Raw genomic sequence first — 57,671 nt, forward strand, 5'->3', positions numbered from 1 at the left:
CGATCGGCGTCCTTGTGCTAGTGCGACGCGCCGGAATATCCACTCCCCACCACCGTGGGGGGGGGCCTCCCCCCCCCCCCCCCACCACCCCCCACCCCCCCCCCCCCCCCCCCCCCCCCCCCCTGCGCCCCCGCCGGCCGGCGGGGAAGACGGCGGCGACGGCGCGTACCTCACCGAACTCCCGCCCCTCCCCAGCCCGGAGCCGCCGGCCGCCCTGCTGCCGGAGGGCGCGCAGACCCCGCCGGCCGATGCCGGCGGGACGGCCGGATCCCCCAACCAGCCCGTCGCCGCGGGCGGCGCGACGGGGGCACAGGGGGTACCGGCGACCGTGCTGGCCGCGTACAAGCAGGCCGAGGACCGGATCGGCCGCACGGACCCGGGCTGCGGGCTCCGATGGCAACTCCTCGCGGCGATCGGCAAGGTCGAGTCCGGGCACGCGGGCGGCGGGCGCGTCGACGCCGCCGGCACCACCCTGCGGCCGGTCCTCGGACCGGTCCTCGACGGCAACGGCTTCGCGACGATCCGGGACACGGACGGCGGCCGCTACGACGGGGACACCGCCTACGACCGCGCCGTCGGGCCCATGCAGTTCATCCCGTCCACCTGGGCGGCCTGGGGCCAGGACGCCGACGGCGACGGCGTGCGCAACCCCGGCAACGTGTACGACGCCGCCCTCGCCGCCGGACGCTACCTGTGCGCGGGCAGCCGCGACCTGCGGGTGGACGCGGATCTGGACCGGGCGGTGCTCTCCTACAACCACTCCTCGGAGTACCTGGGCACGGTGCGGTCCTGGTTCGCGTACTACCTCAAGGGAGCGCACGAGGTCCCCAACGCGGGAGGCGGGGCAGCCGGTACGCCGACGAAGCCGCAGCCCAAGCCCACCCCCACGCCTTCGCCCACTCCGTCCCCGAAGCCGAGCACCGGGCCGACGCCGACGCCGAGCCCGAAGCCCACGCCGAGCCCCACGCCCACGCCGACCCCGCCCGTGACACCGGCGCCGACGCCCAAGCCCACACCGACGCCGACCCCCACGCCCAAGCCGACGGCCACCCCCGGCCCCACCCCCAGCCCCACGGTGAGCGTCCGGCCGACGCCCTCCGCAGCCCAGCCGTCCGGTTCGCCGTCCGCGGCCCTGTCCGCGTCCCCCTCCCCGGGCCCGGCGCGGAGCGGCGCGCAAACCCCGTAGCCGAACGGTTCTCATCTCGCACGCGCGTTGCTACCGTGCCTCCGCCCTGACGCCCCATCAGATCCGGAGGCCCGGTATGCGCGCACTCGCCGCCGCCGCCATCGGCCTTGCCGCCGCGCTGGCCCTCGTGTTCGCCCTCACGGCGCTCGGGGCGCAGGAGGGCAGGACCTCGCCCAGACCCCTGCTCACCACCGCGCCCGCCGCGCCCGGGCAGCAGTGAGGGGGCCGGACGTGCGACGCCGAGCGAGCCTCGTCCTCATCGCCCTCGCGGTGTTCTGCACCGCCCTCGCGCCGCTGCTGCGCTGGTACGCGTACCCCCGCCTCGCCAAGGTCCCGCCGAACCAGTACCAGGAGACGGTCCTGGAGGCGAAGGACGCGATCCTCCTCGACTACGCGGGCGGCATGCAGCCCAAGAAGGTCGACAAGGTCACGATCGTCCAGACCCTCAAGGGCAACGTCGAGGCGTCGAGGGAGATCGAGGCGAGCGCGGGCCGGGACGTCGTCGTCTGGGACACCCTGTCCCACATCGCGGGCCCCGACGGGAAGACGGTCTCCCAGATCCCCGAGCGCTACATCTTCGACGCCCACACCCAGGCACCCGTGCACGCCGCCGGCGAGGCCGTGGACGGCGACCCCGTCACACGCGAGGGCATCGAGTTCAAGTGGCCGTTCTTCACCGAGCCGCGCGACTACCTCTACTTCGACGCCCAGACCCGCACCTCCGCCCCGGTCCACTACGTCGGCCCGCGCACGTTCCGGGGCATGGACGTCCACTACTTCGAGCAGCACGTGCCCTGGACGAAGGTCCCCCTGCCCAAGAAGATGCCGATCGAGGGCATCGACCCGGCGACCTTCGAGCAGAGCACCGGCACCAGCCTCTGGTACAAGGCCAAGGCGATGTTCTGGGTCGACCCCGTCACCGGGGCGCCCGTCAACGCCGAGCAGGTCGTGGAGCAGGAGATGCGCGGCGGCATCGCCGCCGGCGCACCGGAGGGGCGGCTCACCGTCTTCGCCGGGCACGTGAAGATGCGCGAGGACTACAGCCGGTACACCGCCGACCTGGTCCGCTCGAACCGCGCGAAGGTCCTCGCCCTGCACACCTACGCCCCGGCCGGGCTGGCCGCCGCCGGGCTCGCGCTGCTCGGGGCGGCCCTGTGGCTGGAGGCGCGCGGCCGCCGCACCACCGCCGCCGGCGCGGAGGTCAGCGCCTGAGGCGGGCGTTGGTGTGCCGGGTCGGCTCGGCCGTCGCCGGATCCTCCGGCCAGGGGTGCCTGGGGTACCGGCCCCGGAGCTCGGCGCGGACGGCGCGGTAGCCGCCCTGCCAGAAGGAGGCCAGGTCGGCGGTGACCGCCGCGGGCCGCCCGGCCGGCGACAGCAGGTGCACGAGTACGGGCACCCCCGCCACCCGGGGCGTCTCGGCGAGCCCGAACAGCTCCTGGAGCTTGACCGCGAGGACGGGCTGCTCGGCCGAGTAGTCCAACCGGATCCGGGAGCCGCTGGGCACCTCGATCCGCTCCGGGGCCAGCTCGTCCAGGCGGGCGGCCTCGCCGGCGGCCCAGGGCAGCAGTCGGGCCAGGGCCCGGCCGGCGTCGATCCGCGCCAGGTCGGCGCGGCGCCGGGCCGAGGACAGCTCGGGCTCCAGCCAGTCCTCCGTCGGGCGGGCCAGCAGGGCGGCGTCGGACACGTCCGGCCAGGGCGTGCCCAGGGTGCGGTGCAGGAAAGCGAGGCGCTCGCGCAGCACCAGGGCGTCCGCGGACCAGCGCAGCAGGGCGCCCGGGCCCTCGGCCGCGAATCCCTCCAGCAGGGCCCGGCGCACCAGGGCGGGGTCCGGGTCGCGGAGCGGGCGGGTGGTGAGCTCGATCGCGCCGAGCCGCTGCACGGCGCGCGCCGCCACGTCTCCGGCGCTGCCGCCGGTGCCGGCCTCCCAGTGCACCTCCTCAGTGGAGGAGAACAGGTGCTCGGCGGCGGCCCGGGCCGTGGCCTCGTCGAGGACGGCGGCCAGCCGGATGCGGGCGTCGGCGGAGCCGGTGGTGCGGTCGGCGACGGCGATGGCGAGCCAGTCGCCCGCGGTGGCGAGGCGGGAGCCCTCGGGCAGGGCTGCCCCCGTGCCGGAGGCCATGAGGTACTGGCCCCGGCCGCGGGCGCGGGCCACGCGCTCGGGGAAGGCGAGCGCGACGACGAGCCCGGCGACGTGGTCGTCCGCCGCCCGGCCGCCGGGTTGGACGTCCCCTACCCGCCCTTCGCCCGTTCCCCGGCCTCCGCCCGGGCCCTCACCCGGGCTCCGTCCGGGGGCCGAGGCGGCCGACGCCGCCGCCAGCCGCCCGGCCTCGGCACGCCAGCGTCCCGCATACCCGTCGCCCCCGCCGCGCCCGGCCCCGGCGGCCCGCGCGGCCCGCCATGCCGCGACGAGGTCGTCCCCGTACTCCCGCGGCGGCTCCTCGCTCAGCAGTGCCACCACCTCGGCCACCCGCCGCCCGCCCAGCGCCGCCGCCCCGTCCAGCAGGGCCCGGGCCAGCCGCGGGTGCAGGCCGAGCCGGGACATCGCCGCGCCGCGCGGTGTCACCCGCCCGGCCGCGTCCAGCGCGCCCACCGCGGACAGCACGGACCTCGCCGCCGCCATCGCCCCCGCTGGCGGCGGGTCCAGCAGGGCGAGCCCCGACGCGTCGGGATCCCCCCAGCATGCGGCGTGCAGCGCGAACGCGGTCAGGTCGGCCAGCCGCATCTCCGGGGCGGGGAACGCCGGCAGCCGCCCGTGCTCCGCCTCCGCCCAGCACCGGTACACCGTCCCCGGCGCCTCCCGGCCCGCGCGACCGGCCCGCTGCCGGGCCGCCGCGCGGGAGGCCCGTACGGTCGTCAGCGCGCCCAGGCCCCGCGCGTGGTCCATCCGCGGCTCGCGGGCCAGCCCGGAGTCCACCACGACCCGCACCCCGGGCACGGTCAGGCTCGACTCCGCCACCGCCGTGGAGAGGATCACCCTGCGGTGCCCGGCCGGGGTCAGAGCCGCGTCCTGGACCGCCGCCGGAGCCCGGCCGTGGACCTGGAGCACCTCCGCGTCGACCCCGGCGAGCAGACCGGCCACCCGGCCGATCTCACCGACGCCGGGCAGGAAGCACAGCACGTCCCCGGAGCGCTCCGCCAGCGCCCGCCGCACCACGGCGGCCACGTGCGCCAGCTGCGCCGGATCCACCCGCATTCCGTGCGGCGGCCGCACCGCACGGGCCGGCGGGGCCCAGACCGTCTCCACCGGGTACGAGACACCCTCCGCCCGCACCACCGGGGCACCGCCGAGCAGCCGCGCCCAGCCCTCCGCGTCGGTGGTCGCCGAGGCCGCGACCAGCCGCAGCTCCGGGCGCAGGGTCTCCCGTACGTCCAGGAGGAACGCGGCGACCGTGTCGGCGTCCAGGTGCCGCTCGTGGCACTCGTCGAGGACGACCACGTCCACCCCGGACAGCTCCTGGTCCCGCTGGAGGCGCTGGAGCAGGACACCGGTGGTGACCACCTCCACCACCGTGTCGGGGCCCACCGCCCGCTCCCCGCGCACCGTGAAGCCGACCGCGCCGCCCACGCTTCGCTCGCCCAGCAGCCAGGCCATCCGCCGCGCCGCGGCCCGGGCGGCGATCCGCCGGGGCTCGGCGACGACGACCCGGCGCCGCGGGCCGCCGCCGACCAGCCCGGCCAGGGCCAGCGGCACCAGCGTGGTCTTGCCGGTGCCGGGCGGGGCGCACAGCACCGCGGTGCCGTGGCCGTCCAGGGCCGAGGAGAGCGCGGGCAGGGCCTCGCGTACGGGGAGGGCGTCGAGGGCGGAGGTGCGTACGGGCACGGCTCAGGCTCCGTCCGCCCGCTCGCAGACGAAGATCGCGGTGCCGGGGATCAGGTTGCCGCGGAGCGGGGACCAGCCGCCCCACTCCTGGCTGTTCCAGGCGGGCCACTCCGGCTCCACCAGGTCGAGCAGCCGGAACCCGCCCGCCACCACGTCCCGGACCCGGTCGCCGAGCGTGCGGTGGTGCTCCACGTACACGGCGCGCCCCTGATCGTCCTGTTCGACGTACGGGGTCCGGTCGAAGTAGGAGGCCGCCACCGACAGCCCCTCCGGGCCGGGCTCGTCCGGGAAGGCCCAGCGGATGGGGTGGGTGACCGAGAAGACCCAGCGGCCGCCGGGCCGCAGGACGCGGTGCACCTCCCGCATGACGTTCACCGGGTCGGCGACGAAGGGGACGGCCCCGTACGCGGAGCAGGCCAGGTCGAAGGAGCCGTCGCGGAACGGCAGCCTCCCGGCGTCCGCCTCCACCAGGGGGACCGCGCCGCCGTCGATGCGCAGGGCGTGCTGGAGCTGGCGGTGGGAGAGGTCGAGGGCCACCGGGCGGGCGCCCTGGGCGGCCAGCCAGCGGGAGCACTGGGCGGCGCCGGCGCCGATCTCCAGGACGACCTTGCCCTTCAGGGAGGCCGTCGGGCCGAGGAGGGCGGCGTCGGCCTCGTCCAGGCCCTCAGGGCCCCACACGAAGCGGTCGTCGCCGAGGAAGGCGCCGTGCTCGTGCTGGTAGTCGTCCGCGTTGCGGTCCCACCAGGAGCGGCTGGCCCGGCTGCTCTCCGCGTCGTCGGCGTCACGCCGTGTGGCGACGGCGTCGTCCCCGGTGTCGCCGCGGATGCCGTGCACGTGTTCGGGGGCGTAGTCCTCTTGGTTCATGGGGCCCGTCGTCGTAGTCTGCGAAAGTGGTCGGGGCGGCCATTCGCGCCTGCCCGCCCATGAATTGTGCCGGTTGTGCGGTGATCCGCCCGGGGTGTGCGCCTTCGCGCATTGACCCTGCCCGGCCGTCCCCGTATGCTACAAGTTGCGCTGCGAGCCTGTGCTCCTCAGACCTAGCAGGCTGCGCTTGCATCTGTTGATGTCCCCTCGGTTCTCGAGGCCCTGCCGCCTTCGGCGGAATTGGGCTTCCTAGGCTGTCCGGCTTCTTCGGCAGGTGCCGATAAGGGCTCCCGGCGTAGCAGTACCTACGACTTCATGTCCGTACCGGAGCCCTTTCCCACATGACGAGCAGCACCGAGACCACCGCCACCACTCCGCAGGTTGCGGTCAACGACATCGGTAACGAGGAAGCCTTCCTCGCCGCGATCGACGAGACGATCAAGTACTTCAACGACGGCGACATCGTCGACGGCGTCATCGTGAAGGTCGACCGGGACGAGGTCCTGCTCGACATCGGCTACAAGACCGAAGGCGTCATCCCGAGCCGCGAGCTCTCGATCAAGCACGACGTCGACCCGAACGAGGTCGTCAAGGTCGGCGACGAGATCGAGGCCCTGGTCCTCCAGAAGGAGGACAAGGAAGGCCGCCTGATCCTCTCGAAGAAGCGCGCCCAGTACGAGCGTGCCTGGGGCACCATCGAGAAGATCAAGGAAGAGGACGGCATCGTCACCGGTACCGTCATCGAGGTCGTCAAGGGTGGTCTCATCCTCGACATCGGCCTCCGCGGCTTCCTCCCGGCCTCCCTGGTCGAGATGCGCCGTGTCCGCGACCTCCAGCCCTACGTGGGCAAGGAGCTCGAGGCGAAGATCATCGAGCTGGACAAGAACCGCAACAACGTGGTCCTGTCCCGCCGCGCCTGGCTGGAGCAGACCCAGTCCGAGGTCCGCCAGACGTTCCTCACCACCCTGCAGAAGGGCCAGGTCCGCTCCGGCGTCGTCTCCTCGATCGTCAACTTCGGTGCCTTCGTGGACCTGGGTGGCGTCGACGGTCTGGTCCACGTTTCCGAGCTGTCCTGGAAGCACATCGACCACCCGTCCGAGGTCGTCGAGGTCGGCCAGGAGGTCACCGTCGAGGTCCTCGACGTCGACATGGACCGCGAGCGTGTCTCCCTGTCGCTGAAGGCGACGCAGGAGGACCCGTGGCAGCAGTTCGCCCGGACCCACCAGATCGGCCAGGTCGTCCCGGGCAAGGTCACCAAGCTGGTTCCGTTCGGTGCGTTCGTCCGCGTGGACGAGGGCATCGAGGGCCTGGTCCACATCTCCGAGCTGGCCGAGCGCCACGTGGAGATCCCGGAGCAGGTCGTCCAGGTCAACGACGAGATTTTCGTCAAGGTCATCGACATCGACCTCGAGCGTCGCCGGATCTCGCTGTCCCTGAAGCAGGCCAACGAGTCCTTCGGTGCCGACCCGGCGTCGGTCGAGTTCGACCCGACCCTGTACGGCATGGCCGCGTCCTACGACGACCAGGGCAACTACATCTACCCCGAGGGCTTCGACCCCGAGACCAACGACTGGCTCGAGGGCTACGAGGCGCAGCGCGAGGCCTGGGAGCGCCAGTACGCCGAGGCGCAGGCTCGCTTCGAGCAGCACCAGGCGCAGGTCATCAAGAGCCGCGAGGCCGACGAGGCCGCCGCTGCCGAGGGTGCTGCCGCCCCGGCCGCCGGCAACGCCGGTGCGGGCATCTCGGGTGGCTCCTACTCCTCGGAGTCGGACGAGACCTCGGGCGCCCTGGCCTCCGACGAGGCCCTGGCCGCGCTCCGCGAGAAGCTGGCCGGCGGCCAGAGCTGATCGCAGGAACGCAGCACACCGCACACACTCGGAGCGATCCGGGAGTGAGCTGAGCTGAAGGTGAGGCCCGTCCCCCTCGGGGGGCGGGCCTCACTGCTGTCTCCGGCACTGCATTGCCGATGCGCCGCCGATGCGCCGCCGATGCGCTGCCGATGCATTGCCGTTCTGCTGCCGTACTGCGGTGCGTTGCCGTGAATCACCCCGCCGGGACGGGGAATGGCGCGGCCCCCTCGGACGTTCATGGCAGATAACGCGGCGAGGAGGAGCGGTGACGGTGCTTGATCCAAAGGGTTTGTACGAGTGGGACGCCAAGGGCCTGGCGGTGGCTGACCTGGCACTCGCCCAGGACTCGGCCGGACTGGTCATGCTCTACCACTTCGAGGGGTACATCGACGCCGGCGAGACCGGGCAGCAGATCGTCGAGCGGCTGCTCGACAGCTTGCCCCACCAGGTCGTCGCCCGGTTCGACGCCGACCGACTGATCGACTACCGGGCCCGGCGCCCGCTGCTCACCTTCCGGCGCGACCACTGGACGGAGTTCGAGGAGCCCCGCCTGGAGGTCCGCCTCGTCCAGGACGCCACCGGCGCCCCGTTCCTGCTGCTGTCCGGCCCCGAGCCGGACGTGGAGTGGGAGCGCTTCGCCGCCGCCGTCCGGCAGATCGTCGAGCGCCTCGGCGTCCGGCTCTCGGTCAACTTCCACGGCATCCCCATGGGCGTCCCGCACACCCGGCCCGTCGGCATCACCCCGCACGGCAACCGGACCGACCTCATGCCGGGCCACCGCAGCCCCTTCGACGAGGCCCAGGTGCCCGGGAGCGCCGAATCACTCGTCGAGTTCCGCCTCGGCCGGGCGGGGCACGACGTGCTGGGCGTCGCCGCGCACGTACCGCACTACATCGCCCGCTCCCCGTACCCGGACGCCGCGCTGACCGTGCTGGAGGCGATCACCGCCGCCACCGGGCTCGTGCTGCCGGCCGTGGCCCACGGGCTGCGCAGCGAGGCCCACCGCACCCAGACCGAGATCGACCGGCAGATCCGGGAGGGCGACGAGGAACTCGTCTCCCTGGTCCGGGGCCTGGAGCACCAGTACGACGCGGCCGCCGGCGCCGAGACCCGCGGCAACATGATCGCCGAGCCGGTGGAGATCCCGTCCGCCGAGGAGATCGGCCGCGAGTTCGAGCGGTTCCTCGCCGAACGCGAGGGCGAGGGCTGATCGCCTTCCGCCGTCCGCTAGCCTGGGCGCTCGCGGGCGCGGAAGTCGCGGGCGCCGGCAGCTGCTTCCCGCGCAGGCGGGGACGAGGGGTGGAGGCAGAGGCGTGCTCAGGGTAGGACTCACCGGCGGCATCGGCGCCGGCAAGAGCGAGGTCTCGCGGCTGCTCGCGGGGTACGGGGCGATCCTCGTCGACTCCGACCGCATCGCGCGGGAGGTCGTCGAACCCGGCACGCCCGGTCTCGCGGCCGTCGTGGCGGCCTTCGGGGAATCCGTGCTGACCCCCGAGGGGACGCTCGACCGGCCCAGGCTCGGGTCGATCGTCTTCGCCGACCAGGAGAAGCTCCAGACCCTCAACGGCATCGTCCACCCGCTGGTCAGGGCCAGGTCGGCCGAGCTGGAAGCCGCCGCAGGCCCCGACGCGATCGTGGTGCACGACGTACCGCTGCTCACGGAGAACGGCCTCGCCCCGCTGTACGACCTGGTGGTGGTCGTCGACGCGGCCCCGCAGACGCAGCTCGCCCGGCTGACCGCCCTGCGCGGGATGGCCGAGGACGAGGCCCGGGCCCGGATGGCCGCACAGGCCACGCGGGAGCAGCGGCTCGCCGTGGCGACCCTCGTGATCGACAACGACGGACCGCTGGACGCGCTGGAACCGCAGGTGCGCGCGGTGTGGGACGAGCTGACCACCCGGGCGAAGGCATCGGCCGCCCGGAGCTGACCGGCGCGACCGGCCGCCGGGAAGCGCCCGGCAGCCCGTCGCGTGGAACGTGCGAGGAGAGGGAAGGAGCAGACCGTGACCGACACCGCGCCGCAGGCTCCGCCGCCCGGCTCACCGTCCTCGTCCCCGGAGACGCACGTCATCGACTTCCGGGCTGCCGAGCAGCTGCTGGCCGCCCGCGACCCCCACGGCGCCGTGAAGCTCCTCGACTCGGTCATCGCCGCCCACCCGGAGAGCGGCGCGGCCCGCCTGCTGCGTGCCCGGGCCTACTTCGCCTCCGCCCAACTGCGCCGCGCGGCCCGGGAGTTCGAGCTGATCGTGGAGCGGGAGCCGGACAACGCGTTCGCGCACTTCGCGCTGGCCCGCACCCACGAGCGGTCGGGCCGGCCCGACCAGGCCCGCAGGCACTTCCGGCTCGCCGCCGCCCTGGACCCCCAGCCGGACTACGTGGCGGCAGCCCGCTTCGACGACCAAAACCCCTCCTGACGGCTCGATCGGGTCCCGCGCGCGGGCTCGACCGGGTTCTGCGCCTGGGTCGACCGGGTCCCGCGCGCCGGTTGCTACCGCCGCGGAGGCTCGTACGGGGGGATGTTCCGGCCCGGCTGGTAGTGCGGGCCCTGGTGGATGTGGTGGACCACCACGGCCATGTCCACCGTTGCCAGGACCGCGACCACCCCGCACGCGGCCGCCCAGCCGGGGCGGTCGGCCAGGGAGAACAGAACCGTTCCGGCGGCAGCCCAGAGCAGCCCCCACACGCTCAGCCAGAACCGCAGCCGCAGCGGACTGCGAGCGGTCACCGGCTCGTTTCCGGTACGCATGGGCACATCGCCTCATCGCCTGACGGCCAGGCCGTGACGGTCGTACGGGGCCTACGTCCCATGGTGCCACCGGCCCTCCGTACGCCGGGGAACGCCCAGGTCAGCGGGGATTGTCACAGGGCGCGCCTAGACTCGGCGGGAGACGTGGTCCGACCGACGCAACGGCAGGGAAGGGGGGCATGGTGACACCGCAACCACCGCAGCAGGCGCTGCTGCGCCACGCCGCCGTCTTCCTGCCCGCCCCGGTCCCGCGCCAGGGCAGGATCGCGTTCTGGGCGCCGGACGGCGACCCGCTGCCCGAGGTGCCGGAGGGGGCGCAGGCGGCGATCGAGGTGGTGCGCCCGCACGGCACGGGCGTACGGACCCGGACCGTGCCCGCCGTGGCCCTCGCCGTCGCCGACGCGCTGCCCCTGCTGGTCCGCGCCCCGCGCAGCGCCGTCACCCATCCCGCCACCCGGGCCTGGGGCACCGCCGCCACCCACGCGCTCACGCTCGCCGCCCGCGGCCGGCTGCTGCCCGGGCTCACCCCCGACGACGTCGACGCCTGGCGCGCCGGTCCGCTCGACGCCGAGGACATCGGCCTCCTCCGCGCGGTCGCCGCCGCGCTCCCGTACGAGGGGTACGCCACGCCCCTGCCCGGCCGCCGGCCGCTCCAACTGCCCGAGCCGGAGGCCCTGGTCCGGGCGTTCCTCGACGCCGTCACCGACTGCCTGCCCCGTACCCCGGCCGCGCCCGTGGCCGCCGGGCGGCCGTTCGCCGCCCGGGAACCGCAGCGGGTGCCCGGGATACGGGACTGGGCGGCGCAGGTCGCGGCCGGTGCCGATACCGGGGTGGGGATCTCGCTGCTGCTCGACCTGTCCTCCTTCAGCCTCTTCGACTCCGGCGCCGGGCAGGACGCGTACGCGTACGCCGAGGCGGGCGAGGGCGCCGAAGCGGGCGAGGGCGCCGGTGCGGGTGCGGGCGCCGGGCTGGGTGCGGGGCCCGGCGCGGACGGGGCCGGGCGGGTGGAGCTGCGCCGGGCGGGCGCCGCCGTCGTCCAGGTGCACAGCCTGGCCGACCCCACGCTCGTCACCGACGCCGCGCAGCTGTGGGCCGGTGCGGCCCCCGCCGGCTTCGGGCCGCGCGCCCGCATCGACGCCGTCCTCGCCCTGCGCCGGGCCGCCCGCGTCTGGCCGCCGCTGCTGCGCCTGCTGGACCGGCCGGTGCCCGACCTGCTGCCGCTGTCCGACCCGGAGCTCGAAGACCTCCTCGGCACCGCCGCGACCCGGCTGGCGGCCGCCGGGGTCCCCGTCCACTGGCCGCGCGAGCTGGCCCGTACGCTCTCCGCGACCGCCGTCGTCCGCTCCACCGCGCCCGGCTCCGCCATCGACGGCACCGCCTTCTTCGACGCCGAGCACCTCTTCGCGTTCTCCTGGGAACTCGCCCTGGGCGGCGACCGGCTCACCCCGTCCGAGATGGAGGCGCTCGCCCAGGCGCACCGGCCGGTGGTGCGGCTGCGCGACCAGTGGGTGCGCGTCGACCCCGAGCTGGTCCGCAAGGCCCGCAAGCGGGATCTGGGCCTGCTGGACCCGGTGGACGCGCTGGCGACCGTACTGACGGGCACGGCCGAGGTCGACGGGCAGCGGGTGGAGGCGGTGCCCGTCGGGGCCCTGGCCGCCCTGCGCGAGCGGCTGACCGGAGACCTCGCCCCGCTGCCGCAGCCCGCCGGCCTGAAGGCCACCCTGCGCGACTACCAGGCCCGCGGGCTGGCCTGGCTGGACCTGATGACCTCGCTCGGCCTCGGCGGGTGCCTCGCCGACGACATGGGCCTGGGCAAGACCGTCACGCTGATCGCGCTCCACCTGCACCGCGACCGCCCCGAGCCCACCCTCGTCGTGTGCCCGGCGTCGCTGCTCGGCAACTGGCAGCGGGAGATCGAGAGGTTCGCGCCTGGCGTCCCGGTGCGCCGCTTCCACGGCGGCGGCCGCAGTCTCGACGGCCTGGCCGGGGGATTCGTCCTCACCACGTACGGGACGATGCGCGCCAGCGCGGCCCGGCTCGCCGGACAGGCCTGGGGCATGGTCGTCGCCGACGAGGCGCAGCACGTGAAGAACCCGCACTCGGCGACCGCGAAGGCGCTGCGCACGATCCCCGCCCCGGCCCGGGTGGCGCTCACCGGCACCCCGGTGGAGAACAACCTCTCCGAGCTGTGGGCGCTGCTCGACTGGACCACGCCCGGCCTGCTGGGGCCGCTGACGACCTTCCGGGCCCGCCACGCCCGGCCGGTGGAGCACCAGCAGGAGGAGGACGGGGGCAACGAGGCGGCCGTGGCCCGGCTGGCGGCGCTCGTCCGGCCCTTCCTGCTGCGGCGCCGCAAGTCCGACCCGGGCATCGCCCCCGAACTGCCCCCGAAGACGGAGACCGACCACCCCGTCTCCCTCACCCGCGAGCAGGTTTCGCTCTACCAGGCCGCGGTGGACGAGTCGATGGCCGTGATCGTGGCCGGCGAGGGGATGGAGCGGCGCGGCATGATCATGAAGCTGCTGGCCTCGCTGAAGCAGATATGCAACCACCCGGCGCAGTACCTGAAGGAGGAGCGGCCCCGGATCCCGCACCGCTCCGGCAAGCTGGCCCTGCTGGACGAGCTGCTGGACACCATCCTCGCGGAGAACGGCTCGGTGCTGGTCTTCACCCAGTACGTGACGATGGGCCGGATCATCGAGCGGCACCTGTCGGCGCGCGGGATCTCCCACCAGTTCCTGCACGGCGGGACCCCGGTCGCGCAGCGCGAGGAGCTCGTCGACCGCTTCCAGTCCGGGGAGGTCCCGGTCTTCGTGCTGTCCCTGAAGGCGGCCGGCACCGGCCTGAACCTCACCCGCGCCGGACACGTCGTCCACTTCGACCGCTGGTGGAACCCGGCCGTCGAGGAACAGGCCACCGACCGCGCCTACCGCATCGGCCAGGACCAGCCCGTCCAGGTCCACCGGATCATCGCCGAGGGCACCGTGGAGGACCGGATCGCCGAGCTGCTGGAGTCGAAGCGGGCGCTGGCCGACGCCGTCCTCGGCTCCGGGGAGGCGGCCCTCACCGAGCTGACCGACCGCGAGCTCGCCGACCTCGTCGCCCTGAGGAGGCCCGCATGATCACCACGCGGGAGGACCGCCGCCGCACCTTCGAGACCGTGCCCGCCGGCGTGGACGCCACCAGCTGGTGGGGCCGGGCCTGGGTGTCGGCCCTGGAGCTCGCGGCCCGGGACCCGGCACGCCTGGCCCGCGGGCGCGCGTACGCGGCGGAGGGCCACGTCGAGGCGGTCACGGTCACGCCCGGCCGGATCGTCGCCTACGTACGGGGCAGCCGCACCCGCCCGTACCGCACGGAACTGGCGCTGACCCCGTTCGACGCCGCCGGGTGGGACGAGCTGCTGGAGGCGGCCGCCGCGGACCCCGCGGCCCTGGCCGCGCTGCTGGAGCGGGAGGTCCCGCAGTCCCTGGCGGAGCGGATCCTGCCCGGGGCGGGCGAGCTCCGGCCGCGCTGCTCCTGCCCGGACACGGCACGTCCGCCGTGCAAGCACGCCGCGGCCCTGAGCCACCGGGCGGCCCGCCTGCTCGACGAGGACCCGTTCCTGCTGCTGCTCCTGCGCGGCCGGGGCGAGCGGGAGCTCCTCGACGAGCTGGCCCGCCGCAACGCCGCACATGCCGCGCGCGAACAGCCCGCCGCAGCACCCGACTTCCCCGGCATCCCGGCGCGCGCCGCGCTGGCCCGCACCACCCTGCCCCCGCTGCCGGCCCCGCCGGCCCCGCCCGCCGTGCCGGGGCTGCCGCCCGCCTGCCCGGACGAGCCCGGTGTGCCCGGCGCGCCGGACCCGCTGGCGCTGGACCAGCTCGCCACGGACGCGGCCGCCCGCGCGCTGGCGCTGCTGCGCACCGGCGAGGACCCGGTCGGCGGCCTCACCCTGTGGCAGGACGCCGTCCGTGTGGCGTCCGCCCACCACACCGCTGGCCTGACCGGCGCCGCCCGCGCCCTCTACCGGGACCTGGCCCGGGCCACCGGCCGCACCACGACCGACCTCGCCCGGGCCGCCGCGGCCTGGCGCCAGGGCGGCCTGCCCGCGCTCGTCGCCCTCGAAGAGCCCTGGGATCCCCCGGCCGGCCCCTTCGACCGGGCCCGCCCGGCGCTCCTGGCCGCCTCCCGCGGATCGTTCCGGCCCGAGCGCAACCGGCTGACCGCGGACACCCGGCAGCTGCGGCTCGGCCGCGACGGCCTCTGGTACGCGTACGAGTCCCGGCCGGGCGGCGAGGACTGGTGGCCCGCGGGCCGCCCCTCCGCGGACCCGGTCAGCGCGCTCCCGGACTGATCCCGGCCGCCCAGCGCCCGAGGGCGGTGAAGTCCCGGTCGCGCAGGCCGTGGCGGGGATGGATGCGCAGCAGCAGGGCGGGCGCCGGGTGGTGGGCGGCGACCCACGCCCGGTCCCGCGCGTTGATCATGTCGTCGACCCAGGCGAAGGGGCGGCCCGCCGCCCACGCCAGCAGCGGCCGGGTCTTCCACGAGAGCCCGTCGGGGTCGCGGGCGAACAGCTCCGGCCACTCGATGAACGGCAGGTCGCCGGGGAGCCCGATGTGCGGGGCGACCATCGTGTTGGCCTCGTTCATCCAGGTCGTGGCCCAGGCCAGGTCGAACGGCAGGGCGAGCAGCCGGGCGCCGTGCGACGGGTGCAGGCGGACCTTCAGACCGCGCCGTGCGCTGCGCGAATCCGGGCTCCGGTTCGACATCCAGACCGTGGGCCGCATCCGGTGGCCGGTGTATCCGCGCAGGCTTGCCAGCCGGGACCGGAAGGGGTTGAGGGGGCCGTCCACGTCGAGGAGGAGCAGGGGGCGATCGATGGTCATGAACCAGCTGCTACCCGCTACACGATGGAGTGAAATGCCTGCCTTCTCTATAACCCGAACGGGTTTTGACCCGTTGTCTCCGATGCGGGTGCAGCGGCGCCCGTGAACTTTTCCAGAAGGCAGGAAAACTGATGCGTCACAGTCGCCGGAACGGTCTGATCGCGACCGTGGTCGCGGGAGGCGGACTCGCGGTCGCGGGTGTGGGCGGCTTCGCCTACGCCGACGCGAGCGGGACTACCGAGCGCTCGCCGGGGCTGCTGTCCGGGAACCTCGTACAGCTGCCCGTGCACGTCCCCGTCAACGCGTGCGGGAACACCGTCAACGTCGTCGGCCTGCTCAACCCGGCCGCGGGCAACCGCTGTACCAACACCGACTCCGCCCCGTCGACGGGATCCGGGTCCGCCGCGGGAACGGCGAAGAACTCCCCGGGAGTGGTGACCGGAAACGTGATCCAGGTGCCGGTCAAGGTCCCGGTCAACGCCAGCGGCAACTCGGTGAACGTCGTCGCGGTCGGCAACCCCGCCACCGGCAACAGCGCCGTCAACGGCGAGCAGCCCGGCGGGGCCGGGCCGTCGCAGCCCACCCGGCCCGTCGTGCCGGCCCAGCCGACCCTGCCCGAGGAGAAGCCGACCGTCCCGCGCCCGGTGTCCCCGCCGGCCCAGGAACAGGAGCAGGAACAGGAGCAGGAGAACGGCCCGGGTGCCCTCGCCCACACCGGCTCCGAAGGCCTCGGTTACCTGCTGCCCGGGAGCGGCGCCCTGCTCCTCGGCGGGATGCTGCTCTACCGGCGCTACCGCCTCCAGTAGGGCCGCGGGCTCACCGCCCCTCGGGACCCGCCACCGCTGCGACCCGGGGGGCGTCCGCGTATCCGGGACCCGTGTCCGCGGCGGGCGGCGGGATCCGCCAGGCGTCCAGGATCGCGTCGATCTGCGCGGCCAGCCGGGCCCGGGCCGCGAACCGCGGCACACCCGCCATCAGCAGCGTGTCGTACTCGGTGTCGACGTGCCGCACCGCGGCCCGCACCGCCACCGTCACGGCGAGTTCGTCGAGCGCCCGGCCGGCCTGGGTACGCCCGACCCGGCCGCTGCCCCGCACCGAGGCGTGGGCGGCGATCGCCGCCGCCCGGTCGGCCGGGCAGCCCGGGAACAGCCGGCGTATCTCCGCCGCGAACGCGGCCGTGAACCGGGTGTCCTCGGCCGCGCGGCGCAGCCGGTCCCGCTCCCGGCGGCGCGCCCGTGCCTCCGCGTCCGCGAGGCACGCGCGCTCGGCCCGTGCCAGTGCGGCATCCTCGACGAGGATGCCCTGGCGCTCGTAGCGGCGGCGCCGCTTGTTGAAGCGGACGACCACGGCCGACAGCGAACTGGCCTCGCGCGCCCGGCGGGTGAGCGCGGCATCCCCGCGCGGCAGGTAGACCAGGTGCCCGAGGTCCGCGCAGTCCAGACAGCGCGGCACGCCCACCTCGCGCACCAGATGCCGCAGCGGTCCCCTACGGCACTGCGCGCAGTGGATCGGCTTCGCCGACTCGAACACGACCAGGCTCATGACCGTGTGATACCGCCGTTCGGCCCCTTTATCACTTCGCGCGGGGTGACGGTCCGGGAATCGCCAACTCTCCCTCGATTTCGGGAAGTCGCCTACCGTGGGGGCCGAGACCTGCGGTGCAGCTGTGACGTCCGGGGCGCGCCGCCTGAGGCCGAGGGGGAGACGACATGAGTGGACGTCAGACGGCGACGGAGCGGCCTGCGATACCGGGCCCCGCGAGACGGGGCTCCGCGATACCGGGCCCCCGCATACCGGCCGGACCGGGCAGACCCGCGAGACCGGCGGGCTCCGAGGCCGGTGCACCGGACCTCGCCGGGCGGGAGGTGGTCATCGCGCCGGGCGCCTGCACCGGCTGGCACTTCCACCGGGTCCCGCTGATCGCCCTGGTCAAGTCCGGAACGCTCACCCGGATCCTGCACGACGACACCACCGTGGTGCACCTGCCCGGGACCAGCTTCATCGAACCCGCCGGCCCCGAGCACCTCCACCTCGGCCGCAACCTCGGCACCGAACCGGTCGTGCTGTACGTGACCAGTGCACTCGCCGAGGACGAGCCGTTCTCCCTGCCTTCCGCCGCCCCGGCCGCCGCCACCCCGTGCGCCTGCCCGGGCCACGCCTGGTGAACGGCCCCGGCTCCGCGCCGACCGCTCACACCAGGCGGCGTATCTCCCCGCGCACCCGGTAGAAGCCGCCCGAGGCCGCGTGCAGCCCGTCCACCACGTACCGGGCCCCCGGCTCCCGGATCCCGCGCGGGAACTGCACGTTCCAGGAGCGCTCGAACCCGCTCGACACCACCTGCACCCGCACCCGGCCGCCCTGCTGCACGCACTCCACCACCACACCGCCGGCCGGGGCCGCAGCCGCCGACACGCTCGCCACCGCGGCAGCCGAGGCCGCCGGGGTGAACACCGGCAGGGCGGCGGCGGACTTCACATCCCGGGCCGTCGGCACCGTGCCCTGCTGGGCGGCGCTGATCGCCGCCCCGCTCGCGTCCACGCAGACCAGCGAGCCGTCCGTGGTGACCAGGTACAGCCGCTCGTCCAGGTACTGCATGGACAGGGCCGAGCCGCTGCCGGTGCCGAGCTTCCACAGCCTGGTCCCGTCTGCGTCGAAGCAGTAGACGGACGACGCGGAGTCGCCGGCGAACACATGGCGTCCGTCGGGAGAGGTCGCGCACGAGTACACCGCCGCGTCACAGGGGTAGGAGGCCTCGATCGCGCCCGTGTCCTTCGCCAGCCGCTGCACGGTGTGCCGGCCCGTGCCGGCGAAGACCGCGTGGTCCTCCTGCCAGCCGAAGAGCACCCCGCCCGCGGTCCGGGTGTGCCACAACTGGCCGCTGCCGTCCGGGGCGTACGCCGTCACGCCGCCCGTGTGGCCGTGGTAGACGGCATGCTCGTCCGCCCGCACCATCCAGGCGTGGGCCCCGGCGGACCGGCGCGACCACTGGAACTCGTCCTCGTGGTCGATGACCGTCAGGCCGCCGTTCGCGTCGGAGACGTTGAGCACGCCCTCGCGGATGTCGAGCCAGAAGATGTCCACGTCCTCGGCGATGTCGTACGCCTTGAACGGGACCTTCGACGACAGGTCGTACACGCCGCCGTCGTCACAGCCCGCGTAGATCCAGAAGTCGTCCGCCACCAGGCACTTCACCCCGTCCGGCAGCGAGTACCGGGCCAGCACCTCCCCGCCGTGGCTGAGCGTGTACACGTCGCCGGCCTGGTTGCCGACCCAGCAGCGGTCCTCGTCCACGTGGATCCCGAACGCCGAGGCGCCCGTGCGGAACCGCCACAGCACCGGGGCGACCGCGCGCGCCGTCGACGGCGCGGACGCCACCTGCCGACGGGTCACCGGCCGGGCCGCGCGCTGCCCCTGAACCGCCGGCGCGTACCCCTTGCGGACCTTCTCCCCGATCTTCTTGGCGGCGGCCGCCCGGGCCTTCTCGGCAGTCGGGAACGTCGAGTTCTGCACCTGGCCGCCCGCGCCGATGCGCCCGTACCGCACCGTGACCGCGGTGCCGTCCACGGTCACCTCGTAGAACTTGTGCGCTCCGCCGCCCTCCTGGGACAGCTCCAGGTACGTCGTCTCGCGAGCCATGACAGACCCCTCCCCAAGGCCGGGCCCGACGGCTCTCTCCCGCCGGTGTTCCCTTCTGGCAAAAAGCTAGGGGGCGGCACTGACAATGGGCCCGTGCACCTGGAAGCGATCACCTGGCAGCGGATGGCCGAGCGGCTCGCCGGCCATCTGGACGAGCGCAAACCCGAGGCGGGGGAGGTGAGTTGGCAGCGGGTCGGCATCGACGGCGCACCCGCCGCCGACACCGGCGGGCTCGCCGGACTGCTCGCCGAGGCGCTGCGGGGCCGCGGCCGCACCGCCCTCGTCGTCCCGGCCGAGGGCTTCCTGCGGCCGGCCTCGCTGCGGTTCGAGTACGGCCGCGAGGACGTGGACTCCTACCTCGGCGGCTGGTACGACACCGCCGCCCTCTGGCGGGAGGTGTTCGGCCCGACCGACCCGGGCGGCACCGGGCGGGTGCTGCCCGACCTGTGGGACCCGGTGACCGACCGGGCGACCCGCAGCCCCTACACCGAGCTGCCGCCGGGCGCCGTCGTGATCGTGCACGGCCCGCTCCTGCTGGGCCGCTGGTTCCCTTTCGACCTCGGCGTTCACATCCGGCTCTCCCCGGGCGCGCTGGCCCGCCGTACCGAGGAGGCCGCCCGCTGGACCCTGCCCGCCTTCGCCCGCTACGAGGCCGAGACCGACCCCGCCTCGCTGGCCGACTCCGTGGTCCGGGCCGACGATCCGCGCCACCCCGCCTGGACGGGCCTCAACCGCTGACCCGGTCCACCGCCCGCCCCGGCCGCTACGGGCGTCCGCCCAGCCGGGTGACCGCGCAGGCCGCCGACCGGCAGCCGGCCCGGGCCGCCTCCACCGGGTCCGCGCCGGCGAGCCGGGCTGCCAGGAACCCGCCGGTGAACGCGTCCCCCGCGCCCGTGGAGTCCACCGCCCGCACCGGCTGCGCGGGCAGCTCTGCCGTGACCCGGCCCCCCTGGGCCACCAGCGCCCCCGCCGCGCCCCGGGTGACCACCACCAGCGGCACCAGGCGGCTCAGCTCCGCCGCCGCCCGGGCCGCCCCGGCCGGCCGCGGCAGCCCGGCCAGCAGCAGGGCCTCGTCCTCGTTGGGCAGCAGTACGTCCACCCCCGCCACGGCATCGAGGAAGCACTGCGGCCCCAGCGTGAGCAGGAACCCCGCCGAGGCCGGGTCCACGCTCACCGGCACCCCGCGGGCGCGGGCGTCCCGAAGCGCGACCAGGGCCAGCTCGCGGCTGCTGTCGGCGAAGTACAGGTAGCCGGAGAGGTGCAGGTGGGCGACACCGTCCAGCAGTTCGGGCGTCCAGTCGGCGGGGGAGAGCCGCAGTGCGGCCCCGCTGTCGGTCAGGAAGGTCCGCTCCGTGTCCTTGCCGACCAGCGCCACCACGGTCCCCGTCGGCTGGTCCGGGTCGACCACCAGCCGCGGCCGCACCCCGCCGGCCAGCAGGGCCCGCTCGTGCCACTGGGCCGACTCCGCGCCCACCCGCGCGAGGAGGCGGACGTCGGCGACCCCGGCGCGGGTCGCCCAGCAGGCCGCGTTGGCCCCGGCGCCGCCGGGCAGGGTCCGGATCCGGGCCGCCGTGTCGGTGGCCGGAATCAGCGGCTCCGGATGTATCGCCACCACGTCCGTCACCACGTCCCCGACGACCAGCAGCGCCCCCGAACCGGAACCGGAACCGGGACCGGAGCCGGAGCCGGAGCCGGAGGCGGCACCCGCCCCGGAGCCGGCATCCGGCCCCGCGCCCGGCCCCCCGCCCGGCTCCGGATCCGGGCCGGCCGCCGTCACTGCCGTGCCGCCCAGGCCCCGGCGATCCCGGCCCCGAGGGCCACGTTGCCCCGTACCGCCGCCAGATTGGCCTCCAGCGAGGCCCCGCCCGTCGCCCGCACCAGGAAGCCCAGCAGGAACGGGGTCACCTCCTGCCCCGTGATCCCCCGCCTCCGGCACTCGTCGAGGGCCTCCGCGAGCACCCGGTCGTGCAGCCCCGGATCCAGCTGCTCCGCCTTGTCCACCGGGTTGGCCACCAGCAGCGCGGACTCCGGCCCGCCCAGCAGGTCCTGAGCGGCCATCACCTCCGCGACCTCCTCCGGCCGGTGCACGGTCCAGTCCACCGGCTCGCCGGAACTGGCCAGGTAGAAACCGGGGAAACGTTCCGTCCCGTACCCCAGCACGGTCACCCCCAGCGTCTCCAGCCGCTGCAGCGTGGCCGGCACGTCCAGGATCGACTTCACCCCGGCGCACACCACCGTGATCCGCGTCCGCGCCAGCAGCTGAAGGTCCGCCGACTCGTCCTGGGTCTGCGTCCAATCCCGGTGTACGCCGCCCAGCCCGCCCGTGGCGAAGACCCGCAGCCCGGCCCGCGCAGCCAGGAACGCCGTCGCCGACACCGTCGTCGCGCCGGTCGCGCCCGCCGCGAGGGCGGGCGCCAGGTCCCGGTGGCCGAGCTTGCGCACTCCCTCGCCGCCCGCGATCCGCTCCAGCTGCTCCTTGTCCAGGCCCGCGTACGCCACCCCGTCCACGACCGCGATCGTGGCCGGAACGGCCCCCTCGGCGCGGACGATCGCCTCCAGTTCGGCGGCCACCGCCAGGTTGCGGGGGCGGGGCAGGCCGTGCGTGATGATCGTGGACTCCAGGGCCACGACGGGCTGCCCGCGTTCCAGCGCCTCACGGACCTCTTCGGACAGGACGGGACCGCCGGGCCGGGGCAGCGGTGCGGATGCTGTGTGCTGTGACATGCCCCCATCCATGGCACGCGATCAGCACCGCCAAACGCGGCGCCCGCGCAGTGGCCGGTTGTCGCCCTCCCCGGCAGGACGCCTCCTCCGGTACGCCCGGGGTGGACACCGTGGCCACTCCGCGGCCGGGTCCCGCCGCACTACGCCGGCGCCCCATGCGCACCAGCGGCCACGGCACCGCAGCCGCCGCCTTCGCCGTCTTTCGTTCCGGAGGTTCCGGACGTTCCGGACGCCGAACCGGAGGCCGAGGGGCTGGACCCCGGCCGATCGTCTCCGGCAACCCGGCCGTGACGGGCAAGGTGCTGTGGGAGTCCCCGGACGGCACGCAGGTGCGCGGGATCCGGTGGACGCCCGGATCGGCCTGCGTGCTCCGCGCGGGCGACCGGACCGCCTGGACCGTTCACGAGAGGCTGCGCAAGGCCTGCCACATCAGCTTTTGACCGCCGGATGGCGGCGCGCGGTGAACAGGGCGAGCACCGCCACCGGCAGCAGCAGCGAGGCCCCGATCACGTTCAGCCAGCCGTAGCCCGCCTGCGCCATGACCAGGCCGGCGAGGGCGCCGCCGACGCCCGCGCAGGTGTTCATCGTCAGATCGCTCAGGCCCTGCACGGCGGCCCGGGCGCGGGTGGGCACCGAGTCGGTCAGCAGCGCCGAGCCGGACACCATGCCGGCCGACCAGCCGAGGCCCAGCAGGAACAGGCCCAGCGCGCTCTGCGCGTGGCGCGGGCCCGCTGTGCCGGCGAGCAGGGTGGCCAGCGACAGCAGGCCGGCCGCCAGGCCGATCACGGACAGTCGGCCGAGCCGGTCCGACAGCCAGCCCATGACCGGCGAGAAGGCGAACATGCCGGCGATGTGCCCGCTGATCACCAGGCCGATGAGCTGGATTCCGGCGCCGTGGTGGCCCAGGTCGACCGGTGTCATCACCATGATCGACACCATGGTGGTGTGCGAGACCGCGACGGTGATCAGCGCGAGCCGCGCCCGTGGGGAGGCCTTGACGGCCGCGAACCCGGCGCGCACCGAGTGGCCCTCGCGGACATGTTCCTCGGGGCCGGCCAGCGCCCGGGCCGCCAGCAGCGGGTCGGGCCGCAGGAGCACGGCGATCAGCGTGCCGGTGAGGACGAAGACGGCGCCGGCCCACAGGAAGGGGCCCGCCGTCTCGGGTATGGAGGTCCCGGCGAAGCTGCGGCTGGCCGGGGCGGAGAGGTTGGGGCCGAGCACCGCGCCGATGGTGGACGCCCAGACCACGACGGAGATGGCCCGGGCCCGGTGGTCCGGGGCGGCCAGGTCGGCGGCGGCGAACCGGGCCTGGAGGTTGGCGGAGGAGGCGGCTCCGAACGCGGCCATGCCGAGCATCAGCAGCGGGAAGCTCCTGATGACGGCGGCCAGCACGACCAGGGCCGAGCCCGCGGCGCCGATCGTGTACCCGAGGATGAGCCCCGGCCTGCGGCCCCGCGCGGCCATCAGGGCGGCGAGGGGCAGCGAGACGAGCGCGGCGCCGACCACGGCGGCGGTGGAGGCGAGCCCGGACAGTGCCTCGGTGCCGCTGACCTCGGTGGCCAGGGCCGGGGTCAGGGCGATGCTGACGGGCACGCCGAGGCCGCCCAGGATCTGGGAGGCGATCAGCACGGAGGAGGTGCGGCGGCGCAGCCGGGGCAGCTCGTCGGGGTCCACGGCCACGACGGGCCGACCGGTACCGGTACCGGTGCCCGTTCCGGTGCCGGGCGCGGCGCTCACTGCGGACGTCCCGGGCGGCGCGGCGGGAGGGAGGGGGGAGCGGCGGAACCTGGTACGGCAGGAGTAGTCACCGCAGCAGTCTCCCACCCCTTACCGCCCCGCGGAACAGGAAAAACACCGCTCCGTGCCCTGCCGGAGCCCGCCCGCCGGCCCGGTGCCGGGCCGTCAGAACAGCGGCTGCGGGAGCACGCCCTCCAGTGCCAGCAGGGCCCGCTTGGTCTCCAGCCCGCCGCCGAAGCCGCCGATCCCCCCGTCGTTCTCCACGACCCGGTGGCAGGCCACCACCAGCGGCAGCGGATTGGACCCCATGGCGTGGCCCACGGCCTGGGCGGCGCCCGGCTGCCCGACGCGGGCGGCCAGCTCCCCGTACCCGACGACCGACCCGTACGGCACCGAGCGGTCCAGCTCCCGGAGCACCGTCCGGTTGAAGCCGGAGCTCAGCCGCCAGTCGAGCGGCAGCTCGAAGCGCCGCAGCGAGCCCGCGAAGTACGCGGAGAGCTGGCGCACCGGCTCGGCGAGCAGCACTTCCGCGCCCGGCTCCGGCCGCCGCGCGTCGGCGCCGAGCCGGGATATCAGCGCGTCGATCATCCGCTCGACCCGGTCCGGCCCGGCATGGAACCCGACCCGGACCAGGCCCTCCGGGGTGGCGGCCAGCAGCAGCGGACCGATGCCGCTCGCGACGACGGTCCATTCCAGGTGCGGCCCGCGCGGCCGCTCGGTGGTGTCCACCCCTCCACCGTACGGGCGGCCACCGACAGCCCCGCACCCGGCGGCCGGTCCGGCCGGTCCGGCCGGTCCGGCCGGACCGGGCCCGGTCGGCGCGGATCAGTCGGCGAACCCCCCGAGCACCGCCTCCCGCACCACGTCCGGGGCGTTCGTGATGATCCCGTCCACGCCCATCCCCTGGACCTTCCGGGCGGTCACCGCGTCGTCCACGATCCAGGTGTCCACCCCCATCGTCTTGCCGTGGGCCCCCGCCAGGCCGTGCACCGCCGCCACCCACTCCGCCGAGATGGTGGTGTGCCAGGGGTTGATGCGGTCGGTGAACTCGGCGTACTTCGGCAGGTCGCCGACCTCCGGCGTGCCCAGGAACGCCGTCACGAGGTCCGGCCGCAGGTCGTGCACGATGCGCACGGTGTCGGCGCTGAAGCTCTGCACGACCAGGCGGCGCTGCACGTGCCCCTCGTCCAGCCACCCGGCCTCGTCCAGCACCTCCAGGGTCTGCTTCTCGATCCCGGGGTAGAGCTCCGGCTTCTTGATCTCCAGCAGCAGTCGCTGCCGGTTGCGCTCGACCCGGGCCAGGTACTCCCGCAGGGTCGGCACCCGGGCGCCCGCGTACGCCGGGCCGAACCAGCTGCCCGCGTCGAGCCGTGCGATCTCCGCCGCCGTGAAGTCCCGCACCCGCCAGGGCGCGCGGTCCGGGAACACCTCCTCCACGTCCGTGGTGCGGGTCAGGGTGTCGTCGTGGATCACGACCAGCTCTCCGTCCCCGGTGCGCTGGACGTCGTTCTCGACCCAGTCGAAGCCCAGGCGCAGTGCCGCGTCGACCGCGGCCAGCGTGTTCTCCGGGGCGTACGCCGAAGCCCCCCGGTGGGCGTACACGACGGGGCTGAGCACCCCCGGCCGGCCGGCGGCGGACCCGGGGTCGGCGGCGGCCGCGGCCGTCCCGCCCGGCGCGGTGAGGGCGAAGCCCAGGAATGCGGCGGCGGCCGCTGCGGAGGGTCGGACGTACATGTGCGTTCTCCTCGGGTCGTGAACCCTGTTACGGCGTCAAACGGGCGCAGAGCGGCAGCCGTTGCCGCCGCGGGGCGACTGCGGTGTCCGTTGGAGCGATCATGGGGTTGAAGATCACCGGGCCGCCACCGAACTACGACAAACGGACCAGAAAGGGCGAGGTGCACCGGGCGCGTCCGACCCGGTGGGCCGTCCGCCGTCCGTCGGCCCGCCGGCCCCGGGGGCCGTGCGAATGCGTGAGTGTCAGTGGCGGGTCGTACGGTGGAGTCATGCGGCCCGTATCGAAGATCGAACGCACGGTGGCGCCTTTCGAGGTCGTCAGCTCCTACCAGCCCAGCGGTGACCAGCCGACGGCCATCGCCGAGCTGGAGAAGCGCATCCGCGCAGGTGAGAAGGATGTCGTCCTGCTGGGCGCGACCGGCACCGGCAAGTCGGCGACGACCGCCTGGATGATCGAGAAGCTCCAGCGGCCCACCCTGGTGATGGCGCCGAACAAGACGCTCGCCGCCCAGCTGGCGAACGAGTTCCGCGAGCTCCTGCCGAACAACGCGGTCGAGTACTTCGTCTCGTACTACGACTACTACCAGCCCGAGGCGTACGTGCCGCAGTCGGACACGTACATCGAGAAGGACTCCTCGATCAACGAGGAGGTGGAGCGGCTGCGCCACTCCGCGACGAACTCGCTGCTCACCCGGCGGGACGTGGTCGTGGTCGCGTCCGTCTCCTGCATCTACGGCCTCGGTACGCCGCAGGAGTACGTCGACCGGATGGTCCCGCTCAAGGTCGGCGAGGAGATCGACCGGGACCAGCTGCTGCGCCGCTTCGTCGACATCCAGTACACCCGCAACGACATGGCCTTCACCCGCGGCACCTTCCGGGTCCGCGGCGACACCGTGGAGATCTTCCCGGTCTACGAGGAACTGGCCGTCCGCATCGAGATGTTCGGGGACGAGATCGAGGCCCTGTCCACGCTGCACCCGCTGACCGGCGAGGTGATCAGCGAGGACCGCGAGCTGTACGTCTTCCCCGCCAGCCACTACATCGCGGGTCCCGAGCGCATGCAGAACGCGATCCGCGGCATCGAGACGGAACTCGCCCGGCGCCTGGCGGAGCTGGAGAAGCAGGGCAAGCTGCTGGAGGCCCAGCGGCTGCGCATGCGCACCACGTACGACCTGGAGATGATGCAGCAGATCGGCTCCTGCTCCGGCATCGAGAACTACTCGCTGCACATGGACGGCCGCGAGCCCGGATCCCCGCCGCACACCCTGCTCGACTACTTCCCGGAGGACTTCCTCCTGGTCATCGACGAGTCGCACGTCACCGTGCCGCAGATCGGCGCCATGTACGAGGGTGACGCCTCGCGCAAGCGGACCCTCGTCGACCACGGCTTCCGGCTGCCGTCCGCGCTCGACAACCGGCCGCTGAAGTGGGAGGAGTTCCTGGAGCGGGTCGGCCAGACGGTCTACCTGTCGGCGACCCCCGGCCCGTACGAGCTCTCCCGCAGCGACGGCTTCGTCGAGCAGATCATCCGCCCCACCGGCCTCGTCGACCCCGAGGTCGTCGTCAAGCCCACCGAGGGGCAGATCGACGACCTGGTGCACGAGATCCGGCAGCGGGTGGAGCGGGACGAGCGCGTCCTGGTCACCACCCTCACCAAGAAGATGGCCGAGGACCTCACGGACTACTTCCTGGAGCTCGGCATCGCGGTGCGCTACCTGCACAGCGACGTCGACACGCTGCGCCGCGTCGAGCTGCTGCGCGAGCTGCGGGCCGGCAAGTACGACGTCCTGGTCGGCATCAACCTGCTGCGCGAGGGCCTGGACCTGCCCGAGGTGTCCCTGGTGGCGATCCTCGACGCCGACAAGGAGGGCTTCCTGCGCTCGGGCACCTCGCTGATCCAGACCATCGGCCGCGCGGCGCGCAACGTCTCCGGCCAGGTCCACATGTACGCGGACAAGATGACCCGGGCGATGGAGAAGGCCATCGAGGAGACCAACCGGCGCCGGGAGAAGCAGATCGCGTACAACGAGGCCAACGGGATCGACCCGCAGCCGCTGCGCAAGAAGATCAACGACATCGTCGCCACCCTCGCCCGCGAGGAGCTGGACACCGAGCAGCTGCTCGGCACCGCATACCGCCAGGCGAAGGACGGCAAGGGCGCCAAGGCACCCGTGCCCGCCCTGTCCGGGGCCAAGGCCGCGCCGGGCAAGGCGGCCAAGGGTGCCAAGGCCGCCGTGGCGGTGACGGACCGCCCGGCCGAGGAACTGGCCTCGCTCATCGAGCAGATGACCGAGCGGATGCGGGCCGCCGCGGCCGAGCTCCAGTTCGAGGTGGCGGCCCGGATCCGGGACGAGGTGAGCGAGCTGAAGAAGGAGCTGCGGCAGATGAAGGAAGCGGGCCTCGCCTGACCCCCGCGGAGGTCAGTAGGGTTGGCGACAGCCGCAGGTACACGCTGCCTGGGGGTGGCTATGGAAAGGGGACAGCGCGTGACGGTCAACTTGACCAAGGGTCAGGCCATCAGTCTGACGAAGGGTGACGGCGGCTCGCTGACGTCGGTCCGCATGGGGCTCGGATGGCAGGCGGCCAAGCGCCGCGGCCTGTTCGGCTCGCGGACCCGGGAGGTCGACCTCGACGCCTCGGCGGTGCTGTTCGCCGAGAAGCAGCCGGTGGACGTGGTGTTCTTCCGGCACCTCCAGAGCGACGACGGCTCGGTCCGGCACACCGGCGACAACCTGATCGGCGGCGCCGGCCAGGGCGGGGACGACGAGTCGATCCTCGTCGACCTCCAGCGCGTCCCGGTCCACATCGACCAGATCGTCTTCACGGTGAACTCGTTCACCGGCCAGACGTTCCAGGAAGTGCAGAACGCGTTCTGCCGCCTCGTCGACGAGACCAACGGCCAGGAGCTGGCCCGCTACACCCTCGACGGCGGCGGCCAGTACACGGCGCAGATCATGGCCAAGGTGTCGCGCGCGGGCAGCGGCTGGCAGATGACGGCCCTGGGCGCGGCGGCCAACGGCCGCACGTTCCAGGACCTGATGCCGGCGATCGTGCCGCACCTGTAGGCAGTACACGGCGGAGCGGAACGGAAGAGCAAGGCCACGGGGGAGGGCTGCACGATGACGGCCGAACTGGTCCGGGGGCAGAACCACCCCCTGTCCCAGAGCCGGGTGGAGATCAGGGTGACGGCGGGCGCACCGGTGCTCGCCCTGGCCGCCGCCTGCAACGACGGGGGACGGCTCACCGGGCCCGGCGCGCTGGCGCACCCGGGCTCCCCCGCCCTGCCCGGGCTGACGGTGCCGGCCTCGGCGGCGGGTGAGCACCGCTTCGCCGTCGACCTCGACGCCGTCGGGCCCGAGGTGCACCAGGTCAAGGTGCTGCTCGCGCTGCCGCCCGGGGGCCCGGCCCGGTTCGGGGCGGTCCCCGCCCCGTACGTGGCCGTGGCCGGCCCGGAGGGCGACCCGCTCGCCGGGTACGCGCTGACCGGCCTGGACCCGGAGACCGCCGTCGTCGCCCTGGAGCTGTACCGCCGCCAGGGCGCCTGGAAGGTGCGCGCCGTCGGCCAGGGCTACGCCGACGGGCTCGCCGCGCTCCTCGCCGACGCCGGGCTGCGCGCCCCGGCGGCCGCGGAGCTGGCCTCCGCCGTGGCGGGGTCGGCCGCGCAGGGCGGCCTCGCCCTCACACCCGTACCGGCCGCGGCCGCGCCCACCCCGCCGCAGGGCTCCGCCGTCCCGGGCCGGCCGGATCCGGAGCCGGTCACCGCCCCCGTCTCCGGCGCCCCGTACCCGGGCACGCCGGGCCCCGCCCCGGCCGCCGGCCCTGCCAACACCGCGGGGGACAGGCCGGGTCCCGCCGCGGCCGCCGCTCCCGCGGACACCGCGGGCGGGCCGCCGACCATCGACTACGTGCACCCGCGCCGCCGCCGCACCACCGGCGAGCCGCCCGAGCCCGCACCCGCTGCCGCCGCACCCGGCCGGCCCGGCGAGCCGCCCGCCCCCGTCGCGGGCGACGCCTCCGGCTGGTCCATGGACGAGCGGCTCTACAACCAGGTCTGGGGCATGTTCGAGGACCTGGCCCGGACGGTCGCGGCGTACCGCAGCGCCTGCGACTTCGCCGACTCCCGGCTCGACCGCGAACTCGACCAGGCCCTGTCGGACCCCCGCGACCGCGCGGCCGGCGCCCCCGCGCAGGCGGCGGCCCGGGCCCGCCGCGAGGAGCTCGCCGCCCAGGCCAAGGCCGCCCTCGACCGGGACCTCGCCCAGCTGGCCGCGGAGTCCGACGTGGTCGAACCGGCCCTGCCGGCCGCGTACGCCCGCTGGTCCAACCCCGTCTGGCAGGGGCACGCGCTGCCCGAGGAGGCCCCGATGGCCCTCCGCCTCGGGGACCTGCACCTGCCGGAGCGGCCCGGTCTGCGGATCCCGATGCTGGTACGGGTCCCGCTGGAGCGCGGCCTGTGGATCGACAACGGCCGCACCGGCTCCGAGGCCGCGATGGCCACCGACACCGACCGGCTCCGCAAGGCCGCCATGGACATGGCCGTCGCGCACGCGGCGCGGCTGCTCGCCGTCCACCCCGCCGGCCGGTTCTCCGTCCACGTCATCGACGCGGCCGGGACCGGAGCCGCCTCCCTGGGACCGCTGGTGCACGCCGGGGTGCTCGCCGCTCCGCCCGCCGCCGGGGCCGCCGGGGTCTCCGAGACCCTGGCGCGGCTGACGCGCCGGGTGGACCTCGTACAGATGGCGCTGCGGGCCGGAGCCCCCGAGGAACTGCCGCCCGACCTGGACACGGCCGAGCAGCTGCTGATCGTGCACGACTTCCCGCACGGCTTCGACGACCGGGCCGTCACGCAACTGCGCTACCTCGCGGACGAGGGCCCGGCGGTCGGCGTGCACCTGCTGCTGGTGGCCGACCGGGACGAGGCCTCGGCGTACGGGCCCCTGCTGGACCCGCTGTGGCGTTCGCTGATGCGGCTCTCGCCGGTGCCCGACGACCACCTCGCCGACCCGTGGGTCGGCCACCACTGGACCTTCGAGCCGGACCTGCCGCCGCCCGGCAGCCTGGTCCTGGAGGAGGCGCTGCAGCGGGTGGCCACGGCCCGCCGCCATGCCCGCCCGTGACCATCCCTTGGTCCTCCCTTTACCTTTTCGGTCCTCTGCGGGTACCCTGGTGCCCGCGGAGGGGAGTATTCCTGCTTTCCTGCCACGGCGTGCCCGTCAGTACGGACCCATGGGTCCCGGGGCGCCGGCCCACGGCCTCCAGGGGGCCGCCCAGGGTGGAAGAGACCTCCGGCAGCGATGTCGCTGACCTGTGTGCCAAGCCATCTGCCGGAGGCCTGAACCGTGGATGTTTCGTTGAACGTGTGGGTGCTGACCATTCTCGGTCTGTGCATCCTCATCGGCGCCGATTTCTTCATCGGCCGCAAACCGCACGACGTGTCGATCAAGGAAGCCGGTACCTGGACCGTCGTCTGGATCGTCCTCGCCGCGCTCTTCGGCCTCGGCCTGCTGTACTCCGGCAACGCCCAGGCCTCCCAGGAGTTCTTCGCCGGCTTCATCACCGAGAAGTCCCTGAGCGTCGACAACCTCTTCGTCTTCGTCCTGATCATGGCGAAGTTCTCGGTGCCCTCGCACCTCCAGCAGCGCGTGCTGCTCGTCGGCGTGCTGATCGCCCTGGTCCTGCGCGCGGGCTTCATCGCCGCCGGCGCCGCGATCATCACCACCTTCTCCTGGGTCTTCTACCTCTTCGGCGCCTTCCTGATCTACACCGCCTGGAAGCTCATCCAGGAGGCCCGCGCGGGTGAGGAGGAGGACGAGTTCGAGGAGAACCGCCTCCTGAAGTCGATCGAGAAGAAGTTCGGCGTCGCCGACCGGTACCACGGCACCAAGCTGTTCCTCAAGACCAACGGCAAGCGCATCCTGACCCCGCTGATGGTGGTCATGCTCGCCATCGGGACCACCGACGTGCTGTTCGCCCTGGACTCGATCCCCGCGATCTTCGGCCTCACCCAGGACCCGTACATCGTCTTCACCGCCAACGCCTTCGCCCTGATGGGTCTGCGCCAGCTGTACTTCCTGATCGGCGGCCTGCTCAAGAAGCTGGTCCACCTCAGCTACGGCCTGTCCGTCATCCTCGGCTTCATCGGCGTCAAGCTGGTCCTCCACGCCCTGCACGAGTCCGGGGTCCACGTCCCGCAGATTTCCATCCCGGTCTCCCTGGGAGTCATCTGCGGTGTCCTCGTCATCACCACCATCACCAGCCTGATGGCCTCGAAGAAGCAGGCGGCCGCCGAGGCGACCGCCGTGCCCGCCGCCCGCCCGGACGGCGAGCAGGCTCCGGAGAGCGTCGGGGCCTGACGCAGGCGCGGTACGGCAGGCCCCGGCCCGGGGCTACACGGGGGCGGTCGCTTCGGCCGCCCCCGCTTCCGCGTGCGCAGCCCGCCGCACCCGCTCCGGGTTGGTCTCCGGCAGCAGCGCGAAGCAGACCAGGCTCACCAGCCCGATCCCGCCCAGGTAGGCCGCCACGCCCCACGGCGGACCGGAGCCGTCCGCCAGTGCCGTCGCCACGATCGGGGTCAGCGCCCCGCCCAGCACCCCGCCCAGGTTGTAGCCGACGGCCGCGCCCGTGCAGCGGATCCGCGGGGCGTACAGCTCCGGCAGGTACGCGCCGATCACCGCCAGCACCGTCCCGATGCACAGCAGCGCGCCGACCGCGCCCACCGCCATCGGCACCGCGTCGGCCGTCTCCAGCAGGGCCACGAACGGGAACATCCACAGCGCGCAGGCCGCGCAGCCGGCCAGGCACAGCGGGCGCCGGCCCCAGCGGTCGCCGAGGACCGCCGCCACCGGGGTCCACAGGGCCATGATCCCCACCCCGGTCATGACGCAGACCAGCATCGTGGTGCGGTCCGCCCCGAGGTGCTCGGTGCCGTACGCGAGGGACCAGGTGGTGACCCCGTAGAAGACCGCGTACGCCGCCGCGAGCGCCCCGCCGGTGAGCAGGATCAGCCGCCAGTGCCCCCGCACCACCTCGGACAGCGGGGCCTCGGCCCGCTGCCCGGACTCGGCCAGCGCACGGAACTGCGGGGTCTCCTCGACGGAGCGGCGCAGCCACAGCCCGGCCAGGGCCAGCAGCCCCGCCGCCCAGAACGGCAGCCGCCAGCCCCACGCGGCGAACTGGGCGTCGGTCAGCGTCGCGGACAGCGCCAGGGTGATGCCGTTGGCCAGCAGGAAGCCCACCGAGGGGCCCACCTGCGGGAAGCTCGACCACAGCCCGCGCCGCCCCTCGGGGGCGTGCTCGGCGGTCACCAGGACCGCCCCGCCCCATTCGCCGCCGAGGCCGAGGCCCTGGAGGAAGCGCAGCACGAGCAGCAGCACCGGCGCGGCCAGGCCGATGGAGGCGTACGTGGGCACGCAGCCGACCGCCACCGTCGCCAGGCCGGTCAGCAGCAGCGAGGCGAGCAGCACCGGACGCCGCCCGTACCGGTCGCCGATGTGCCCGAAGAGCGCCGAGCCCAGCGGGCGGGCGAGGAAGCCGACCCCGAACGTGCCGAAGGCGGCCAGGGTTCCGGCGAGCGGGGAGAAGGACGGGAAGAAGAGCGGGCCGAGGACCAGGGCCGCGGCCGTGCCGTAGACGAAGAAGTCGTAGAACTCGATGGCGGTGCCGGCGAGCGCGGCCGACGCGAGGCGCAGCATCGAGGGGGATCGGGGAACCGGAGACGGGGAAAGGTCCTGTTGCATGGTGCAGCAGTTACCCCTCCCCGCGCCCCCGGGGCGTGCGTTCGGTCATCTTCGACCGGAACGAGTGCCCAGGCCTGAAGGGATGACCGAGACCTACCAGCCGCGCTCGCGCCACTCGGCCAGATGCGGCCGCTCGGCCCCGAGCGTGGTGTCGTTGCCGTGGCCCGGGTAGACCCAGGTCTCGTCCGGGAGCCGGGCGAACAGCTTCTGCTCCACGTCGTCGATGAGGCTGGCGAAGGCCTTCGGGTCGTCGTGGGTGTTGCCGACGCCGCCGGGGAAGAGGCAGTCCCCGGTGAACACGTGCGGGTGCCCGTGCGGGTCGTCGTAGACCAGGACGATCGAGCCGGGGGTGTGCCCGACCAGGTGCCGGGCGGTCAGCTCGACCCGGCCGACCGTGATCGTGTCCCCGTCCGCGACGGGTACGTCGGTGGGCACCGGGATGCCCTCGGCGTCGAGGGCGCCGGCGTACGTCCGCGCGCCGGTCGCCTCGACCACCTCCGCCAGCGCCTGCCAGTGGTCGCCGTGCTGGTGGGTGGTGACGACGGACGCGATGCCGTCGTCGCCGATCAGGTTCAGCAGCGTCCGGGGCTCGTTGGCCGCGTCGATCAGCAGCTGCTCGCCGGTGGCCCGGCACCGCAGCAGGTAGGCGTTGTTGTCCATCGGACCCACCGCGACCTTGGAGATCATCAGGTCCGCGAGTTCGTGTACGTCGGCGGGACCGCCGACCTTGACCGCTCCGGTGTACGTCATGTGCTGATCCTAGAGCGGGGGGAGGGTCGGGAGGGGGCCGCCCGAGGTGGTCAGGGAGGCGCCCTTGTCGCCGCGGCCGGCCAGCCAGGCCAGCAGTCCGGAGGCCGGGCCGGAGACGGTGACGGCCGGCTCCCCGGCCGCCCCCGTGCGCCAGGTGCGTCCGTCGGCGGCGGCCAGGGCGGTGGGCGGCACCTCGGGGCGCGCGGACCAGCGGTCCGCGAGGAAGTCGATCTCGCGGCCGGTGAACTCCTCCGGGAGGTCCTCCAGCCCGTAGCCGACGTTCAGGTCGACGTGGTGCAGCTCGACCTCGACGAGGCGGCGGAACGGTACGTTCGAGGCGAGGTCCGTGACGCTGTTTCGGAGCTCGACGGTGCGGGACCAGTCCTGGTCGCCCTCGGTCTGCGCCATGAAGCGGTCGTGGCTGGCGCGCAGGTCGGCGAGCTGCTCCGGGAGCGGGCGGCCGGAGCCCTGCTCGATCTCCGCGTCGCGGGCGGCGGCGCTCTCGTACATGGGCCGCCCGGCGAAGACGTTGACGAGGGCGTCGGCGTTGCGCGAGAGGTGGGCGAGCACATGGCCGCGGGTCCAGCCCGGGAGGTGTGACCCCTCGGCCAGGGCGGCGTTGTCCAGTCGTGCGACAGCGGTCAGCAGCCGCTCCGTGGCTTCACGTACAACTTGCAGGTCGTGCACATGATCGGTCATGGGGCCGAGCCTAGTGGCCCGGGCCGCCGGCCACACGAACGGGTGAAGCGGTCGGCGGAGTGCCGTAAATCGAATGCGCGTGCTATACGCTCGGAAGTCGAGCCCGACTTCACCAGCTCGACTCCAATGCAGAGGCGCCCCCCATACCCTGGGACGGGGGCCCGTGCCCCCGCTCTCTCAAGAAAGGTGCGGACCGGCGTGACCGACCGACTCATCGTTCGTGGCGCTCGCGAGCACAACCTGAAGAACGTCTCGCTCGACCTGCCCCGCGACGCGCTCATCGTCTTCACCGGTCTGTCCGGGTCCGGCAAGTCCTCCCTGGCCTTCGACACGATCTTCGCCGAGGGCCAGCGCCGCTACGTCGAATCGCTCTCGTCGTACGCCCGCCAGTTCCTGGGCCAGATGGACAAGCCCGACGTGGACTTCATCGAGGGCCTCTCCCCGGCGGTCTCGATCGACCAGAAGTCGACCTCGCGCAACCCGCGCTCGACGGTCGGCACGATCACCGAGGTCTACGACTACCTCCGCCTGCTCTTCGCGCGCATCGGCAAGCCCCACTGCCCCGAGTGCCGCCGCCCGATCTCGCGGCAGTCGCCGCAGGCGATCGTCGACAAGGTGCTCGCGCTGCCCGAGGGCAGCCGCTTCCAGGTGCTCTCGCCGCTGGTGCGCGAGCGCAAGGGCGAGTTCGTCGACCTCTTCGCGGACCTCCAGACCAAGGGCTACAGCCGGGCCCGGGTGGACGGGAAGACCATCCAGCTCTCCGAGCCGCCGACGCTGAAGAAGCAGGAGAAGCACACCATCGAGGTGGTCGTCGACCGCCTCACCGTCAAGGACAGCGCCAAGCGCCGGCTCACCGACTCCGTGGAGACGGCCCTCGGCCTCTCCGGCGGCATGGTGATCCTGGACTTCGTCGACCTCCCCGAGGACGACCCCGAGCGCGAGCGGATGTTCTCCGAGCACCTCTACTGCCCGTACGACGACCTGTCCTTCGAGGAGCTGGAGCCGCGCTCCTTCTCCTTCAACTCGCCCTTCGGCGCCTGCCCCGAGTGCACCGGCATCGGCACCCGCATGGAGGTGGACCCGGAGCTGATCGTCCCCGACGAGATGAAGTCCCTGGACGAGGGAGCCGTCTCGCCGTGGTCGCTCGGCCACACCAAGGACTACTTCCAGCGGCTCATCGGAGCCCTCGCCGGCGAGCTGGGCTTCCGTACGGACATCCCGTGGGCCGGGCTGCCGCAGCGGGCCAGGAAGGCCCTGCTGTACGGGCACAAGACGCAGATCGAGGTCCGCTACCGCAACCGCTACGGGCGCGAGCGCGCGTACACGACCGCCTTCGAGGGCGCCGTGCCGTTCGTCCGGCGCCGGCACGCGGAGTCCGAGAGCGACGCCAGCCGCGAGCGCTTCGAGGGCTACATGCGCGAGGTGCCCTGTCCCACCTGCGAGGGGACCCGGCTCAAGCCGATCGTGCTCGCGGTGACGGTGATGGAGAAGTCCATCGCCGAGGTCGCCGCGATGTCGATCAGCGAGTGCGCGGACTTCCTGGGCCGGCTCCGGCTCGACGCCCGCGACAAGAAGATCGCCGAGCGGGTCCTGAAGGAGGTCAACGAGCGGCTCCGCTTCCTCGTCGACGTGGGCCTCGACTACCTGTCGCTGAACCGTGCCGCCGGCACCCTCTCGGGCGGCGAGGCCCAGCGCATCCGGCTGGCCACCCAGATCGGCTCCGGCCTGGTCGGCGTGCTGTACGTGCTGGACGAGCCCTCCATCGGCCTGCACCAGCGGGACAACCACCGGCTGATCGAGACGCTCATCCGGCTGCGCGACATGGGCAACACCCTGATCGTCGTCGAGCACGACGAGGACACCATCAAGACCGCCGACTGGGTCGTCGACATCGGCCCGGGCGCCGGCGAGCACGGCGGCAAGGTCGTGCACAGCGGCTCGCTCAAGGAGCTCCTGGACAACAGCGCCTCGATGACCGGGCAGTACCTGTCCGGCAAGAAGTCCATCGCCGTGCCGGACGTGCGCCGGCCCGTCGACGGGGACCGCAAGCTCACGGTCCACGGGGCCAAGGAGAACAACCTGCGGGACATCGACGTCTCCTTCCCGCTGGGCGTGCTCACGGCGGTCACGGGCGTGTCGGGCTCGGGCAAGTCGACGCTGGTCAACGACATCCTGTACACGCACCTGGCGCGCGAGCTGAACGGCGCCCGCTCGGTCCCGGGACGGCACACCCGGGTCGATGGCGACGACCTCGTCGACAAGGTCGTGCACGTCGACCAGTCGCCGATCGGCCGCACCCCGCGGTCCAACCCGGCCACGTACACGGGCGTCTTCGACAACATCCGCAAGCTGTTCGCGGAGACGATGGAGGCGAAGGTGCGCGGCTACCTGCCGGGCCGCTTCTCCTTCAACGTCAAGGGCGGCCGGTGCGAGAACTGCTCCGGCGACGGCACCATCAAGATCGAGATGAACTTCCTGCCGGACGTCTACGTCCCGTGCGAGGTCTGCCACGGGGCCCGGTACAACCGGGAGACGCTGGAGGTCCACTACAAGGGCAAGTCCATCGCCGAGGTCCTCAACATGCCGATCGAGGAGGCGCTGGAGTTCTTCGAGGCCGTCCCGACGATCGCCCGGCACCTGAAGACCCTGACCGAGGTCGGCCTCGGGTACGTCCGGCTCGGCCAGTCCGCGCCGACGCTCTCGGGCGGTGAGGCGCAGCGCGTGAAACTGGCGTCGGAGCTCCAGAAGCGGTCGACGGGCCGGACCGTCTACGTCCTGGACGAGCCGACGACCGGCCTGCACTTCGAGGACATCTCGAAGCTGATCAAGGTGCTGTCGGGGCTGGTCGACAAGGGGAACTCGGTGATCGTCATCGAGCACAACCTGGACGTCATCAAGACCGCGGACTGGGTCATCGACATGGGCCCGGAGGGCGGCTACGGCGGCGGACTCGTCGTCGCCGAGGGCACCCCGGAGCAGGTGGCGTCCGTGGGCGCGAGCCACACCGGCAAGTTCCTGCGCGACATCCTCGGGGCGGAGCGGATCTCCGACGCGGCCCCGGCCGCTGCCCCGGCGAAGAAGACGACCGCCCGGAAGACCACGGCGGCCCGGAAGACCGCCCCGGCCAAGAAGACCGCGGCCCGCGCCCGCAAGGCGTAGCCGCAGCCGCTGCGGGCAACGCAGCACAGCGCCGGCCGCCCTGCCCCTGCCCGGGGGGACACCCACCCTCGGGCAGAGGCAGAGGCAGAGGCAGGGCGGCCACGGGTACACCCTCCGGGCCGGGCCGCGCTCAGCCGAGCTCGGCCGCGTACGGCGGCTCGGCTCCCGTCCGGGTACAGGTCAGCGCCGCCGCGCGGGCCGCATGGGCCAGCACCTCCGGCCAGTCCACCGCGCCGCCGGGGCCGCCGCCCGGGCCCGCCAGACGGTGCAGCAGCGCCGCGCTGACCGTGTCGCCCGCACCGATCGTGTCCGCCACGGCCACCGCCGGCGAGGGCACCGAGTACCGCCCGCCCTCCCGCGTCCACACGCTCATCCCCTGCGCCCCGCGGGTGAGCACCACCGCCGACGGCCCCGCCGCCAGCCAGTCCGCCACCCGCCCGCCGAGCCAGTCGGCGTCGTCCTGCGACAGCTTGAGCACCGACACCGACGGCAGCCAGCCCAGGAACCGGGCCCGGTACGCCGCCGGATCCGCTATCAGAGCCGGGCGCACGTTCGGGTCCAGCAGGGTCAGCAGCCCGCGCCGGGACTCCCGGCGCAGCAGGGCCTCGTACGCACTCGCGCCCGGCTCCAGCACGAGCGAGCAGGTGCCGAGCGCCAGCGCCCGGGCCTCGCGCGGCAGCGCCTCGGGCAGCCGGAACAGCCGGTCCGCAGTGCCCTCCACGTAGAAGCCGTAGGCCGCCGAGCCGTCCGGGCCCAGCGAGGGCACGGCCAGCGTGGTGGGCTCCGGGCCGCGCTGCACCAGCGAGCAGTCCACCCCGGCCGCCCGCAGCCCCGCCAGCAGGCTCTCGCCGAAACCGTCGGACGAGACCCGCGAGCAGAAGGCGACCTCGGCGCCGAGACGGCCCAGCGCCACGGCCGTGTTGTACGGGCCCCCGCCGGGCCGTGGCAGCAGCGCACCCGGCGGCTGCGCCACGGGCACGAGGTCGATCAGGGCCTCTCCACCGACGACGATCACGCCGGGGAAGGTATCCCATCCACCGCCGGTATCGTCGGATGGGCCTAAAACCCTCACGCCAGGAGAACCGCATGCCCGCGCCGCAGTCCGCCGCCCGCCGTACCGTGCTCAAGGGCGCCGCAGCGATCGTCGGGGCCGCCGGGGCCGGTGCGGCGCTCACCGCCTGCTCCACCGAGACCAACAGCGGCGCCGGCTCCCCGGCCGTCCCCACCGCCCCGGTGGAGCTGGGCACCGCGGCCGACGTGCCGGTCGGCGGCGCGAAGCTGTACCGGGAGAAGAAGCTCGTCGTCAGCTGCCCGGCCGAGGGCCAGTACACGGCGTTCAGCGCCCAGTGCACGCACGCCGGCTGCGTCCTGGACAAGATCGTCGAGGGGCAGGGCAACTGCCCCTGCCACGGCAGCCGCTTCGACGTGGCCACCGGCAAGGTGCTGCGCGGCCCGGCCACCGAAGCGCTGCCCGCAGTCCCGGTCCGGGCCGAGGGCGGCAAGCTGATCGCGGGCTGAGGCCGCCCCGGCCGGTCCCGGTCCCAGGCGATCCCCAGGATGCCGCGCCGGGGGCTGTGCGCGCCGTTCCCCGCGCACCTGGCCGGGGCGCGGGGCGTGTGGGTTGTCGGTGGGCGACAGTAGGGTGGCGGCATGGCCGACCCTTCCAGCTACCGTCCCCAGCCGGGACAGGTCCCCGACTCCCCGGGCGTCTACCGATTCCGTGACGAGCACCGCCGGGTCATCTACGTCGGGAAGGCCAAAAGCCTGCGCCAGCGCCTGGCGAACTACTTCCAGGACGTGGCCGGGCTGCACCCCCGTACGGCCACGATGGTCACCACGGCCGCCTCCGTCGAGTGGACCGTGGTGTCCACCGAGGTCGAGGCGCTCCAGCTGGAGTACTCCTGGATCAAGGAGTACGACCCCCGGTTCAACGTGAAGTACCGGGACGACAAGAGCTATCCCTCCCTCGCCGTGACCATGAACGAGGAGTTCCCGCGGGTCCAGGTCATGCGCGGGCCCAAGAGGAAGGGCGTGCGGTACTTCGGGCCGTACGCGCATGCCTGGGCCATTCGCGAGACCGTCGACCTGATGCTCCGGGTGTTCCCGGTGCGGACCTGCTCGGCCGGGGTGTTCAAGCGGTCCGCCCAGATCGGCCGCCCCTGCCTGCTCGGCTACATCGGCAAGTGCTCCGCGCCCTGCGTCGGCCGGGTCAGCGCCGAGGAGCACCGGGAACTGGCCGAGGACTTCTGCGAGTTCATGGCCGGACGGACGGGCGCCCACCTCTCCCGGCTCGAGCAGCAGATGCACGAGGCCGCCGAGGAGATGGAGTACGAGAAGGCGGCCCGGCTGCGCGACGACATCGGGGCGCTGCGCCGCGCCATGGAGAAGAACGCAGTCGTGCTCGCGGATGCCACCGATGCCGATCTGATCGCCGTCGCCGAGGACGAGCTGGAGGCGGCCGTACAGATTTTCCACGTGCGCGGCGGCCGGGTCCGCGGCCAGCGCGGCTGGGTCACCGACAAGGTCGAGGCGGTCGACACCGCCGGGCTCGTCGAGCACGCCCTCCAGCAGCTGTACGGGGAGGAGACCGGCGAGGCCGTCCCCAAGGAGGTGCTGGTCCCGGCCCTGCCCGAGGACGAGGCCGCCCTCGGCCAGTGGCTGGCCGCGCGGCGCGGCTCCCAGGTGAGCCTGCGCGTGCCGCAGCGCGGGGACAAGAAGGCCCTGATGGAGACCGTCCACCGCAACGCCCTCCAGGCCCTGGCCCTGCACAAGACGAAGCGCGCCGCCGACCTGACCACCCGCTCCCGGGCCCTGGAGGAGATCGCCGGGGCCCTCGACCTCGACAGCGCCCCGCTGCGCATCGAGTGCTTCGACATCTCGCACCTCCAGGGCGACGACGTGGTGGCCTCCATGGTCGTCTTCGAGGACGGGCTCGCCCGCAAGAGCGAGTACCGGCGCTTCCAGATCAAGTCCTTCGCGGGCCAGGACGACGTCCGCTCCATGCACGAGGTCGTCTCCCGCCGTTTCCGCCGCTACCTCCAGGAGAAGCTGAAGACCGGCGAGTGGGCCCCCGAGGAGGGGGAGGAGGCGCAGGCGCAGGACGACGGGCGCCCCAAGCGCTTCGCCTACCCGCCCCAGCTCGTCGTCGTCGACGGCGGACAGCCGCAGGTGGCCGCCGCCCGGCGGGCCCTGGAGGAGCTCGGCATCGACGACGTCGCCGTGTGCGGGCTGGCCAAGCGGCTGGAGGAGGTCTGGCTGCCCGGCGAGGACGACCCCGTCGTCCTGCCCCGGACCAGCGAGGGCCTGTACCTGCTCCAGCGGGTGCGCGACGAAGCCCACCGGTTCGCCATCCAGTACCAGCGCAGCAAGCGCGGCAAACGGCTCAAGGCCGGGCCGCTGGACGAGGTGCCCGGGCTCGGCGACACGCGCAAGCAGGCCCTCATCAAGCACTTCGGTTCGGTGAAGCGGCTCCGGCAGGCGACAATCGACGAGATCTGCGAGGTCCCGGGCATAGGGCGCAAGACGGCCGAGGCCGTGGCCGCGTCCCTCGCCCAGGCGGCCCCCGCCGCTCCTGCCGTCAACACGGCGACAGGAGAGATCATTGAGGATGAGACCCCCGCGCCGGCGGTGGGGGCACCTCCCGGCGCCGGCCGGGGGACATCGTCCGAACGGGGGACCGACCGATGACCGAGCACGAGACCGAGTACGACCGAGACGGAGCACAGGTGAGTACGGGCACGACACTGGAGCCCGGCGAGACCGCCGAGGCCGCCATCCCCGAGCTGGTGATCATCTCCGGGATGTCCGGGGCCGGCCGCAGCACCGCGGCGAAGTGCCTGGAGGACCTCGGCTGGTTCGTCGTGGACAACCTTCCGCCGGCGCTGATCCCCACGATGGTGGAGCTCGGCGCCCGCTCGCAGGGCAACGTGGCGCGGATCGCCGTCGTCGTCGACGTCCGCGGCCGCCAGTTCTTCGACGCCCTCCGCGAGTCCCTCGCCGACCTCGAGCTGCGCGGGGTGACCCGGCGCATCGTGTTCCTGGAGTCCTCCGACGAGGCCCTGGTGCGCCGCTTCGAGTCGGTCCGCCGCCCGCACCCCCTCCAGGGCGACGGCCGCATCGTCGACGGCATCGCCGCCGAGCGCGACCTGCTGCGCGAGCTGCGCGGCGACGCCGACCTGGTGATCGACACCTCCAGCCTGAACGTGCACGAGCTGCGGGCCAAGATGGACGCCCAGTTCGCCGGCGACGAGGAGCCCGAACTGCGGGCCACCGTCATGTCCTTCGGCTACAAGTACGGCCTGCCCGTCGACGCCGACCTCGTCGTCGACTGCCGCTTCATCCCCAACCCGCACTGGGTGCCGGAGCTGCGCCCCTTCACCGGCCTCAACCCGGAGGTGTCGGGCTACGTCTTCAGCCAGCCCGGCTCCAAGGAGTTCCTGGACCGCTACACGGAGCTGCTCCAGCTCATCGCCGCCGGCTACCGCCGCGAGGGCAAGCGGTACGTGACCATCGCCGTCGGCTGCACGGGCGGCAAGCACCGCAGCGTCGCCATGTCCGAGAAGCTCGCCGCCCGCCTCGCCTCCGAAGGGGTCGAGACCGTCGTGGTCCACCGGGACATGGGGCGCGAGTGACCGGACGTACCCTGAGGCTGCGCCGCCTGCGCCGCCTCACCTCGGGGCGGGGCGAGGACATCGCCGGCCGCACCGCGCCGCGCCGCGGCGCGGCCTCCAAGGGGGCCGCCCCCAAGGTCGTCGCCCTCGGCGGCGGCATGGGGCTGTCGGCCTCCCTGGCCGCCCTGCGCCGGATCACCGGCGAGCTCACGGCCGTGGTCACCGTCGCCGACGACGGCGGCTCCAGCGGCCGGCTGCGCGAGGAGCTCGGCGTGCTCCCGCCCGGCGACCTCCGCAAGGCACTGGCCGCCCTGTGCGGCGACGACGACTGGGGCCAGACCTGGGCCCGCGTCATCCAGCACCGCTTCCAGTCGGCGGGCGCCCTCCACGAGCACGCGGTGGGCAACCTGCTGATCGTGGCCCTGTGGGAGCAGCTCGGCGACCCCGTCCAGGCCCTGGACCTGGTCGGCCGGCTGCTGGGCGCGCAGGGCCGGGTGCTGCCGATGTCGGCGGTGCCGCTGGAGCTCCAGGCCATGGTCAGGGGCCACGATCCGGCCCGGCCCGCGGACGTCGACACCGTCCGCGGGCAGGCCACCGTCGCCACCACCCCCGGCGAGGTGCTGTCCGTGCACGTCGTGCCGGGCGATCCGCCGGCCGTGCCCGAGGCGGTCGCCGCGGTCCTGGACGCGGACTGGGTGGTACTGGGCCCCGGATCCTGGTTCTCGTCCGTGATCCCGCACCTGCTGGTGCCGGAGCTGCTCGACGCGCTGATGGAGACCAAGGCCCGGCGGGTCCTCTCACTGAACCTGGCTCCGCAGCCCGGCGAAACAGAGGGCTTCTCTCCGCAGCGTCATTTGGAGGTTTTGGCCCGACACGCCCCTAAACTCGCCCTGGACGTGGTGCTGGCCGACCAGGCCGCCGTGCCCGACCGCGAGTCCCTCGCCGATGCCGCGCAGCGCTTCGGCGCCGCGGTCGAGCTGGCGCCGGTGGCCAGGGAGGACGGCTCCCCGAAGCACGACCCGGAGCTGCTCGCCGCCGCGTACGACCGTATTTTTCGGATGCATGGAAGGATCGGCCCATGGCGATGACGCCAGCGGTGAAGGATGAGATCTCCCGGCTCCCCGTCACCCGGACCTGCTGCAGGAAGGCGGAGGTCTCGGCGATCCTTCGGTTCGCGGGCGGGCTGCACCTGGTGAGCGGCCGGATCGTCATCGAGGCGGAGCTGGACACCGGGATCGCCGCCCGGCGCCTGCGCAAGGACATCCTGGAGATTTTCGGCCACTCGTCGGACCTGGTGGTCATGGCCCCTGGCGGCCTGCGCCGCGGCAGCCGGTACGTCGTCCGCGTCGTGGCCGGGGGCGACCAGCTGGCCCGCCAGACGGGGCTCGTGGACGGCCGGGGCCGCCCCATCCGGGGTCTGCCCCCGCAGGTGGTCTCCGGGGCCACCTGTGACGCCGAGGCGGCCTGGCGCGGTGCTTTCCTGGCCCACGGCTCGCTCACCGAGCCGGGCCGGTCCTCCTCCCTGGAGGTCACCTGCCCCGGCCCGGAGGCGGCCCTGGCCCTGGTGGGCGCCGCCCGCCGGCTCTCCATCGCCGCCAAGGCGCGCGAGGTGCGCGGGGTGGACCGGGTCGTGGTCCGCGACGGCGACGCGATCGGCGCCCTGCTGACCCGGCTCGGCGCCCACGAGTCGGTGCTGGCCTGGGAGGAGCGGCGGATGCGCCGCGAGGTCCGCGCCACCGCGAACCGCCTCGCCAACTTCGACGACGCCAACCTGCGCCGCTCGGCGCGGGCCGCCGTGGCCGCCGGGGCCCGCGTCCAGCGCGCCCTGGAGATCCTCGGCGAGGAGGTCCCCGAGCACCTCGCCGCCGCGGGCCGGCTGCGCATGGAGCACAAGCAGGCCTCCCTGGAGGAGCTCGGCGCGCTCGCCGACCCGCCGCTGACCAAGGACGCGGTCGCCGGCCGGATCCGGCGCCTGCTGGCGATGGCCGACAAGCGGGCCCAGGACCTCGGGATCCCCGGCACCGAGTCGAACCTCAGCGAGGATCTGGCCGACAACCTGGCCGGCTAGCGACCAGGTCGTCGGCCAGGCACCGCCCGGCCGCCCCGGCCGCGCCCCGCACCGGCAGCCCTGCTGCCCGTACGCCGCACGGCAGGGGCCCGCACGTCGCAGACCGCGTCACGTGCCGGCCCCTGCCGCGCGGCGGCTCATTCCCACGAGGCCCCATTGACATGAACATGGGCTCTCGTGAGCCTGTCGTGCACACGCTTTCGCTTTCGTGGCTGACGACGCCCAGGGGGGCACATGAGGCACCTCACGAGATCGATCCTCGCCGCCGGCGCACTCCTCTTAGGGACCACCCTCGCCGCCCTCCCGGCGGCCCACGCGCGCCCCGCGGCGGACACCGCACCGGGCGCCGACACCGACACCGATGACGTACGCGTCTACGAGGCCGACGTCACGAAGGAGCAGATCCCGCTCGTCCTCGCCGCCGGCCAGGACGCCCACGAGCTCACCGAGCGCGCCCCGCAGACGGGCACCGCCCGCGTCGAGCTGATCCTCACCCCCGCCCAGGCCGGGCAGCTCTCCGCCCGCGGGATCCGCCTCGCCGAGCGGCAGGTGGCGGAGTCGGCCCGCGCGCAGGCCCCCGGCGACGGGGTCTTCCGCCCGTACAGCGGCAAGGGCGGCCTCCAGGAGGAGATCCTCGAGACGGCCCGGGACCACCCGGCCCTCACCAAGGTCGTCTCCATCGGCAAGACCGTCCAGGGCAAGGACATCCTCGCGCTGAAGGTCACCAAGGACGCCGACCGCACCCGCGACGGCCGGAAGCCGTCCGTGCTCTACATGTCCAACCAGCACGCCCGCGAGTGGATCACCCCGGAGATGACCCGGCGGCTGATGCACCACACGCTCGACAACTACGCCAAGGACCCGCGGATCACCGCACTGGTGGACTCCACCGAGCTGTGGTTCCTGCTCTCCGCCAACCCCGACGGGTACGACTACACCCACGCCCCCGACGGCAAGCGGCTGTGGCGCAAGAACCTGCACGACAACAACGGCGACGGGAAGATCACCACCGGGGACGGCGTCGACCTCAACCGGAACTTCGCCTACAAGTGGGGCTACGACAACGAGGGTTCCTCGCCGAACCCGTCGAGCGAGACCTACCGCGGCCCCCGGGCCTCCTCCGAACCCGAGACCGTCGCCCTCGACCGGTTCCAGAAGCGCATCGGCTTCCGGTACGCCGTCAACTACCACTCCGCCGCCGAGCTGCTGCTCTACGGCGTGGGCTGGCAGGTGGCCACCGGCACCCCGGACGACGTCGCCTACAAGGCGCTGGCCGGCACCCCGGAGAACCCGGCCGTCCCCGGCTACCACCCGCAGCTGTCGTCGGAGCTGTACACCACCAACGGCGAGGCCGACGGCCACGCTTCCAACGTCAACGGCATCATGATGTTCACGCCGGAGATGACGACCTGCCAGACGGCCTCCGCCGGCGATCCGAACGACCGCTGGCGGCCCGAGGACTGCCGTTCCGGCTTCACCTTCCCCGACGACGAGAAGCTGATCCAGGCCGAGTTCGCCAAGAACGTCCCCTTCGCCCTCGCCGTCGCCGAGAGCGCCGCCCGCCCCGACCGCCCCACGTCCCCGGTGGGCCTGACCGCCGCCGACTTCACCCTCGACCCCTTCACCACCTCCTACGCGGCCCGCGGCCAGGACCAGGCGGTCTCCGTCACGGCCCGCAAGGCGCTGAAGGACAAGCGGCTCGCCTACCGCATCAACGGCGGCCGTACGCACGGCGACGGGCTGCACGCCTGGAAGGGCGGTTCCGTCTACGGCGGCGAGGACAACAACTGGTTCGACCAGTACCGGGCGAAGGTGGACGGCGCCGGGCCCGGCGACCGCGTCGAGGTCTGGTTCACCGGCCGCGACGAGTCCGGCCGGCAGGTCTCCAGCGAGCACTTCACGTACACGGTCGCCGAGCGGCCGCGCGCCGACGTGCTGGTGATCGCCGAGGAGGGCGCCACGGCCCGGCACGCGCAGACCTACGTCGACGCCCTGCGCGCGGCCGGCCGGTCCGCGGCCGTCTGGGACGCGGCCGAGCGCGGCGCCCCGCACCACCTCGGCGTCCTCTCCCACTTCCGCACCGCCGTCCACTACACCGGTGCCGCCGTCCCCGGCGGCCCCACCCAGCTCGCCGTGCGCGACTTCCTCAACGAGGGCGGCCGGCTGATCGAGGCCGGCGAACTGGCGGGCGGCAGCGCCCGGGTCGGGCCCGCCCTGACCGACGACTTCAGCCAGTACTGGCTCGGCGCGTACGGCCGCGCCGGAGCCCGCGGCGCCACCGGCTTCACCGGTGCCGGGGCCCTGGCCGGCGCCCGGGGGGCCGTAGGCGACGCGGCGGGCAACCCGCTGGACACCCCCGGGGCGTACACGGTGACCTCCGAGGCCCTGCCCCCGGCGCAGTTCCCGCAGTTCAAGAGCGCGCAGGGCGGCAGCTACGCCGGGGTCGTGAACCCCTACGCCCCGTACGCCGGCACCGGGATGGCCGCGGCCGCCCACGCCGACGACGACTGGAAGCGGCTGACCCGCACCATCGACCTCACCCAGGCCACCGCGGCCGACCGGCCGCAGCTCAAGGCCGCCCTCCACTGGAACACCGAGCCCGGCTACGACCACGCGGTCCTGGAGGCCCGCACCGCCGGCGCGGACGACTGGACCACGCTGCCCGAGGCCGGCGGCCTGACCCGCTCCGAGGTCCCGACGGACTGCGCCGCCGGCTTCTTCCTGGGCGGCCACCCGTTCCTGGGCCGCTACCTGACCCTCGGCAGCGACGGCTGCACCGCGCAGGGCAGCAGCGGGGCGTGGCACAGCTTCACCGGCTCCTCCGACGGCTGGAAGCAGGTCTCCTTCGACCTGAGCGCCTACGCGGGGAAGACGGTCGAGCTCTCCTTCTCGTACATCACCGACGGGAGCGAGGGCGGCCGGGGGGTCTTCCTCGACGACGCGCGCCTGTCCGTCCGGTCAGTGGACCAGACCACTGACGGTTTCGAGGGCTCCCTGGGAGCCTGGACGGTGCAGGCCGGACCGGCCGGAAGCCCCGGGGTTCCGGGCGACTGGTCCCTCTCCGGCGAGCTGTTCAAGTCCTACGCGTCGGTCACCACGCGTAACACCGTCCTGCTCGGATTCGGTCTGGAGCACCTGCCGACGGCCCGGGACCGCGCCGTACTGATCGGTAAGGCGCTCCGTTCGCTGCACCACTGATCGAAGGCCCGGCCGCCGCTCACCCTGCGTCACAGGGGCCGAGGCCCCGGAGGTCCCGCACCGCCCTTCCGGTGCGGGCCCCCGGGGTGTGTCAGCCCCTGGACGATGTCACTCGCAAGCTCACGGAGAGGTAGGGTCGTAAGCGGTCGGGGACATCCCATTACAGCTCGCCGGCGCACAGACCGGCGCACCAACGAGGAGATCGGTTCGTGACGATCCGCGTAGGAATCAACGGTTTTGGCCGCATTGGCCGCAACTACTTCCGAGCTCTCCTGGAGCAGGGGGCGGACATCGAGATCGTCGGTGTCAACGACCTGACGGACAACGCCACCCTGGTGCACCTCCTCAAGTACGACAGCATCCTCGGCCGCCTCCAGCAGGAGGTCACGCACACCGAGGACACCATCACGGTCGGCGGCAACACCTTCAAGACCTTCGCCGAGCGCGACCCCGCGAACCTCCCCTGGGGCGAACTGGGCGCCGACATCGTCATCGAGTCGACCGGCATCTTCACGAAGAAGGCCGACGCCGCCAAGCACCTCGCCGCCGGCGCGAAGAAGGTCCTCATCTCGGCCCCGGCCAAGGACGAGGACATCACCATCGTGATGGGCGTCAACCAGGACAAGTACGACGCGGCGAAGCACCACGTCATCTCCAACGCCTCCTGCACCACCAACTGCGTGGCGCCCATGGCCAAGGTCCTCGACGAGAACTTCGGCATCGTCAAGGGCATGATGACCACGGTCCACGCGTACACGAACGACCAGCGCATCCTGGACTTCCCGCACTCGGACCTGCGCCGCGCCCGCGCCGCCGCCGAGAACATCATCCCGACCTCCACCGGTGCCGCCAAGGCCACCGCCCTGGTCCTCCCGCAGCTGAAGGGCAAGCTGGACGGCATCGCCATGCGCGTCCCGGTCCCCACCGGCTCGGTCACCGACCTCGTCATCGAACTGGACCGCGAGGCCACCAAGGACGAGATCAACGCCGCCTTCCAGAAGGCCGCCGAGGGCCAGCTGAAGGGCATCCTGGACTACACCGAGGACCCGATCGTCTCCTCCGACATCGTGAACTGGCCCGCCTCCTGCACGTTCGACTCCTCCCTGACGATGGTTCAGGGCAAGCAGGTCAAGGTCGTCGGCTGGTACGACAACGAGTGGGGCTACTCCAACCGCCTCGTCGACCTCACCGTCTTCGTCGGCGGCCAGCTCTAAGGTTCGTCGGGCACCGAAGCCGAACACGATGATGTGAGCACAGGGTCCGCGCAGCGCGATGAAGCGTTGTACGGGCCCTGTTGCTTGCCTGTCCCACCCACCCCGCACCGGCACCGCCCGTTCCGGGGGACAAGGAGTAGAAACAGATGAAGACGATCGACGAACTCCTCGCCGAGGGCGTCTCCGGCAGGAGGGTCTTCGTGCGCGCGGACCTCAACGTGCCGCTCGCCGGTGACGAGATCACCGACGACGGCCGCATCCGCGCCGTGCAGCCGACCATCGCGAAGCTCGCCGAAGCCGGCGCCCGCGTGGTCGTCGCCTCGCACCTGGGCCGCCCGAAGGGCGCCCCGGACCCGGCCTGCTCGCTCGCCCCGGCCGCCAAGCGGCTCGGCGAACTGCTCGGCGCCGAGGTGGCCTTCGCCACCGACACCGTCGGCGCCTCGGCCCGGGAGACCGTCGCCAAGCTCGCCGACGGCCAGGTCGCGGTCCTCGAGAACCTGCGCTTCAACCCCGGCGAGACGTCCAAGGACGACGCCGAGCGCGGCGCCTTCGCCGACCAGCTCGCCGAGCTGGCCGACGTCTACGTCGGCGACGGCTTCGGCGCCGTCCACCGCAAGCACGCCTCGGTGTTCGACCTGCCCGCGCGCCTCCCGCACGCGGCCGGGTTCCTGATCGCCACCGAGGTCGGCGTCCTGAAGAAGCTGACCGCCGAGGTCAAGCGCCCCTACGTCGTCGTCCTGGGCGGCGCCAAGGTCTCCGACAAGCTCGCCGTCATCGACGAGCTGCTCGGCAAGGCCGACCGCCTGCTGATCGGCGGCGGCATGGCGTACACCTTCCTGTACGCCAAGGGCCACGAGGTCGGCATCTCCCTGCTCCAGAAGGACCAGGTGGAGAAGGTCAAGGAGTACATGGCCCGGGCCGAGGCGAGCGGCGTCGAGCTGCTCCTGCCGGTCGACATCCTCGCCTCCGCGGACTTCCCCGACCTCAAGGGCAAGACCCCGGCCGAGTACGTCACCGTCGACGCGGACAAGATCCCCGCCGACAAGGAGGGCCTGGACATCGGCCCCAAGACCCGCGAGCTGTACGCTTCGAAGATCGCCGACGCCGGGACCGTCTTCTGGAACGGCCCGGTGGGCGTCTTCGAGCACCCCGACTACGCCGGCGGCACCCGCGCGATCGCGCAGGCCCTCGTCGACAGCCCTGCGTTCACCGTGGTCGGCGGCGGCGACTCCGCCGCGGCCGTGCGTACGCTCGGCTTCGACGAGAACGCTTTCGGCCACATCTCTACCGGCGGCGGCGCCTCCCTCGAGTACCTCGAGGGCAAGACGCTCCCCGGCATCGCTGCACTGGAGGTCTGACCCCGCATGACCACGCGCATCCCGCTGATGGCGGGCAACTGGAAGATGAACCTCAACCACCTTGAGGCCATCGCCCACGCCCAGAAGCTCTCCTTCGGCCTCACCGACAAGGACTACGACGCCGTCGAGGTCGCGGTCCTGGTGCCCTTCACCGACCTGCGCTCGGTCCAGACGCTGGTCGAGGGCGACAAGCTGAAGCTCAAGTACGGCGCCCAGGACGTCTCGGCGCAGGACTCCGGCGCCTACACCGGCGAGATTTCCGGCCCGATGCTCTCGAAGCTGAAGTGCTCGTACGTGGCCGTCGGCCACAGCGAGCGCCGCCAGTACCACGGCGAGACCGACGAGCTCTGCAACGCCAAGGTCAAGGCCGCCTTCCGCAACGGCCTCACCCCGATCCTGTGCGTCGGCGAGGGCCTCGACGTCCGCAAGGCCGGCAACCAGGTCGCCCACACCCTCGCCCAGGTGGACGGTGGTCTGCAGGACGTCCCGGCCGACCAGGCCGAGACCATCGTGATCGCCTACGAGCCCGTCTGGGCCATCGGCACCGGCGAGGTCGCCACCCCCGAGGACGCCCAGGAGGTCTGCGGGGCCATCCGCGCCCGCCTCGCCGAGCTGTACTCCCAGGAGCTGGCCGACAAGGTCCGCATCCAGTACGGCGGCTCGGTCAAGGCCGGCAACATCGCGGCGATCATGGCCCAGCCGGACGTGGACGGCGCCCTGGTCGGCGGCGCGGCCCTCGACGCGGACGAGTTCGTCAAGATCGTCCGCTTCCGGGACCAGTAGTCCGCGCCGGGTCCGCACGCAGGTCGCGGGCTCGCGGCAGCGAGTAGGCGGCAGGGCGGATCCGTCGTACCCTTGCGGGGGCCAGGGGGCTGAACCAGCAGCCACTGGCCCCCGCGCACGTCCAGCACAGCCGGAAGCCAGAGAAGCCAGAAAGTAGGAACCAGCCGTGGTTATGGGGTTCTCGATTGCCCTGATCGTCTTCAGCGCCCTGCTGATGCTGCTCGTGCTGATGCACAAGGGCAAGGGCGGCGGCCTCTCGGACATGTTCGGCGGCGGCATGCAGTCGTCGGTCGGCGGCTCCTCGGTCGCCGAGCGCAACCTCGACCGCATCACCATCGTGGTCGGTCTGCTGTGGTTCGCGTGCATCGTGGTGCTCGGCCTGCTCACCAAGGCGGCGAGCTGACCCCGTCCGGGCAGCCGCCGGTTCTCGCCATTCGGCCCGCCCGGCCGGGCCCGCCCCGCCTATCATGAGGACGGCGTCCAGAGCCTGGAGTGAGTAACTCCATTTGCTGGACGTACGTTGGGCCTTACGTAGACTGGGGCGCCCGCGGCGGAATCCACTCACGCTTCGCGGCACCATCACGCAGGGAGTTACGACCGTGGCAAGTGGCAACGCGATCCGTGGTAGCCGGGTCGGGGCGGGGCCGATGGGCGAGGCCGAGCGCGGTGAGTCCGCGCCCCGCCTGCGCATCTCGTTCTGGTGCTCGAACGGGCACGAGACGCAGCCCAGCTTCGCCAGCGACGCGCAGGTCCCGGACACCTGGGACTGCCCGCGCTGCGGGTTTCCGGCCGGACAGGACCGGGACAACCCCCCGGCGCCGCCCCGCACCGAGCCCTACAAGACGCACCTGGCGTACGTACGGGAGCGGCGCACGGACGCCGACGGCGAGGCGATCCTCGCCGAGGCGCTCGCCAAACTCCGCGGCGAAATCTGACGAACGCGCCGTGACGATGTGACAGGGGCCCGGCCCGCAGGAGTGTTCTCCCGCGGGCCGGGCCCCTTTGCGTGCGGTTGGCCCCCTTCCGATCCCTTAAGTTGGTGATCGGCGGGGCACGACAGGACGGAAGAAACGGGTTGATGTCCGAAATGAACGCAGACAGCCGTGTGAGGCTCAACCGGACCCCCGAGTGGCTTGCCCTCGGCAAGCACCGGGAAGAGCTGGGACAGACGCATCTGCGCGAGCTGTTCGAGGCGGCGCCGGGCCGGGGCACGGACTACACGCTGCGGGTCGGGGACCTGCACATCGACTACTCGAAGAACCTCGTGACGGACGAGACGCTGACGCTGCTGCGCGAGCTGGCGGCGGCGACCGGCGTGGCCGAACTGCGCGAGGCCATGTTCCGCGGCGAGAAGATCAACACCACCGAGGACCGCGCCGTCCTGCACACCGCGCTGCGCGCCGCGCCCGCCGCGGTGATCGAGGTGGACGGCGAGAACGTCGTCCCCGGGGTGCACGCCGTCCTCGACAAGATGGCCGCCTTCAGCGACCGGATCCGCTCGGGGGAGTGGACCGGCTTCACCGGCGAGCGCATCACCAACGTCGTCAACATCGGCATCGGCGGCTCCGACCTGGGCCCGGCCATGGCCTACGAGGCGCTGCGCGCCTTCACCGACCGCGGCCTGACCCTGCGGTTCGTCTCCAACGTGGACGGCGCCGACCTGCACGAGGCGGTGCGCGACCTCGACCCGGCGCGGACCCTGTTCATCATCGCCTCCAAGACGTTCACCACCATCGAGACCATCACCAACGCCGAATCGGCGCGCGCCTGGCTGCTGGACGGCCTCGGCGGCGACGAGACCGCCGTGGCACGGCACTTCGTCGCGCTGTCCACCAACGCCGAGAAGGTGTCGGACTTCGGCATCGATCCGGCCAACATGTTCGAGTTCTGGGACTGGGTCGGCGGCCGCTACTCCTTCGACTCGGCCATCGGCCTCTCCCTGATGATCGCGATCGGCCCCGACCGCTTCCGCGAACTCCTGGGCGGCTTCCGGCTGATGGACGAGCACTTCCGCACGGCGCCCGCCGAGGAGAACGCCCCGCTGCTGCTCGGCCTGCTCGGGATCTGGTACGGCGCCTTCCACGACGCCCAGTCGCACGCCGTCCTGCCCTACAGCCACTACCTGTCGCGGTTCACCGCGTACCTCCAGCAGCTGGACATGGAGTCCAACGGCAAGTCCGTGGACCGCGACGGCCGCCCGGTAGACTGGCAGACCGGCCCGGTCGTGTGGGGCACGCCCGGCACCAACGGGCAACACGCGTACTACCAGTTGATCCACCAGGGCACGAAGGTGATCCCGGCGGACTTCATCGGCTTCGCCCGCCCCGTGGCCGAGCTGTCCCCGGCCCTGGCCGCCCAGCACGACCTGCTGATGGCCAACTTCTTCGCGCAGACGCAGGCGCTGGCCTTCGGCAAGACCGCCGACGAGGTCCGCGCCGAGGGCGTGCCGGAGCCCCTCGTCCCGCACAAGACCTTCCGCGGCAACCACCCGACGACGACGATCCTGGCCGCCGAACTCACCCCGTCGGTGCTCGGCCAGCTGATCGCGCTGTACGAGCACAAGGTGTTCGTCCAGGGCGCCGTCTGGAACATCGACTCCTTCGACCAGTGGGGCGTGGAGCTCGGCAAGGTGCTGGCCAAGCGGGTGGAGCCGGCGCTGACCGGGGGCGCGGACGTCCCGGGCCTCGACGCCTCGACCCGCGGCCTGGTGGACGCGTACCGCTCGCTGCGCGGCCGCTCCTGACGCTTCCGCGGCCGTCGGCCGCGGCATGCACGAGGGCCCGACCTCCCCCGGTGGATTCCGGGGAGGTCGGGCCCTTGCGCGTGCCCACGGGGCCGGGGCCGGGGCCGGGGCGTGTCGGGCCTGTTGTCGGACCCGGTGTCAGGTCAGGCCGAGGCCGGCGGGTACAGGCCCGGCGGCAGCTTCGCCGCCGCGGCCCGGTCGAGCAGCCACAGGGTGCGCGAGCGCCCGTACGCAGCCGCCGCCGGGGCCTGGAGCTCGCCCGCCCCGCCGAGCGCGATCGCCACCGCGCCCGCCTTGTCCTCGCCGGCCGCCAGCAGCCACACCTCGCGGGCCGCGCGGATGGCCGGCAGGGTCAGCGAGACCCGCGTCGGCGGCGGCTTCGGGGCGCCGTGGACGCCGACGACCGTGCGCTCGGTCTCGCGCGCCGCCGGGTGCTCCGGGAACAGCGAGGCCACGTGCGTGTCCGGACCGACGCCCAGCATCAGCACGTCGAAGCGGGGCACCGGACCGTGGTCCTCCGGCCCCGCGGCCCGGCGCAGCTCCTCCGCGTACGCCGCGGCCGCCGCGTCCACGTCACTGCCGTACGGGCCGTCCGAGGCCGGCATCACGTGGACCCGCGCCGGGTCCACCGGGACCGCGTCGAGCAGCGCCTCGCGGGCCTGGACGTGGTTGCGCTCGGGGTCGTCGGCCGGGACGTACCGCTCGTCGCCCCACCACAGGTCCAGGCGGGTCCAGTCGACCGCGTCCCGGGCCGGGGCCGCCGCCAGGGCCGCGAGCAGCCCGTTGCCGTTGCGGCCGCCCGTGAGGACCACCGAGGCGCTGCCGCGGGCCGCCTGCGCGTCCACGATCTTCGTGATGAGCCGGGCGGCCGCGGCCTGGGCCATCAGCTCCTTGTCCCGGTGGACGACGACCTGGGGAGTCGTCATACCCATGTTGTTGCCGCCTTCTTCGTCAGGAAATGGCTCGGCCGCCGACCGGACCGCACCCCGGGAACAGGGGGCGGGCCGGCCGGCGGCCACCGTGCTTCACTGCTTGGCCGAGGCCTTCTTGGCCGGCGCGGCCGCCTTGCCGGCGGACTTGCCGCCCTTGGCCGCGGACGCGGACCCGGCGGCGTCGGACGGGACTTCGGCCCCGGCCCCGGCCCCGACCCCGGCCTCGGCCGCGGCGGGCTCCGCCCCGGCCTGGGCCGCCTGGGCCCGGGCCGACTCCAGCTTCGCCACGCCGAACTTCAGCGCGGACGCGTAGGTGTTGTCCGGGTCGAGCCGGCGCAGCTCCTCCGCCAGCAGCTCGGCCGTGTCGCGGCGCTTGAGCGCCACGCTCCGGTCGGGCTGGCCCGGCATGCGCAGCGTCGCCAGCGAACCGTCCGCCCGGTCCAGGACGATCTCGCCGTCCTTGGTCTCCAGGTGCACCGACGTCAGGCCGGGGCCCGCCGACAGGGTGCGCCGGACGGGGACCTTCAGGCGGTCCGCCAGCCACATGGCCAGCAGCTCGCAGCTCGGGTTCTCGTCCTCGCCCTCGACGACTGCCGAGGTCACCTGGAAGGACTGCTGGTCCAGGGCCGCCGCCAGCATGGAGCGCCACGGCGTGATCCGGGTCCAGGACAGGTCCGTGTCGCCGGGGGCGTATGCCGCCGCCCGCGCCGACAGCACCCCGATGGGGTCCTCGCAGGCGTACGTGTCCGCGATCCGGCGCTGCCCCAGCGCACCCAGCGGGTTGCCCGCCAGGTCCGAGGGGGCGCCCTCCGGCCACCAGACGACCACCGGCGCGTCCGGGAGGAGCAGGGGGAGAACCACCGAGTCGGCGTGGTTGACCAGCTCACCGTGGAGGCGGAGCACGACCGTCTCGCCCGAGCCGGCGTCCGCCCCGACGCGGACTTCCGCGTCGAGACGGGCGTCGCGGCGGCTGCGCGGCGAGCGGCTGACCCGCTTGATGACGACGATGATCCGCGAGGGGTGCTCGTGGGACGCGTCGTTCGCCGACTTGAGCGCGTCGTACGCGTTCTCCTCGTCGGTCACGATCACCAGCGTGAGGACCATGCCGACGGCCGGCGTGCCGATGTCCCGGCGTGCCTGCACCAGCGCGGCGTTGATCTTGCTGGAGGTGGTCTCCGTGAGGTCGATCTTCATGGCCGGCGCCAGCTCCGTCCGTCTCGTGCGAGCATCTCGTCCGCCTCGACCGGCCCCCAGGTCCCCGCCCCGTACTGGGCGGGCTTGCCGTGCTTGTCCCAGTACTCCTCGATCGGGTCGAGGATGTGCCAGGAGAGCTCGACCTCCTGGTGGCGCGGGAAGAGGTTCGCGTCACCCAGCAGGACGTCCAGGATCAGCCGCTCGTACGCCTCGGGGCTCGACTCCGTGAAGGACTCGCCGTACGCGAAGTCCATCGTGACGTCCCGGACCTCCATGGAGGTGCCCGGAACCTTGGAGCCGAAGCGGACCGTCACGCCCTCGTCCGGCTGGACCCGGATGACCAGGGCGTTCTGCCCCAGCTCCTCGGTCGCGCCCGACTCGAACGGCAGGTACGGGGCCCGCTTGAAGACCACCGCGATCTCGGTGACCCGGCGGCCCAGGCGCTTGCCGGTCCGCAGGTAGAACGGGACGCCCGCCCAGCGGCGGTTGTTGATCTCCAGGCGGATGGCCGCGTAGGTGTCGGTCTTCGAGTTCGGGTCGATCCCGTCCTCTTCGAGATAGCCGACGACCTTCTCGCCGCCCTGCCACGCCGAGGTGTACTGGCCGCGCACGGTGTGCTTGCCCAGGTCCTCGGGGATCTGGACGGCGCTGAGCACCTTCAGCTTCTCCGCCACCAGCGCCTTGGGGTGGAAGGAGCCGGGCTCCTCCATCGCGGTCAGCGCGAGCAGCTGGAGCAGGTGGTTCTGGATGACGTCCCGGGCCGCGCCGATGCCGTCGTAGTAGCCGGCCCGGCCGCCGATGCCGATGTCCTCGGCCATGGTGATCTGCACGTGGTCGACGTACGACCGGTTCCAGATCGGCTCGAACATCGTGTTCGCGAAGCGGAGCGCCAGGATGTTCTGGACGGTCTCCTTGCCCAGGTAGTGGTCGATGCGGAAGACCTCGTCCCGGGGGAACACCTCGTGGACGACCTTGTTGAGCTCCTCGGCGCTCTTGAGGTCGTGGCCGAAGGGCTTCTCGATGACGGCGCGCCGCCAGGAGCCCTCCTTCTGGGCGAGTCCGTGGTCCTTGAGCTGCTGGACCACCTTCGGGAAGAACTTCGGCGGCACGGACAGGTAGAAGGCGAAGTTGCCGCCCGTTCCCTGCTGCTTGTCGAGCTCCTCGATCGTCGCCTTCAGCGTCTCGAACGCCGCGTCGTCGTCGAAGTCGCCCTGGACGAAACGGCAGCCCTGGACCAGCTGCTGCCAGACCTCCTCCCGGAAGGGCGTACGCGCGTGCTGCTTGACAGCCTCGTACACCTCCTGGGCGAAGTCCTCGTGCTCCCATTCCCGGCGGGCGAAGCCGATCAGGGAGAAGCCCGGCGGGAGCAGGCCGCGGTTGGCCAGGTCGTAGACGGCGGGCATCAGCTTCTTGCGCGACAGGTCACCCGTAACGCCGAAAATGACCAGACCGGACGGCCCCGCGATGCGCGGGAGCCGCCGGTCCTGTGCGTCACGAAGCGGGTTCGCTCCGTTTACAGACAAGGTGCTCAGGCCTCCGTGGGAGCGAGGCGCTCCAGCTCCGCCTCGGTGGACTTCAGCAGGTCGTTCCAGGACGCCTCGAACTTCTCGACGCCCTCGTCCTCAAGCAGCTGAACCACATCGTCGTACGAGATGCCCAGCTTCGCGACCGCATCGAGCTCCGCGCGCGACTGCTCGTAGGTGCCGCGCACCGTGTCGCCCGTGATCTCGCCGTGGTCGGCGGCGGCCTCCAGGGTGCCCTCCGGCATGGTGTTCACCGTGTTCGGGGCGACCAGCTCGTCCACGTACAGGGTGTCCTTGTACGCCGGGTCCTTCACGCCGGTCGAGGCCCACAGCGCGCGCTGCTTGTTGGCGCCCAGGCGCTCCAGGGCGGCCCAGCGGTCGGAGGAGAAGACCTCCTCGTAGGCCTCGTAGGCCAGACGGGCGTTGGCGAGCGCCGCCTTGCCCTTCAGGGCCTTGGCCTCGTCCGTGCCCAGCGCGTCCAGGCGCTTGTCGATCTCGGTGTCCACGCGGGACACGAAGAAGGAGGCGACCGAGTGGATCTC

At 73.4% G+C, this 57,671-nt stretch carries 48 protein-coding genes and 1 pseudogene (1 of these 49 running past the window's edge); 30 read left to right on the forward strand and 19 right to left on the reverse strand.

Features of this window, described 5'->3' with window-relative positions:
• Positions 1–328: 328 nt before the first annotated feature.
• From AC068A_RS19405 to pgfA, 3 genes are all read left to right on the forward strand, one after another.
• Positions 329–1,186 (forward strand): lytic transglycosylase domain-containing protein, encoded by an 858-nt coding sequence (locus AC068A_RS19405; RefSeq protein WP_478586418.1) that lies wholly within the window; start codon positions 329–331, stop codon positions 1,184–1,186.
• Positions 1,187–1,262: 76 nt separating this feature from the next.
• Positions 1,263–1,406 (forward strand): SPW_0924 family protein, encoded by a 144-nt coding sequence (locus AC068A_RS19410; RefSeq protein WP_478586420.1) that lies wholly within the window; start codon positions 1,263–1,265, stop codon positions 1,404–1,406.
• Between the two features lie 11 nt (positions 1,407–1,417).
• Complete coding sequence (gene pgfA, locus AC068A_RS19415; protein WP_478586422.1) at positions 1,418–2,398, forward strand: cell envelope lipid trafficking protein PgfA; 981 nt, start codon at positions 1,418–1,420, stop codon at positions 2,396–2,398.
• On the opposite strand, the gene hrpB is transcribed toward pgfA, so the two are convergent.
• On the reverse strand, positions 2,388–5,006 hold the full coding sequence (gene hrpB, locus AC068A_RS19420) for an ATP-dependent helicase HrpB (RefSeq protein WP_478586424.1): 2,619 nt from the start codon (positions 5,004–5,006) through the stop codon (positions 2,388–2,390). The genes pgfA and hrpB overlap by 11 nt on opposite strands.
• Positions 5,007–5,009: 3 nt before the next feature.
• A complete protein-coding gene (locus AC068A_RS19425) occupies positions 5,010–5,870 on the reverse strand; it encodes a class I SAM-dependent methyltransferase (protein ID WP_478586425.1) in 861 nt (286 codons plus the stop codon).
• Positions 5,871–6,211: 341 nt separating this feature from the next.
• On the opposite strand from AC068A_RS19425, the gene rpsA reads away from it, so the two are divergent.
• The 4 genes from rpsA to AC068A_RS19445 all read left to right on the forward strand — a co-directional run bounded on the left by rpsA (position 6,212) and on the right by AC068A_RS19445 (position 10,134).
• On the forward strand, positions 6,212–7,717 hold the full coding sequence (gene rpsA / locus AC068A_RS19430) for a 30S ribosomal protein S1 (protein ID WP_179176975.1): 1,506 nt from the start codon (positions 6,212–6,214) through the stop codon (positions 7,715–7,717).
• A 274-nt stretch (positions 7,718–7,991) separates the two neighbouring features.
• Entirely contained in the window at positions 7,992–8,930 is a 939-nt protein-coding gene (locus AC068A_RS19435) for a PAC2 family protein (protein ID WP_478586427.1), read from the forward strand.
• A gap of 103 nt (positions 8,931–9,033) precedes the next feature.
• A complete protein-coding gene (coaE, locus tag AC068A_RS19440; protein ID WP_478586429.1) occupies positions 9,034–9,648 on the forward strand; it encodes a dephospho-CoA kinase in 615 nt (204 codons plus the stop codon).
• A 75-nt stretch (positions 9,649–9,723) separates the two neighbouring features.
• Positions 9,724–10,134, forward strand: a complete 411-nt coding sequence (locus AC068A_RS19445; protein ID WP_478586431.1) for a tetratricopeptide repeat protein — start codon at positions 9,724–9,726, stop codon at positions 10,132–10,134.
• A gap of 74 nt (positions 10,135–10,208) precedes the next feature.
• On the opposite strand, the gene AC068A_RS19450 is transcribed toward AC068A_RS19445, so the two are convergent.
• Entirely contained in the window at positions 10,209–10,466 is a 258-nt protein-coding gene (locus AC068A_RS19450; protein ID WP_478586433.1) for a DUF6343 family protein, read from the reverse strand.
• 179 nt (positions 10,467–10,645) lie between these two features.
• On the opposite strand from AC068A_RS19450, the gene AC068A_RS19455 reads away from it, so the two are divergent.
• Together AC068A_RS19455 and AC068A_RS19460 are read left to right on the forward strand one after the other, a co-directional pair.
• On the forward strand, positions 10,646–13,588 hold the full coding sequence (locus AC068A_RS19455) for a DEAD/DEAH box helicase (RefSeq protein WP_478586435.1): 2,943 nt from the start codon (positions 10,646–10,648) through the stop codon (positions 13,586–13,588).
• On the forward strand, positions 13,585–14,799 hold the full coding sequence (locus tag AC068A_RS19460) for an SWIM zinc finger family protein (protein ID WP_478586437.1): 1,215 nt from the start codon (positions 13,585–13,587) through the stop codon (positions 14,797–14,799). The genes AC068A_RS19455 and AC068A_RS19460 overlap by 4 nt, the downstream gene beginning before the upstream one ends.
• Here the strand turns inward: AC068A_RS19460 and AC068A_RS19465 are convergent.
• Positions 14,780–15,331: a hypothetical protein gene (locus AC068A_RS19465; protein ID WP_478586439.1), complete on the reverse strand. Its 552-nt coding sequence runs from the start codon at positions 15,329–15,331 to the stop codon at positions 14,780–14,782. The two genes, AC068A_RS19460 and AC068A_RS19465, sit on opposite strands and share 20 nt — an antisense overlap.
• 131 nt (positions 15,332–15,462) lie before the next feature.
• Between AC068A_RS19465 and AC068A_RS19470 the strand changes: the two genes are divergently transcribed.
• Positions 15,463–16,137 carry a chaplin gene (locus AC068A_RS19470; protein ID WP_478586441.1) on the forward strand — a complete coding sequence of 225 codons (675 nt, stop codon included), beginning with the start codon at positions 15,463–15,465 and terminating at the stop codon, positions 16,135–16,137.
• A gap of 10 nt (positions 16,138–16,147) precedes the next feature.
• Here AC068A_RS19470 and AC068A_RS19475 read toward each other — a convergent pair whose 3' ends face one another.
• Positions 16,148–16,873, reverse strand: a complete 726-nt coding sequence (locus tag AC068A_RS19475; RefSeq protein WP_478586443.1) for a DUF2293 domain-containing protein — start codon at positions 16,871–16,873, stop codon at positions 16,148–16,150.
• A 323-nt stretch (positions 16,874–17,196) separates the two neighbouring features.
• On the opposite strand from AC068A_RS19475, the gene AC068A_RS19480 reads away from it, so the two are divergent.
• Positions 17,197–17,496 (forward strand): cupin domain-containing protein, encoded by a 300-nt coding sequence (locus AC068A_RS19480; RefSeq protein WP_478586445.1) that lies wholly within the window; start codon positions 17,197–17,199, stop codon positions 17,494–17,496.
• A gap of 25 nt (positions 17,497–17,521) precedes the next feature.
• Here the strand turns inward: AC068A_RS19480 and AC068A_RS19485 are convergent, their stop codons facing one another.
• A complete protein-coding gene (locus AC068A_RS19485; RefSeq protein WP_478586447.1) occupies positions 17,522–18,967 on the reverse strand; it encodes a WGR domain-containing protein in 1,446 nt (481 codons plus the stop codon).
• Positions 18,968–19,060: 93 nt separating this feature from the next.
• Between AC068A_RS19485 and AC068A_RS19490 the strand changes: the two genes are divergently transcribed.
• Positions 19,061–19,705, forward strand: coding sequence for a nucleoside/nucleotide kinase family protein (locus AC068A_RS19490; RefSeq protein WP_478586449.1), 645 nt, complete (start codon positions 19,061–19,063; stop codon positions 19,703–19,705).
• Between the two features lie 25 nt (positions 19,706–19,730).
• On the opposite strand, the gene AC068A_RS19495 is transcribed toward AC068A_RS19490, so the two are convergent.
• Both AC068A_RS19495 and AC068A_RS19500 read right to left on the reverse strand, forming a co-directional pair.
• On the reverse strand, positions 19,731–20,744 hold the full coding sequence (locus AC068A_RS19495; RefSeq protein WP_478586450.1) for a carbohydrate kinase family protein: 1,014 nt from the start codon (positions 20,742–20,744) through the stop codon (positions 19,731–19,733).
• Positions 20,741–21,691, reverse strand: a complete 951-nt coding sequence (locus tag AC068A_RS19500; RefSeq protein ID WP_478586452.1) for a pseudouridine-5'-phosphate glycosidase — start codon at positions 21,689–21,691, stop codon at positions 20,741–20,743. Before AC068A_RS19500 ends, AC068A_RS19495 begins: the two co-directional genes overlap by 4 nt.
• Before the next feature lie 350 nt (positions 21,692–22,041).
• On the opposite strand from AC068A_RS19500, the pseudogene AC068A_RS19505 reads away from it, so the two are divergent.
• A pseudogene (locus AC068A_RS19505) lies at positions 22,042–22,131 on the forward strand (cupin domain-containing protein); the annotation flags it as partial.
• Here the strand turns inward: AC068A_RS19505 and AC068A_RS19510 are convergent.
• The 3 genes from AC068A_RS19510 to AC068A_RS19520 all read right to left on the reverse strand — a co-directional run bounded on the left by AC068A_RS19510 (position 22,121) and on the right by AC068A_RS19520 (position 25,162).
• Positions 22,121–23,371: an MFS transporter gene (locus AC068A_RS19510; RefSeq protein ID WP_478586630.1), complete on the reverse strand. Its 1,251-nt coding sequence runs from the start codon at positions 23,369–23,371 to the stop codon at positions 22,121–22,123. The pseudogene AC068A_RS19505 and the gene AC068A_RS19510 overlap by 11 nt on opposite strands.
• Before the next feature lie 222 nt (positions 23,372–23,593).
• A complete protein-coding gene (locus AC068A_RS19515) occupies positions 23,594–24,157 on the reverse strand; it encodes a methylated-DNA--[protein]-cysteine S-methyltransferase (RefSeq protein WP_478586454.1) in 564 nt (187 codons plus the stop codon).
• 96 nt (positions 24,158–24,253) lie between these two features.
• Positions 24,254–25,162: a glycerophosphodiester phosphodiesterase gene (locus AC068A_RS19520; RefSeq protein WP_478586456.1), complete on the reverse strand. Its 909-nt coding sequence runs from the start codon at positions 25,160–25,162 to the stop codon at positions 24,254–24,256.
• 269 nt (positions 25,163–25,431) lie between these two features.
• Here AC068A_RS19520 and uvrB point away from each other — a divergent pair, with 269 nt between their 5' ends.
• The 4 genes from uvrB (at position 25,432) to AC068A_RS19540 (ending at position 31,515) form a co-directional block, all read left to right on the forward strand.
• Complete coding sequence (gene uvrB / locus AC068A_RS19525) at positions 25,432–27,570, forward strand: excinuclease ABC subunit UvrB (RefSeq protein WP_478586458.1); 2,139 nt, start codon at positions 25,432–25,434, stop codon at positions 27,568–27,570.
• Between the two features lie 78 nt (positions 27,571–27,648).
• Positions 27,649–28,227 carry a TerD family protein gene (locus AC068A_RS19530; RefSeq protein ID WP_478586460.1) on the forward strand — a complete coding sequence of 193 codons (579 nt, stop codon included), beginning with the start codon at positions 27,649–27,651 and terminating at the stop codon, positions 28,225–28,227.
• A 54-nt stretch (positions 28,228–28,281) separates the two neighbouring features.
• Complete coding sequence (locus AC068A_RS19535; RefSeq protein WP_478586461.1) at positions 28,282–30,279, forward strand: TerD family protein; 1,998 nt, start codon at positions 28,282–28,284, stop codon at positions 30,277–30,279.
• A 222-nt stretch (positions 30,280–30,501) separates the two neighbouring features.
• Complete coding sequence (locus tag AC068A_RS19540) at positions 30,502–31,515, forward strand: TerC/Alx family metal homeostasis membrane protein (RefSeq protein ID WP_478586463.1); 1,014 nt, start codon at positions 30,502–30,504, stop codon at positions 31,513–31,515.
• Positions 31,516–31,548: 33 nt separating this feature from the next.
• On the opposite strand, the gene AC068A_RS19545 is transcribed toward AC068A_RS19540, so the two are convergent.
• The 3 genes from AC068A_RS19545 to AC068A_RS19555 all read right to left on the reverse strand — a co-directional run bounded on the left by AC068A_RS19545 (position 31,549) and on the right by AC068A_RS19555 (position 34,347).
• Positions 31,549–32,853, reverse strand: coding sequence for an MFS transporter (locus tag AC068A_RS19545; protein WP_478586465.1), 1,305 nt, complete (start codon positions 32,851–32,853; stop codon positions 31,549–31,551).
• Between the two features lie 138 nt (positions 32,854–32,991).
• Positions 32,992–33,648 carry an MBL fold metallo-hydrolase gene (locus AC068A_RS19550; protein WP_478586467.1) on the reverse strand — a complete coding sequence of 219 codons (657 nt, stop codon included), beginning with the start codon at positions 33,646–33,648 and terminating at the stop codon, positions 32,992–32,994.
• Positions 33,649–33,657: 9 nt separating this feature from the next.
• Positions 33,658–34,347 (reverse strand): maleylpyruvate isomerase family mycothiol-dependent enzyme, encoded by a 690-nt coding sequence (locus AC068A_RS19555; RefSeq protein WP_478586469.1) that lies wholly within the window; start codon positions 34,345–34,347, stop codon positions 33,658–33,660.
• Positions 34,348–34,545: 198 nt separating this feature from the next.
• On the opposite strand from AC068A_RS19555, the gene uvrA reads away from it, so the two are divergent.
• On the forward strand, positions 34,546–37,506 hold the full coding sequence (uvrA, locus tag AC068A_RS19560) for an excinuclease ABC subunit UvrA (RefSeq protein ID WP_478586471.1): 2,961 nt from the start codon (positions 34,546–34,548) through the stop codon (positions 37,504–37,506).
• A 130-nt stretch (positions 37,507–37,636) separates the two neighbouring features.
• Here the strand turns inward: uvrA and AC068A_RS19565 are convergent, their stop codons facing one another.
• On the reverse strand, positions 37,637–38,521 hold the full coding sequence (locus AC068A_RS19565; RefSeq protein ID WP_478586473.1) for a carbohydrate kinase family protein: 885 nt from the start codon (positions 38,519–38,521) through the stop codon (positions 37,637–37,639).
• Between the two features lie 71 nt (positions 38,522–38,592).
• Between AC068A_RS19565 and AC068A_RS19570 the strand changes: the two genes are divergently transcribed.
• The 12 genes from AC068A_RS19570 (at position 38,593) to pgi (ending at position 53,480) form a co-directional block, all read left to right on the forward strand.
• On the forward strand, positions 38,593–39,024 hold the full coding sequence (locus AC068A_RS19570; RefSeq protein WP_478586475.1) for a Rieske (2Fe-2S) protein: 432 nt from the start codon (positions 38,593–38,595) through the stop codon (positions 39,022–39,024).
• Positions 39,025–39,156: 132 nt separating this feature from the next.
• Positions 39,157–41,193, forward strand: coding sequence for an excinuclease ABC subunit UvrC (gene uvrC / locus AC068A_RS19575; RefSeq protein ID WP_478586477.1), 2,037 nt, complete (start codon positions 39,157–39,159; stop codon positions 41,191–41,193).
• Positions 41,190–42,137, forward strand: a complete 948-nt coding sequence (rapZ, locus tag AC068A_RS19580) for an RNase adapter RapZ (protein ID WP_478586478.1) — start codon at positions 41,190–41,192, stop codon at positions 42,135–42,137. The genes uvrC and rapZ overlap by 4 nt, the downstream gene beginning before the upstream one ends.
• Positions 42,134–43,204, forward strand: coding sequence for a gluconeogenesis factor YvcK family protein (locus AC068A_RS19585; protein WP_478586480.1), 1,071 nt, complete (start codon positions 42,134–42,136; stop codon positions 43,202–43,204). Before rapZ ends, AC068A_RS19585 begins: the two co-directional genes overlap by 4 nt.
• The gene (gene whiA / locus AC068A_RS19590) at positions 43,195–44,184 is read left to right on the forward strand and encodes a DNA-binding protein WhiA (RefSeq protein ID WP_478586482.1); all 990 of its coding nucleotides are present in this window, start codon (positions 43,195–43,197) and stop codon (positions 44,182–44,184) included. The genes AC068A_RS19585 and whiA overlap by 10 nt, the downstream gene beginning before the upstream one ends.
• Before the next feature lie 234 nt (positions 44,185–44,418).
• Positions 44,419–47,382: a M14 family metallopeptidase gene (locus tag AC068A_RS19595; RefSeq protein ID WP_478586483.1), complete on the forward strand. Its 2,964-nt coding sequence runs from the start codon at positions 44,419–44,421 to the stop codon at positions 47,380–47,382.
• 209 nt (positions 47,383–47,591) lie between these two features.
• The gene (gene gap, locus AC068A_RS19600; RefSeq protein ID WP_478586485.1) at positions 47,592–48,596 is read left to right on the forward strand and encodes a type I glyceraldehyde-3-phosphate dehydrogenase; all 1,005 of its coding nucleotides are present in this window, start codon (positions 47,592–47,594) and stop codon (positions 48,594–48,596) included.
• A gap of 146 nt (positions 48,597–48,742) precedes the next feature.
• Positions 48,743–49,954 carry a phosphoglycerate kinase gene (locus AC068A_RS19605; RefSeq protein ID WP_478586487.1) on the forward strand — a complete coding sequence of 404 codons (1,212 nt, stop codon included), beginning with the start codon at positions 48,743–48,745 and terminating at the stop codon, positions 49,952–49,954.
• Between the two features lie 6 nt (positions 49,955–49,960).
• On the forward strand, positions 49,961–50,737 hold the full coding sequence (gene tpiA, locus AC068A_RS19610; RefSeq protein WP_478586489.1) for a triose-phosphate isomerase: 777 nt from the start codon (positions 49,961–49,963) through the stop codon (positions 50,735–50,737).
• Between the two features lie 172 nt (positions 50,738–50,909).
• A complete protein-coding gene (gene secG / locus AC068A_RS19615) occupies positions 50,910–51,140 on the forward strand; it encodes a preprotein translocase subunit SecG (protein WP_478586491.1) in 231 nt (76 codons plus the stop codon).
• A gap of 196 nt (positions 51,141–51,336) precedes the next feature.
• Entirely contained in the window at positions 51,337–51,672 is a 336-nt protein-coding gene (locus AC068A_RS19620; protein WP_007263454.1) for an RNA polymerase-binding protein RbpA, read from the forward strand.
• A gap of 152 nt (positions 51,673–51,824) precedes the next feature.
• On the forward strand, positions 51,825–53,480 hold the full coding sequence (gene pgi, locus AC068A_RS19625) for a glucose-6-phosphate isomerase (protein ID WP_478586632.1): 1,656 nt from the start codon (positions 51,825–51,827) through the stop codon (positions 53,478–53,480).
• A 143-nt stretch (positions 53,481–53,623) separates the two neighbouring features.
• Here the strand turns inward: pgi and pgl are convergent, their stop codons facing one another.
• The 4 genes from pgl to tal form a co-directional block, all read right to left on the reverse strand.
• Entirely contained in the window at positions 53,624–54,406 is a 783-nt protein-coding gene (pgl, locus tag AC068A_RS19630; RefSeq protein WP_478586493.1) for a 6-phosphogluconolactonase, read from the reverse strand.
• A 99-nt stretch (positions 54,407–54,505) separates the two neighbouring features.
• On the reverse strand, positions 54,506–55,606 hold the full coding sequence (gene opcA / locus AC068A_RS19635) for a glucose-6-phosphate dehydrogenase assembly protein OpcA (protein ID WP_478586495.1): 1,101 nt from the start codon (positions 55,604–55,606) through the stop codon (positions 54,506–54,508).
• The gene (gene zwf, locus AC068A_RS19640) at positions 55,603–57,129 is read right to left on the reverse strand and encodes a glucose-6-phosphate dehydrogenase (RefSeq protein WP_478586497.1); all 1,527 of its coding nucleotides are present in this window, start codon (positions 57,127–57,129) and stop codon (positions 55,603–55,605) included. Before zwf ends, opcA begins: the two co-directional genes overlap by 4 nt.
• A gap of 5 nt (positions 57,130–57,134) precedes the next feature.
• Positions 57,135–57,671 carry the end of a transaldolase gene (tal, locus tag AC068A_RS19645; RefSeq protein WP_478586499.1) on the reverse strand. It continues 582 nt past the right edge of the window, so the window shows 537 of its 1,119 coding nt (coding positions 583–1,119); the start codon falls outside the window, past its right edge; its stop codon occupies positions 57,135–57,137.

Source organism: Streptomyces sp. NPDC043854 (assembly GCF_056436005.1).

Coding starts and splice junctions, on each gene's coding strand:
- AC068A_RS19410 (WP_478586420.1), top strand. CDS start 1,263: ATGCGCGCACTCGCCGCCGCCGCCATCGGCCTTGCCGCCGCGCTGGCC.
- AC068A_RS19425 (WP_478586425.1), bottom strand. CDS start 5,870: ATGAACCAAGAGGACTACGCCCCCGAACACGTGCACGGCATCCGCGGC.
- rpsA (WP_179176975.1), top strand. CDS start 6,212: ATGACGAGCAGCACCGAGACCACCGCCACCACTCCGCAGGTTGCGGTC.
- AC068A_RS19450 (WP_478586433.1), bottom strand. CDS start 10,466: ATGCGTACCGGAAACGAGCCGGTGACCGCTCGCAGTCCGCTGCGGCTG.
- AC068A_RS19455 (WP_478586435.1), top strand. CDS start 10,646: ATGGTGACACCGCAACCACCGCAGCAGGCGCTGCTGCGCCACGCCGCC.
- AC068A_RS19460 (WP_478586437.1), top strand. CDS start 13,585: ATGATCACCACGCGGGAGGACCGCCGCCGCACCTTCGAGACCGTGCCC.
- AC068A_RS19465 (WP_478586439.1), bottom strand. CDS start 15,331: ATGACCATCGATCGCCCCCTGCTCCTCCTCGACGTGGACGGCCCCCTC.
- AC068A_RS19470 (WP_478586441.1), top strand. CDS start 15,463: ATGCGTCACAGTCGCCGGAACGGTCTGATCGCGACCGTGGTCGCGGGA.
- AC068A_RS19475 (WP_478586443.1), bottom strand. CDS start 16,873: ATGAGCCTGGTCGTGTTCGAGTCGGCGAAGCCGATCCACTGCGCGCAG.
- AC068A_RS19485 (WP_478586447.1), bottom strand. CDS start 18,967: ATGGCTCGCGAGACGACGTACCTGGAGCTGTCCCAGGAGGGCGGCGGA.
- AC068A_RS19500 (WP_478586452.1), bottom strand. CDS start 21,691: ATGTCACAGCACACAGCATCCGCACCGCTGCCCCGGCCCGGCGGTCCC.
- AC068A_RS19520 (WP_478586456.1), bottom strand. CDS start 25,162: ATGTACGTCCGACCCTCCGCAGCGGCCGCCGCCGCATTCCTGGGCTTC.
- uvrB (WP_478586458.1), top strand. CDS start 25,432: ATGCGGCCCGTATCGAAGATCGAACGCACGGTGGCGCCTTTCGAGGTC.
- AC068A_RS19535 (WP_478586461.1), top strand. CDS start 28,282: ATGACGGCCGAACTGGTCCGGGGGCAGAACCACCCCCTGTCCCAGAGC.
- AC068A_RS19545 (WP_478586465.1), bottom strand. CDS start 32,853: ATGCTGCGCCTCGCGTCGGCCGCGCTCGCCGGCACCGCCATCGAGTTC.
- AC068A_RS19550 (WP_478586467.1), bottom strand. CDS start 33,648: ATGACGTACACCGGAGCGGTCAAGGTCGGCGGTCCCGCCGACGTACAC.
- AC068A_RS19555 (WP_478586469.1), bottom strand. CDS start 34,347: ATGACCGATCATGTGCACGACCTGCAAGTTGTACGTGAAGCCACGGAG.
- AC068A_RS19570 (WP_478586475.1), top strand. CDS start 38,593: ATGCCCGCGCCGCAGTCCGCCGCCCGCCGTACCGTGCTCAAGGGCGCC.
- uvrC (WP_478586477.1), top strand. CDS start 39,157: ATGGCCGACCCTTCCAGCTACCGTCCCCAGCCGGGACAGGTCCCCGAC.
- rapZ (WP_478586478.1), top strand. CDS start 41,190: ATGACCGAGCACGAGACCGAGTACGACCGAGACGGAGCACAGGTGAGT.
- whiA (WP_478586482.1), top strand. CDS start 43,195: ATGGCGATGACGCCAGCGGTGAAGGATGAGATCTCCCGGCTCCCCGTC.
- AC068A_RS19595 (WP_478586483.1), top strand. CDS start 44,419: ATGAGGCACCTCACGAGATCGATCCTCGCCGCCGGCGCACTCCTCTTA.
- AC068A_RS19605 (WP_478586487.1), top strand. CDS start 48,743: ATGAAGACGATCGACGAACTCCTCGCCGAGGGCGTCTCCGGCAGGAGG.
- tpiA (WP_478586489.1), top strand. CDS start 49,961: ATGACCACGCGCATCCCGCTGATGGCGGGCAACTGGAAGATGAACCTC.
- secG (WP_478586491.1), top strand. CDS start 50,910: ATGGGGTTCTCGATTGCCCTGATCGTCTTCAGCGCCCTGCTGATGCTG.
- pgi (WP_478586632.1), top strand. CDS start 51,825: ATGAACGCAGACAGCCGTGTGAGGCTCAACCGGACCCCCGAGTGGCTT.
- pgl (WP_478586493.1), bottom strand. CDS start 54,406: ATGACGACTCCCCAGGTCGTCGTCCACCGGGACAAGGAGCTGATGGCC.
- opcA (WP_478586495.1), bottom strand. CDS start 55,606: ATGAAGATCGACCTCACGGAGACCACCTCCAGCAAGATCAACGCCGCG.